The sequence below is a fragment of the Trichocoleus sp. Lan genome (assembly GCF_039961855.1).
In the GTDB taxonomy this organism is placed as follows: domain Bacteria; phylum Cyanobacteriota; class Cyanobacteriia; order Cyanobacteriales; family FACHB-T130; genus FACHB-T130.
The window spans coordinates 1-50,790 of sequence record NZ_JAMPKA010000039.1; the positions used below are offsets into that span (position 1 = coordinate 1).

Genomic DNA, 50,790 nt, shown 5'->3' on the forward strand with positions numbered 1-50,790 from the left:
CCATAGGTCAATCGTATTGCGACTAATTTGGAACACCTGTGCGGCTTCACTTTTCTTCATGCCGTCTAACTCGATCGCTTGGATCACCTTCTGACGCAGGTCATAACTATAGGGGTTTGCCATGAGCAGCTTGAATAACTTCAGGACAATAGGTGCTCTCTACTCTACGTCCTAACTATCTTGGCGGTTGCTATATATCAAAATTTTTAGAGTCAAGTATTCGGTGTTTTTTAGTTGCTGTTGCAGATGAATTTGATAAAATTGAGGAAGCATTTTTAACAGATGGGGCTTTTTAACAAGAGTGACCCCATCTTTTTTTACCGCAACTTGGGTTCAGGAGCGCTTGCACTAGGCTTTTGACGGGGTTGTCACCCCGTGAGTTCTGTCAGTTTACGCGAGACGATGGAATCTGTTCTTCAGCACGCAGCGTCCTAACATACTTGAATACAGCTATACTTAAAAACTTAACTCAGTGGAACCGTTCATTGTAGAAAGTCGAGTCTTAGAGGATTTACTGACTGCCGTTGACTTCACACTTCATGAATTCCTGTTCGTCCAGCAAGACTCGCTACAATGGTTGCTAATTCAGAAGGTTCCACAGGTTTAGGGATGTGCATTTGAAATCCGGCAGCGATCGCTCGCATCCTATCTTCAGCCCTAGCGTATGCTGTTAGAGCAACAGCAGGAGTTCGTCCCCCCTCTTCTACGTTCAATGCCCGTACTCTACGAATCAATGTGTAGCCATCCTCTCCAGGCATCCCGATATCGCTCAATAGAACATCTGGTTTAAGAATTTTTATCGCTTCAATCGCTGAATCAGCCGATCCAACGGCACACACAGAAGCTCCGCACTGTTCCAATAGCGTTGTGACAAACACTCGCGAATCAACCTCATCGTCTACGACGAGTATTTGTAAGCCATCTAACGAAGGCGGATTGTTAAATGAAACTCCCCGCCCAACCGTTGGGTGTACCCGCTCTCCCTCACTTGTCTCCATACGGACAGGCATCAGAGGAAGCTTTACGATAAATGTCGCTCCCTGCCCCTCACCTTGACTTTCTGCACGAACTGTCCCACCGTGTAGCTCTACCAAGTGGCGTACAATCGCTAGACCAAGACCAAGTCCACTGTATGACCGGGTAATAGAACTATCAGCTTGACGAAAGCGGTCGAAGACATAGGGCACAAAGTCAGAGTTAATGCCAAGTCCTGTATCGATTACTGTTATTTCAACATGGGAGTTAATCCGTTCGAGGCGAACCTGAACTCGCCCTTCTTTAGGTGTGAACTTGATTGCATTGGATAATAGATTCCAAATTATCTGCTGTAAGCGGTCTGAGTCACCGGCAACCGGGCCTGCTGCCGGATCGAGTACACTTTGGAGTCGAATAGCCTTAGCATCAGCCGCCGGGCGGACGGTATCAACCGCCGCCTCAACAACCAAAGCCAGCTCAATTGGGCGGACATTTAGGCGTAACTTGCCCTGAATGATGCGGGAAACATCCAGCAAATCCTCCACCAGCTGAGCTTGTGCCCTAGCACTGCGTTCAATGGTCTCCATCGCCCGCGCAGTAGTCGCCTCGTCAAATTTGCGGGTATTGAGTAATTGAACCCACCCTAGCATTGCATTGAGGGGCGATCGCAGTTCGTGAGACAGTGTTGCCAAAAACTCATCCTTCATGCGGTTTGCTGACTCCGCCGCAGTGCGTGCTTCCTGTTCGGCAACGAGTAGTTGGTTGCGTTCATCTTCAACTTGCTTCCGTTCAGTGAAGTCACGCATGATTTTAGAAAAGCCTCGTAGCTCCCCAGTCTCATCTCGTAAGGGCGTTACGATGCCACTTGCCCAGAAACGGGTGGCGTCCTTACGCAGGTACCAGCGTTCATTTTCAGCACGACCTTCTATTACTGCCGTTTCCAGTTCTTGCTTGTCTGCACCGAGTTCTAGGTCTTCAGGTATATAGATAATTGAGGCAGACTGACCGAGGATTTCGGCTTCCTGATAACCGAAAATGCGCTCTGCTCCAATGCTCCAACGAATAACACGCCCGTCTGGGTCGATGAAGAAAATCGCGTAGTCCTTTACATTTTCTAATAACAAGCGAAACCGTTCTTCGCTGGTTCGCAGCGCTTCTGATGCCCACTTGCGATCTGTGATGTCAGCTACGATATACACGGCACCCGTAAAAACTCCACTCTCGTCGAACACGGGATCTGTGGTTACAGAAAACCATCGTTCACCACACCGTAGCTCCTCGTTCTCGCGACGACGGGTTTCTTGGACACGAGTTAAGGGAGTGACCTCGACGCAGCCCAGGATATCGTGCATTACCTCCTGATAAAAGCAACCCTCGATCTTTCCGAACGGTTTTTTCAGCAGATTCGTCATGGCGCTGTTAGTTCGCAAGATTCTGCCACGGTGATCTAGTAAACAAACACCATCCTTCATGGCATTGAATGTCGTTTGCCACTCTTTCGCCAAAGCCATTGCCGATTCTTCAGCTTCTCGGATGCGGAGCAAAGCTTTCACAGTAGCGAGCAACTCGATTGGCTCCACCGGCTGGGCTAGATAGCCATCTGCACCACTCTCTAACCCTTGTGCCTTGTCTTTACTCTCGACAAAACTAGCAGACAGATGCAGGACAGGAATAGAGGAAGTAGCAGGATTTGCCTTGAGCCGGTGGCAGACCTCAAACCCATTAATATCAGGAAGCTGCACGTCAAGGATAATTAAGTCAGGCGGTTGCTGCGCTACTAATTGCAGACCCGTTTCGCCAGTAGCAGCCTCTTGAACCTTATACCCCTCTTTCCGAAGCATTCGACTGACGACATAGCGGTTCGTTTCATTGTCGTCTACGTGCAAGATCGTGATAAGGGTGCGGTCAGACATGAGCAGCCTCTCCAGGCTCTAGAACTAGCCCAGCTAAAAGAAGTGCTTCTCGGACAAGAGCGATCGCTTCTTCACGAGATGAGTTTTCTTTTGAGAGAATCGCTACTGTGCTTTCGACAAGTATCGAGCGTTCCTCTGGTTCAAGAAGCTTTGAAGTATTAATAATTACTGGAATATTTTTAGTAGCTGGATCGGCTTTCATCTGTTCCAAAACCTCGAACCCGCTCATATCTGGCATAACTAGGTCGAGAAAAATGCAAGAAGGATTTTCTAGGCGGGCGTGACGGATACCTTCGTCCCCTGAAGTTGCCTCAATTATCTTAAAATTAAAACATTTTTCACGAGTGCTGCGACCCGTAAAATCGGCTAAATATTGCTTTAGTAGATAGTGGGATGCTGGGTCATCGTCAATAATCAAAACTTTTTGTAAATGCTCTTGTTTGACTAAAGTATTAAGTTTTTCAAGAAGCGATAATCGTTCTACTGGTTTCACAAAAAAGGCATCTGCACCTAAAGCACGAGCTTTCTTTTCGTTGTCAATAACAGTGATAACAACGATCGGGATATCTCGTGTCGCAGCGTTTCCTTTCATCTCTGAAAGGAAATCCCAGGTATTTTGCTCCTCAAGCAAAATGTCTAATAGCACAGCTCGTGGCTCAAACATTTGAAATGCTTGTTTTACTTGCTTGAGCGATCGCGCTGGGAAAATTTGATAGCTCGACCCCGCAAAATACTTCTCGTAAATGAACAGTGTTTCTGGGTTATCTTCTACAACTAATACTGGATAGCGAGTCGCATCTAACTGCAAAGGAGCATCGGGTTCAGATACCTCCTCTATATCACCCTCACCCCGGTAAATGAGCGGTATGGTGGCGAAAAACGTGGAACCTACCCCTTGTAAGCTTTTGATGGAGACACTCCCTCCCAGTAACTCGGCTAACTTCCGCGAAAGCGGCAGTCCTAGACCTGTTCCTTTAACCCGCTTTTGAAGGTGAGAATTCACCTGAATAAATTCCTCAAAGATCCGTTCAGTATCCTCAGGCGCAATTCCGATACCTGTATCAGCCACCGAGAAGACGACAGCGTTTTTGTCCAGTTCAGCTCTGATGCGAACTTCACCTCTTTCGGTATATTTCAATGCATTAGAAATAAAATTTCTCAAAATTTGGGCAACCTTCCCCTCATCGGTGCAGAGTGGAGGAAAGCCAACAGGTTCTTCAAAAACAAGAGAAATTGAGGAATTATCGCTAAGAAGTGGGCGCAGCATTCCTCGAAGAGTAGCGAATAGCTCGCTAACTTCAAACGCATTCGGATGAACCACAATTTTTCCTGCCTCGACCTTTGCCAAGTCCAAAAGGTCGTTCACCAACTCCGAGAGTCCTTCAGCCGATTGACGGATAAACGTCACTTGCTGTTCTTGATCGGGTGTCAATTCACCATCCATCCGATCTAGCAGCAGTCGAGAGAGAGACATAATCGAGTTGAGCGGCGTGCGAAACTCATGGCTCATATTAGACAGGAAGCGAGTTTTAAGTTCATTGGCTCGCTGTAAAGAAACTGCTTTTTCGTCTAACTCGGCATATAATGCCACAACACCCCGATTAGTATCCTCTAGCTCGCGATTGACCTGCGCCAATTCAGCTTGACGCTTTTCGAGTTCTGCTAGAGTGCGAAGCAGTTCTTGGTTTTGTTGCTGAATTTCCTCAAAGGGATTTTGAGACCCTCGCATCGCCAACTCATCAGCAATTTGCGCCAAGCGCTTTGCTGTCAAGATCGGTGCCCGCTTTGGCAAGGTTTTTTCCATCAGCACCTCTGTTCCCTGCCCTGGCGTGGACGCGATATGAAACCGATCCATCAGCCGCTTGGTGCCAATAATGCCTAAACCCATTCCGGTTTTTGATTTATACTGCCCATCCAGAATGCTCTTCAGATTGGCGATACCCGGCCCTTGGTCACGAATGCATACCACCAAGCTCTGAGGCAATTCGCCTTCCACCCGAAACTCTATTTTTCCCCCACGGGTATATTGGAAGGCGTTGCGGGCAATTTCCGATACAGCAGTGGCAATGCGCGTCTGATCCTGCGAGTCAAACCCCAAAGCTTGAGCAATTTGGCGTGCCTGCTGACGGGTCATCACGACATCTTGCTCAAATCGTATTTCTATCGTAAGAAGATTGGTCATTGGTCAATTGCTAATGGCTAATCGCTTGTTATTTATTGTTCATCAGCCCCTGCTGTACTCCTTTGGCCTTCAGTCTTCTTCGCGAGCAACCAGCACAGTGATGTCATCGCGACCTCGGTAGAAATCCCGGTACAAAACTCCAGCAATTAGGCTGGGATGTCTGGTTATGAGACCAGCATAGCGATCCAATCGCCACTGTGTACTCAACCCATCGGAATGCATCACCAAAAGCCCTCCTTGAGGCCACTGATAGACAAATTCCTGGATTTTACGGACTTCATGCCCCACAGTGCCATTGTGGGAAACCATGCTGTAGCTTCCTGCGGGAGAAAAAACGCTGCCAGCGATATTACCAACTCCAGCAAAACGAACGACAAGAGTTTTAAAGTCTACTTCTGCGATCGCTAAAGCAGCTCCACGAGTACTCCGTAGGGCTACGTGAGCTGCTTCAATAATCTCTGCGGGACTTTTGCGGACATTCTCTCGAAATATCTGAATGGCTTCTAGGGACGCCTGGGCGGCTAGAGGGCCGTGACCCAAACCATCTGCGACTAATAGCAGACTGCGACCGGGCTGTTGGTCGGTTGCCCACCCATCACCCGATACCTCCTCCCCTGCCATCGGGAGGCACACCACGCCAATCTCTAGATTGTTGGTCGATTGGTTTGCCACTTCTGGGCAAGCCCAGAGGTGACTTAATAAAGCTGTACCCACGTTGGGAACAGAATGAATCTCAAAAAAAGCAGAAAGGCGGCTAACTGCCCCCAAACCATTTCCAGGAGTCCCTGCTGTAGAAAAACCGTCGCGCAGACACTCCTGGATATTGCTGATCCCTGGCCCTTTGTCCAAGGCTAGGATTTCTATACCCGTTATCTCGTTTTTGCTTAAAGGCTGTAGCAGCAACAGACCGTCTTTAGCGTGCAGAACCAGGTTATTGGCGATCTCAGTAACGACAATACCAACCTGCCCCCGCTCAGTTTCGTTGAAGCCGAGACGAGTCGCGATCGCGAGGGCTATTCGTCTCGCTTCACCAGCCTGACTAGACTCTAAAATGGGTAAGGCGACGGGAGCATTCATAATTAACTCACTTCCACTTTGTAATAGTGACTTTTGTGCCTTCTCCGACACGGGAAACGATATTGAATTCGTTCACCAGGCGCTTTGACCCACTCAACCCCATACCCAGCCCGTTTCCGGTTGTGAAGCCATCTTTTAGCGCCAGATCGATATCCGGAATTCCTGGCCCACTGTCTTCAAAAGTTAGCCGCAGACCCCGACGGAGTCCCTCCTCTAGGGCTTCCAGTTGCACCGTCCCGCCGCCGCCATAGTCCAGGGTGTTGCGTGCCAGCTCGCTCGCCGCTGTCACGATTTTAGTCTGGTCTATTAGGCTAAAACCCAGTCCTAGGGAAAACTGACGCACGGCTTGCCGTACTAGCACAACGTCTGCCGAAGACTGGATGCTTATCGTTTCAGACCTCTGCAAGACCATCTATGCTCCCCCTAGGAGAAGCCTCCAACGATTTATGCAGGAGGGACATTCCCTTTTCAACGTTTAAGGCTGTGCGAATGCCGGTTAAGGAGAGTCCTAACTCTACTAAAGTGATGGCGACTGCTGGCTGCATACCTACAACAACCGTTTCAGCATCAAGTACTCGCGACATCTTGGCAATATTTCCCAGTATCCGTCCAATAAAAGAATCAACGATCTCCAGTGCTGAAATATCTATCAGCACACCACGGGCACTTGTTTGGCTAATGCGGTCGGTCAGGTCATCTTGCAAAGCGATCGCTAGGCGATCGTGCATATCAACCTGAATCGTCACTAGCAGGAATTCACCCATTTGTAATATGGGGATACGTTCCATAAAACTCCTTAAGTGCGTGTTTGGGCGCGAGAGATCGTAGCTCCAGTTCGCTTCAGCGCCAAAGCAAATGCGTCGCATAGAGAAGCCTTGGTGATCACATCAGCCAGATCCACGCCCAAGTAGACAATCGTTTGAGCAATCTGGGGCCGAATCCCGCTCAGGATGCAATCAGCGCCCATTAGACGAGCCGCAGTGACTGTCTTAAGTAAGTGCTGAGCGGTGAGAGTATCAACGGTCGGCACTCCCGTAATATCAATGATTGCGACTTCCGAACCCGTCTCTACAATCTTCTGCAAGAGGGACTCCATCATCACTTGGGTGCGGGCGCTATCGAGGGTGCCAATGATGGGTAGGGCTAAAATGCCTTCCCACAGTTTCACGACCGGCGTTGAAAGTTCCATCAGCTCCTCTTGTTGGCGCAGGATCACTTCCTCGCGGGCTTTCTGATAGCTTTCAGTTGTCCAGAGTCCAAGCTTGTCCAACAGAGTCGTAACTGACCAAATCTCTTCCAGAAGGCTTTCGCTATCCTGTGCAAGTTCTAGGCGCAAGCGGCTGAACAAAGGTTGCTTCAAAGAAAAAACAAAAGTTGCGGTTTCTGATGGCGTGAAGCCTTTCTGGCTGCGCGATCGCGAAATCGAGCCAAGCATCTCGCGCACGCTACGCCATTCAGTCGATTTAATGTCGGTGAAGTTACCTTGCTGGACAGATGCCGAGAACAAGTCCAGGAATTCTCTGCATTCTTCACGCAGCTCTATTTCCTTAATTAGGTCTTTGCGGATACCAGCAATTATTTGCTCTGAGATCCAGTCTGTTAGCAGTTGGGATTGATCGGTTTGGAGAATTTTCGGAATCTTACTTTTGCCGCTCAAGTTCATATTAACGGCCCCTTGTTTTAGCCTGTATTTGGCAAATTATTGTACAAGTCAACGATTTAGGCTTTTCGGCTAACTAGCTCAGTGGAGCCATTGAACAGCTTTCGTTGCGAGAATCCCTAGATGTACTTTTTTATCGTTAAGAAAATCTAGTTGACGAACTAGGCAGTATGAGGTAGTCCCTGAAAGGCTGATTGACCAAGATTAATTATAAGGATAAGGCGGGACAAAATAAGTACGTGTTACCGAAGTTTCACCGTCACGTTCCTACGCTTATGGTTCGCCCTAAAATCTGCAAGCCAGCCTAGACATCATACCCATCATCTAGGCTAAAGGTTGCTGAGTGCTTCCTGTTGCGTTGCGTAATCAACTGTAATTGAAGCAAGGCGATCGCGCGAAGGCACCCTATAAACTGCTCTGTGACAGTTACACAAGTTCTAAGCAAGCATCTTCACGTCTTCGCACTCGCTACAAGTCCTCTATTGAGAACTTTTGTGCTAAAGCAGCAGTGAGAGTCAGGAAGTTTTGAGAATCTCGAATTGCTAATTGCAGAGGAGGAGTGGGAAAAATATTAGTAACCCACTTGCTTATCCACTACATTTCGCAGCGGTAAACCAGCTTGATAGCGGCTCAAATTCTCCAAAAACAGTTCTAAGGATCGCTGGTAAGTTTGTGGCGAATCTGCCGAACAGTGGGGTGAAATAAAGACGTTAGGCAGCGACCAAAAAGGACTATCTGGCGGTAAGGGTTCTGCGGAAAAAGTGTCTAATGCAGCGCCTGCAATCCAGCCTTCTCGAAGAGCAGTCAGCAATGCAGCTTCATCGACGATTGCACCTCTAGCAATATTAATGAAAAAGGCAGATGAACGCATGGCTTGAAAAACTGCTGCGTCCATCGTGCCTTTCGTCTCCGGTGTCAGAGGTGTGCTAACGACGACATAATCAGCTTCCGGAAGCAGCGATCGCCATTCAGTTGCACTCACGACTTTGTCAAACTCCGGTAGCGGTTCGGGATGGCGACGGCTACCCCAAACTCTCATGCCAAAAGATGACGCACGTTGCGCGATCGCGACGCCAATACTTCCCGCACCAATAATTAGCAAGGTTGCATCCTTCAACTCTTTCAGTGTTATGCCTCTCCCCCAATTACGTTCAGCTTGAAACGCTTGTAGTTGAGGTAAATTCTTCGCATGATAGAGCATAAACATCAGGACAAATTCCGCAATCGGAATTGCATGAACCCCTGCGCCATTCGTGAGCGTAATCTCCCGTTCCAAAAACGTTGGTGTCAGAATGTGATTTACCCCGGCACTAGGGGTGTGTTGCCAACGCAGCGTGGGTGCAGCCGCGAGAACTTTATGCAAAGTAGTTGGTTTTAGCAGAATCCAGTTGAAATAAACTTCAGCATCGCTGGCATCGCCGTCAAGATTGCCCTCACTATCCACACGTACCACCTGTAAATTGGGAGGTAAACGCGGCTCGATATCAGATGCAATTTCGGTAGGGATTATTAGTTTCATATTTGGTCTGATATCGGAACGAATTTGCCATGTATCGCGTGATAGCAGATGGTTTGGTGAATTCTGGACTATGTATGCGGGAAGTGGGGGGAAGTGACGACACTCAAGGGTTTTGGTCTTTAGGCTGTTTTTGATTCAACCGCAGATGGTTTGGTGAGCTTGGGGCGAGAACCGCAAATAGTTTGGTGTAAACTCTCCTCAATATCGGAGGGTTATGTCTTCTGTTGTTGCAGAATTCTGCACGAAATTCGTTCTACTTAGTCTCCAGTAGAGTAGAGTGTGTACGCCAAACCATCTGCGATCGCGATTCAGCAACGCCTAGTTTGAGATGTTAAGCGCTATCTCTGTGGAACTTTGGGCAAAAGTTTCTTAGAATTTCAGGAACTTCCGCGAACATTTGGCAGATTGAATGGACGCACAGGAGGGGCAGCCGCCGCACCATAATTCACTCGGCAGCCAATATTTAATATGTTGGCTCCACACTCAAGTGGTACGACTTCGCCGCCTAGCATGGCGCTACAGCTAACATAGCCATCATTGTTCGTGTCCTTAATCATGCACTCAATCGGTGTGGCACGCGCATGGCTAGACCAAGACCTCATACCCATCCCTGCAATCATGTGCTGCCAAAAGAAACCGAGAACAAACAAGCCAAAAACAACAGCAATGACTGCCGTAGCGATAATCCCGACTCTGGTTTTCCAATTGCTGAGAATTCCTCCCGGCTTGAGTTGTGGAGAATTCTGTACGGTGGGAGCAGCATTGGTTTTTTCTGGTACTGGTTGAGTTTCAGACATGGTAATGCTTCTTTACTCAGTAAGCCGCCACTTTGAGTGGCTTACCTAAAGTCTACAAAATGGCGCAAAAATAGGGGTGCGATGTATAAAATCGAGTGGCAACAGAAAGAATCAAATTCTCTTGAGGATTTCTAGAGAGCGATCGCATTTTAGCGATCGTGTTCTACCCTTCAGGAACCCCAAGGGCAAACACAGCAGTACTTCGCCATCACTACATTTAAGGGATGCTCCTACTCCAGCCGCGACACTAATACACGGACTACATGCACAAGTGTCTGGATTTCCCTGCCCAGTTGGTTGTCAAAGAAATCGACTATGGAATAATCTACTATGCCTCCTAGCCAAGTCCATCATTCAACTCTCCATGAAACAGATTACCTGCGATGGATAGAAACGACTGTAAAAAAATTGCGGAGTCAGGACTATGCAGAGGTGGACTGGGAGAATCTGATTGAGGAAATCGAGGACATGGGGAGGAGTGAACGGAGAAGCTTAGAGAGCAACTTGATTGTAGTCCTCCTTCACTTACTGAAATGGCATTTTTTTCACACGCTGGGTATTTTGGCGAAGTGTCTTCTCTAGGGTTCGACAAGTCAGACATCACTTCTATCTACCAATCCACCATAATCTTCAGAGAAGCGATATTCTCCATGTTCGAGTTCAGTAGCAAATCCAGTTAGCCACGTCCTAAAGTTAGGAAAAATTATACTTCTAATAGGTTCTTGCCACTCTACGATAATAATCTGACCTACTTCACCACCGGGTTCTGGAGCTAAATCTAGACATTTACATGAGCCATTACTTTCGTAGGTTAGAGGAATCCATTTCGGATGCCACCAACCTTTCCAAACACCTTCTTCTATATCTTCTGGTGAATATTTAAAACCTTCGTTGCTCATCTCATACCAGGATTGCCATACTGTAATCATCGCTTCAAGAGAGAGAAATTCAAGATGTGGAAAAAGGGAGTAAGACTGTTCATCAACCTGACCGTTATGAATGAGATAGGACTCTTTGACATCTTTAGGAAACTTAATACAGAAGAAATTTTCTGTTCGTTGAATTTCTTCCTCAGTGGCTCCTGATTGCAAATTATCCAATACTTTTGGTGCATTTACTCTAAGCCATTTATCTATCTTTTCCCATATAGCTTTCATCTCTTATCTCCTTTAGTTCGTCAGTGCGATCTGCATATCGCCGTAGTAGCGCGGCAAGCTTAAAATGTTGGGTTAGGGTAGACCAAGGAAACCCACTAGCTATATTTTTCCTCGTTGCTGGTGTCATTAATGCGATCGCTATCCTCGCCAATGCTGAATGCGATCGCACTCGATAAATTTTGAGAAAATGAGGAGCGATCGCACTCTCGTTAATCTTTCTTTTTCTTATCTTTTTTCTGGTCTTTGTCCTTTTCTTTTTCCTTGTGCTTTTTCTTTTTGTCTTTAGCTTTACCTTCAGTCTCTTCTGCTGCTCGTAAAATCAAATTTCGGGCAACAGTTTGAGTACCTGTATGCTCGTAGTAATTAGTTGACATATCTAGGAATGCAGCTAGATAATCCAACTTACTATCAGCAGTATTCATAAATTGTTGTAAGTGCCCCAAAACATTTTCTTGTGTTAACCCACGAGATGCAACAAAGTTATTCATCCAACCGTTAACTGAGGCAAAACTCTCACCGATGAAGCCTAATTTTCCAGCCGTAGTACCGCCAGGAATTGCACTGTTAATACTCTGATAGGTAGTATTTCCTTCTAATTGCGAAGGATTGACCTGGCTAAGAATAGATTGAGCTTTGAGGATGAAGTTGGGGCCAAGCGGAATCAATCCATCAACAGCAACTAGCGCAGCCATTCGCATTATAGATTCGTTGTGATAGTTTCCTAAAGAAGTTCTAAATGCTTCAATGCTGGTAGGAATGCCGTGCAACCGACAAAAGGCAATCAACTCGACAACCAGCTTTAGGGACAAATCAATCGCTTGTACGGTATCCGCTTTGGGAGTAAGCTGGTTTAAAAAATTCAGGAAGCTAATTTTCTCGCCAACTTTGTTCGCTAGTGCTGCTGCACCAATGGCACTATCAGCACGGTCAATTGTTTGGTAAAGCCATAAGGTTTGTTGATAACTCTGGGTTGGATCGTTGTACAGCGCGATCGCTCTTTCGCCAATCTCCTCAATCAGACCTTTGTCGGTAACACCTGTCACCGCACGGATAGTATTTTCAAATCCCACCAAGTTTTGCCACTCACCGGGAACGACATAATCGAGCGATCGCAGCATATAAACGGTCATGCTGCTGGTTGGCAGGGTATCCACCAATTTAGAAATAGACTGACTCACGAATTTAGTTCCTTTTTAACTTGATGCCTACCTCTTTTTATCCTAATTTTTAGGACGAAGTACCTTTTACAAAAAATTACAAAATTAAGGTGAACTTGCCAGCGCGATTGCAATACAGCCCATAGATTACGCTAAGCGTTGAAACTAAACTTTTGTTTTATTCAACTGCTGCTGGAGCGCAAATTATTTGTTATTACTACCGTTGGTGAATGAATCCTCGGAGTGAAAACCAAGCAACAGCAGCAAGGGGAAGGACAACACTGATACCAATAGCAGCCCCTTTCAATCGTTGTATCGAGAGTAGATTTAATTTGATGCCATACACTGTCACCACAGTGTTTGTCCATTCTTCTAGTTGATTGGGAGAACTGGTAGGAACCAGAACCATAATCGAAAAAAACAGTGCCAGATAGAAAGCTAAAAGCGCCGCTCCACCACCAACTACCGCCAGAATGACTTTTTTGAGTATCTGAAGAACTTCTTCCATAGCCTAAATACTCGAAATGAATTGAAAATTTGTCACGTCCCCTACGATAGCGAAGATCGTACAAAAGCGATCGCGCTTTCCCAATTAACGGTCTGATGAAGCAGGGAGCGGATAAATAGCTCTTTTATAGTCCGAATTTCTTGTTCTTGGAGGTGCTTCGCCAAATGCGCCGCATAGGAGGGTCTATTCGTTACAGAAGTCGTTGCGAACCAGCGGTCAATTAAGGCGGGTGTAATATGCATAGAGGTTTGCGATCGCTCCTCAGTCACTTCAACCACCAATCCCGCCGACTCGAAAGCTTTTCTCAAATCAAACGCATCCCAGTTAACCATTGGATCTGACGTGTCGCTGTAAATTGCCTCTTCCGCTGCCACTAATCGCTGGTATAAGTCGGCATTGGGTTTCGACTTTTCGAGCAAACGATAAAGCCGTTGCGTGTGGCGTGGCACTGTTTCTGCAAGTACCAAAACGCCCGACTGTTGCAGTAATTGGGCTAACCATTTGGCTGCTGCTGCTTTATCCGGTTCGTGGATAAGTGCATTTCGCCCGATGATGCAGTCAAATCGGATATCAGAGGATTGGGCAGCTAAAACCTTTGGCAATTGGGTTAAGGTAGCACTCAATAGGACGGGACGATTGAGTTCTGGAAGCGCTACCACTTGCTCTTGGAGCGCCTTTGCTTCATCAGCAGTGCGAGTACAGGCATAAACGCCACCTTCTGGTACGCGACGCAAAGCTTCAAAGGTGAGTAAACCACTCCCGGCATTCAAGTCCAAAATGACATGGTGACGCTGAAGTTGAGCAAGGGTGAAAATGCGATCGCGTATCCCTGCAAGTTGCTCGCCAATCTGACTCAACGTGCGTTGCAACCAACGGTCAACTGTGCGGTCAGTTGGTCCTGTTGTTAGCACTTCCACGGGTGAGATAAAAACACCCTCTGCCACTGCTTCCAACTGCGCTTCCCGATGACGCGCCACCTGCGTCTTAATTTCTCCTTCAAATCCCTGTGTTGAAGGTTGATAAAACACCTGTCCCTGCAAACTACTCGGTAAATACTGTTGTGCTACCCAGTGGTCGCGGTAGGCGTGAGGATAAAGATAGCCTGCACCATGTCCCAATCCTTTCTTGTCCCGGTTGGCATCTTTCAGGTGATTGGGGACTTCCGCCTCCCGTTCCTTCTCAACCACCGCTAGCGCATCAAAAAATCCCATCGTGCTGTTAGATTTGGGCGCATTGGCGAGATAAAGCGTGGCTTGAGCCAGGTGATAGCGTCCTTCTGGCATTCCCACCCACTCGAAAGCACTCGCGCAGGCATTAACGACGACTAAGGCATTAGGGTCAGCGAGTCCCACATCTTCGCTAGCTAAAATCAACATTCGCCGGAAAATGAAGCGGGGGTCTTCCCCGGCATAAACCATCTTTGCTAGCCAATATAAAGCTGCATCCGGGTCAGAACCGCGCAAGCTTTTGATAAAAGCACTAATCGTATCGAAGTGGGCGTCTCCTTCCTTGTCATACAGAACTGCCCTTTGCTGAATCGATTCCTCCGCGACAGATAGCGTAATGCGAATCGTTCCAGTTTCGTCGGGGGGTGTGGTTTCGACGGCTAATTCCAAGGCATTGAGTAAGGAACGGGCATCACCGTTAGCGACATTGACCAAATGTGCGATCGCATCCGGCTCTAAGATTACAGATAGCTGACCATAACCGCGTTCTGAGTCAGCGAGTGCCTGTTCGAGGACGCGGCGTAAGTCAGCTTCATTGAGAGGTTTAAGCTGAAAGATGCGGGAACGGCTGACAAGAGCTTTGTTAACTTCAAAATAGGGATTTTCTGTAGTTGCACCAATCAGAATCACCGTCCCATTTTCCACCCAAGGAAGCAGGGCGTCCTGTTGAGATTTATTGAAGCGATGAACCTCGTCAACAAAAAGAATCGTGCGCTGAGTGTGTTCTTTTTGGCGTTTTTGAGCGGTAGCGATCGCATCCCGAATTTCTTTTACCCCAGAAAGGACGGCATTAATCGCAATGAAGTGAGCGCGGGTGGTATTGGCGATAATCCGAGCCAGAGTTGTTTTCCCCGTACCCGGTGGACCAAAAAAAATCAGGGAAGAAAGCTGGTCAGCTTGAATCGCACGGCGTAACAAACGCCCGGAGCCTAGGATGTGGTCTTGCCCGATAAACTCATCAAGAGTACGTGGGCGCATCCTCGCAGCCAGGGGTGCATCTTTTTCCACTAATTGTTGGCGATGCTGGTCGAACAAGCCTATCTTCACCCGGTAGGAATTGCCATCTGTCAGTATAGACTAACCCATTAGACCTCCCCAGAAATTAGATTTCGGCTCAAGTCGCAAAAAGGTTTCTGGCTCTTTGAGAGTCGTCACTTTTCGTCGAAACTGTTGCCGAACACTTGCGTAATTTACATGAGTTTGGCGCTAAAGGAAGGAACGCTAGCCCGATTCTCGTAGGTATCATCCGCATCCGTATTCCCTCTCTCCAAAGCATCTCTCTTAAGACGGATTCTCCTGACGTAGCGACTCAGATTGAATAGAGAAGACCGTGTATGTATACGGATGGCTGTTCATGAAGCGCGACGGCACAGGCAAGTTTGTTAGCAATTGGAACTCAGAGACGAAACAACGGGTTAGCCTATCTCTCACCGATACAGCATGGCGATCGCTCGATCGAGAGGCTCACAAGCGAGGAATTTCTCGATCTGAAGTCATTGAGCGCTTTGCCCGCACGCTTGAAAGCGAACAGGCGCTCGCTGCCCAAGAAACTGAGGGCAGGGTGGTAACGATTCTTGAAAGCATTACAGATGCTTTTGTCGCCTTCGATTGCGACTGGCGCTACACCTACGTGAATCGGGCGGCGGCTAAAATCCTGCACAAAACGCCAGAAGAGTTACTGGGAAAGCACGTTTGGAACGAGGTTTTTCCTGAGTTGGTCGGTGGAATTGCATATCGGGAACTACATCGGGCAGTGGCACAACAGGTTCCTGTTTCGTGGGAAGAATTTGGGGAACCGATCCAGTGTTGGATAGAGGCGAATGCCTATCCCTCGACGGCAGGGGTAGCCATTTATTTTCGAGATGTTAGCGATCGCAAGCAAGCGGAGGCAGAACGAGAACGGTTGTTGCACGAGCTTGAAATTGAACGCGCCCGATTTGAAGCCGTATTGCGACAAATGCCTGCTGGAGTCATGATTGCTGATGCGGCATCTGGTAAGTTAGCTCTGGCGAACGAACAAACCAAGCAAATTGTTGGGTATGGTTACGAACAGTTGCTTGAGCTTGAGGAATATGCACCCCTGATTCCCTGTGAAATCTTTCGCTTAAATGGTCAGCTCTATGCCCCTCATGAGTATCCATTGGTGCGATCGCTAAAAACAGGTGAGATCGTTACCAACGAACAGATAGAAATTCATCGAGATGATGGTAGCCGCGTCTTCATTAACGTCAACTCAGCACCGATTTTAGATAACCAGGGACAGATTATTGCAGCCGTCGTTATCTTCAAAGACGTGACCGATTACAAACAAATTGAACAGGCATTCCGAGAAAGCGATGAACGCCTGCAATTAGCACTGACGGCGGCTCAAACGGTTGTCTGGGATATGGATTTGCAGAGCAATCGAGTGGTGTGTTCTGCTAATGCTCTAGACTTTTGGGGTCTTTATGAAGGGACGGGAGAAGAGTTTGTTGCGCTCATTCATCCAGACGATCGACAACAGGTGCTCCAAGCGACGGCAGGGGCAATGGCTGGAGAACAGCCCTACACACCGGAGTATCGAGTAATTTGTCCAGACGGCGTTGTGCGCTGGCTCAACAGTCAGGGGCAAGTCTATCGGGATGAGACGGGACGAGGAGTTCGCATGATTGGCGTTTCGGTTGACATCACCCAACGCAAACAAATGGAAGCGGAGCGCGATCGCCTTTTAAAACGAGAACAATCTGCCCGACTAGAAGCAGAAAGCGAACGCAAGCGGTTGTATGACGTCCTGATGCAGTTCCCTGCCATGATTGGCATTGTTAAAGGTGCCGATCTTGTGTATGAATTTGCCAATCCCACCTATCTGCAAGGGGCTGGACGCACTCCAGACATTATTGGTCAACCACTTCGGCAGGTTTTCCCAGAGCTAGAGGGGCAAATTTACTTTGACGTGCTTGAACAGGTTTATCGAACGGGAGAAACATTTATTCGGGAGGAGTCACCTACTTACTGGGATCGCAATGGCGATGGGGTGTTGGAAGAAGCATTTTTCCACTGTATCTGTCCGGCTTGGCGAGATGCTGAGGGAATTGTTCAGGGTGTGTTGATTTATAACATTGAAGTGACAGCCCAGGTGCGGGCAAGGCAACAGATTGAGGCTTTACTGGCAGAACTTCAGCAAAAGGAGAGACAGCAGCAATTTCTGATCGAATTGAATGATGCGATTCGTGCCATTCAAGACTCGAAGGAAATTATGTGGCGGGTGGTTAGCTCCGTAGGACAACACTTTGGTGTCACTCGCTGTACCTATGGTGAAATTGATTCCACACAAGAATACGTCAGCGTCGATCGCGACTATTGCAATGGTGTAGTCAGTGTGGTGGGTAGCCATCATATGGATTCGTTTGGTTCTGAATTGATTGCTGAGTTAAAGCAGGGCAAAACTATTGTCGTAGATGATGTCGATCGCGATCCTCGGACTGCCGGATCGGGGGCTGCTACCTTTGACGCAATTCAAACCAAATCTCTCCTGTGTGTTCCCTTAGTGAAAGAAGGGCGATTTGTTGCATTGTTGGTATTGCACCATGTTTCTGTTCGCCAGTGGACGCAGGAAGATGTAGTGCTGATGGAGCGAATTGCTCAAAAAACCTGGCTAGCCGTGGAGCGATCGCGGGCAGAAGAACAATTGCGAGAAAGTGAAGCTCACCTGCAACTCGCGCTCAAGGTCGGACGCATGGGAACGTGGGACTCGGACATGCAGACCGATGCCTTGCTTTGGTCAGAAGGACATTTCATTATCCTGGGTTTGCAACCGAATGAGTGCGAACCCAGCTATGAAGTTTGGGCCAGTCGGGTTCATCCCGATGACTTAGCAGAAGCTGAGGCGAAATATCAGCAAGCCATAGCTGACAACAAGGAGTTTCACCATGAATATCGCCTGCGTTGGTCAGATGGCTCCATTCACTGGGTCGAAGCCAGAGGACAGTTTACTTATGATGTTCAGGGAAATCCCAAGCACTCGATTGGTGTCGTCATAAATATCACAGAACGCAAGCAAGCGGAAGAGGCGTTACGTCAAGCCCTACAAAAGCTCAACTTCCATGTTGAAAACTCTCCAATGGCAGTGGTTGAATGGGATCGAGACTTTCGAGTCATTCGGTGGTCTGTTGGTGCAGAGCGCATTTTGGGCTGGAAAGCCGAAGAAATCCTGGGCAAATCTTTAACAGAGATACCTTTTGTCTTTGAGGAAGACCTGGAACCAGTTACTGAAGTCTGCCAACGGCTGGTCTATGGTGAAGAACCCCATATTTTTTCATACAACCGCAATTACACGAAAGATCGCAACATTGTGCATTGCGAGTGGTATAACTCCAGTCTTAAGGACGAATCGGGACGGATGATTTCGGTGTTATCGCTGGTGCTGGATGTGACGGAGCGCAAGCAAGCCGAACAGGAACGGGAACAACTACTAGGGCGCGAACGCATTGCCCGTTCAGAGGCAGAAGCGGCACAGCACCAATTAGCCACTATTTTTGAAACGTCTCCGATTGGACTTGCCCTATTAGATGAAAAGCAGCGATTTATTGCCATCAACGAAGCATTAGCAGAAATTAATGGATTAACCCGCGAGCAACATTTAGGAAATTCCATTCCAGAACTTTTTGGTCAATTCGATCCCAAATTAGTTGAAGTCTTTCATCAGATATACACCACAGGAAATCCCTTTATTTCACCAAACTTTGCGGTGAATGTTCCCGGACGCGGCGATCGCCGTCCCGGTTACTACAACGTTTACTATCTTCCGACTGTTAACTCAAATGGTCAGGTTGAAGGGGTTTTAATTTATGTAGTCGATGTGACTGAGCGCGTCAGGTTAGAGCTTGCCCAACGCTTTCTCTCTGAGGCGAGTGCAGTGCTGGCATCCTCACTCGATTATCAAACGACTTTGGAACGAGTCGCGCAGCTTGCAGTGCCGAAATTAGCGGACTGGTGTACGGTTCACATGATAGAAGAGGATGGTGCGATCGAGCAGATTGCAGTGGCTCACATTGACCCTGCCAAACTGGAATGGGCACATCAGATTAGAGATAAGTATCCGATGAACCCGGATGACCCTCGCGGTGCTGCATTTACACTGCGAACTGGACAACCTGATTTGGTGCCGGAGATTCCCGATGAATTGCTGGTACACGCAGCGCGGGATTCAGAGCATTTAGAGATTCTGCGGCAGGTTGGATTCAGCTCTGTAATGACGGTGCCACTACGAACTCAGGCACGAATTCTAGGGGTCATTTCCTTTATCTCTGCCGAATCTGGACGACAGTACACCCCGGCAGATTTGGAACAGGCAGAGGAATTGGCTCGTCGTGCTTCTTTGGCGATCGACAATGCTCAGTTGTACCGGGCGGCTCAACGCGATCGCGCCAAAGCAGAAGCCGCTAACCGCATTAAAGACGAATTCTTGGCGGTATTGTCCCACGAGTTGCGATCGCCCCTCAATCCGATTCTGGGCTGGACAAAATTGCTCCGAACTGGGCGACTCGATGCTACAAAAACCCAGCAAGCGCTGGAAACGATCGAACGCAACGCCAAGCTGCAAGCCCAATTAATTGAGGACTTGTTGGATGTCTCGCGCATTCTGCAAGGAAAAATGACGTTAAACGTCGCTCCTGTGAATCTAGCGGCAATGATTGAGGCTGCCCTAGAAACGGTACGACTGGCAGCCGAAGCCAAACACATTCAAATCCAGACCACATTTAATCCGATTTCAGGAACGGTTTCAGGCGATACCAATCGCCTGCAACAAGTCGTCTGGAACCTGCTTTCCAATGCCGTGAAGTTCACCCCAAGTGGAGGAAGCATCGAGGTGCGACTAGCGCAAGTTGGCACCTATGCTCAAATTCAAGTCAAAGATACTGGAAAAGGCATCAGTCCAGACTTTTTACCCTATGTGTTTGATTACTTCCGTCAAGAAGATGGCACAATAACCCGACAATTTGGCGGATTGGGATTGGGACTGGCGATCGTCCGTCATTTTACCGAACTGCATGGAGGAACCGTTCAAGCAGACAGCTTAGGACAGAACTTAGGGGCTACATTTACCATCCGGCTACCGTTAAACATCGTCGAGCCGGAACCCTCTTCTGAGGATAGACATTCAGAAAGTGCGGCAGACTTAGCAGGTATTCACGTCTTGGTTGTGGACGACGATGCAGATATGCGGGAGTTGGCAGCATTCACCCTGACGCAATCTGGTGCAGAAGTTACGACAGCCGCTTCGGGTGTACAGGCATTGACCCACCTGAATCAATCTGTCCCCGATCTGTTGTTATGTGACATTGGGATGCCAGAGATGGATGGTTATGCGCTGATTCGGCAAATTAGAAAGTGGTCGCCCCAACAGGGAGGCACGATTCCTGCGATCGCACTTACTGCCTATGCTGGAGAAATCAATCAGCAGCAAGCCTTAGCTGCCGGATTTGGGATGCACATCTCAAAGCCTGTCGAACCGGAAGAATTGGTGCAAGCGATCGCGCGTTTGCTAAGACGCTGAATGATTTGAGGACTAGCCTAATGCTGCTTGGCATTGATTTAGGAACAGGCTCTGCTAAGGCATTGCTCCTAGCGACAGACGGAACCACTATAGGTGAGGCGTCAAACTCCTATCCTGTTCATGCACCTCACCCCGGATGGGCTGAGTCTGAGCCAGGGGATTGGTGGTTAGCTGTTGCCTCGGCTGTGAGGAAGGCAGTGGGAGATCGCACCGAGCAGGTACAGGCGATCGCACTTTCAGGACAAATGCATGGTGTTGTCCTAGCTTCGGAGTCGGGTCAGCCTCTGCGTCCTGCTATCCTCTGGGCAGATACTCGCTCTAGTGCCACGCTTAACACTTATCATTCGCTCGATGCCACTCTTCTAGAGCGCTTGGGCAACCCGATTACGGCTGGAATGGCAGGACCAACTTTGTTGTGGCTACGAGAATACGAGCCTACTGTCTACACCGAAGCGCGTTGGGCACTTCAGCCAAAAGATTGGCTGCGGTTACGGATGACTGGAGAAGTTGCAACCGAACCATCTGATGCTAGCGGTACTTTGCTTTACGATGTTGTGTCGGACAACTGGGCTGGGGATGCAATCTCAGCGCTGAATCTACGTTGTGATTGGTTACCAAAAATTATCCCCTCTAGTGCGATCGCAGGTTATCTAACAACTGATGCTTCAGAGCATCTTGGCTTAAGAGTTGGTTTACCCGTTATCGCTGGTGCTGCGGATACGGCAGCGGCGGCACTTGGTAACGGACTACTAGAGCCTGGTTTGGTTCAACTAACCATCGGCACAGGCGCTCAAATCATTACACCTCGCTCCCAACCCATTATCGATCCTCATGGTCGTACACATCTCTATCGAGCCGCCGTACCGAACCAGTGGTACACCCTTGCAGCTATGCAAAATGCGGGGTTAGCGCTTGAGTGGGTGCGAGGTATCCTCGGCTTGAGTTGGCAGCAAGTCTATACTCAAGCGTTTTCTGTTCCCCCAGGATGTGAAGGGTTGACATTCTTGCCATATCTCACAGGCGAGCGAACTCCACATCTTGACCCCTATGTACGTGGGGCATGGGTAGGGCTTGGACTTCATCACACACAAGCGCACCTGATGCGGGCGGCTTTAGAGGGAGTTGCTTTTGCCTTGCGACAAGGTTTTGAAGCACTAGAGGCAACAGGTTTTAAAGCGACACAACTGCGTTTAGCCGGCGGTGGAACGGCAGAAATGCCTTGGAAACAATTACTAACTGATGTATTGAGAATACCCCTCTATGCAACTACCGTTGCTGCTGCTTCCGCGCGTGGTGCTGCTCTATTGGCGGGTATCGGAATTGGTGTATACGTAGATGCTAATGACACGCTCAAACTGGCAGCCACCCCAACGCTTGCTGCAACTCCCCAATCAGTTGATTCAAACTTAGAAGAGGCTTGGATGCGATATCAATCCCTTTATCCACAACTTAAAAAAATCTGAGAGAAGTTATGCCTCAAGAAGGTTAATTTAAAATGGGTATAAACTGAAATCTGTCTCTTCAGGTAGCGCCTGACTTCATCCTGAAACCCCTAGAAAAGAAGCTGGGCGACTGCCCAGAACTTGGCTTCTGTCAATGCGTAAATCCTACCATCGGGCAATTTTATGAAAATATACTCTGTAGCTGTTGATACTGACGAAGCCAGCAAATAATGACCAATCGAAACTACGCCAACCGAAACTTGCAAAATTGCTCTTTCAAAGGGCAGGACTTGGCTGACGCAGACTTCAGTGGCTCTGACTTGCGGGGGTGCAATTTCACCGGGGCGACCTTAATTGGGGCAACGTTTGAGAGGGTCAAAACGGGGCAGAGCCGCCGCCAGGTAAATATTCTAGTTGCTGCCGCTATCGTTGGTCCAGTTGTTTTACTTGTCTTCAGCGCGATCGCTGCCCAAGTGTCAATGGTATTGTTGGGCGATCGCTCCAATAAGGGACTCAACTTCTTTTTCAGTGCGCTTCCTATATTGGCTCTCGTTTTTGGCAGCTTCATCCGGGATAAGATTGCTTTCCGCTTTCCACAAATCACGAGTTTCTTGAACATTGCAGCTATTGCTGTACTGTTTGCAGTAATGGTGACGCTCACCCTTGGGCTTGTGATTGTTAGCATCCTTGGCTTCGTTGATGGAGCAATCGTTCAAGGATTGTTCCTCCTACTGCTGATGTTCGTTTCCGCGTTCTTGACCTTCCGTATTCTCAAATGGCTAATTCAAGCGATTCAAAGTAATCCTGGAACGTCCTTTAGGAAAGCGAACTTAACCGATGCCAACTTCAGTCATTGTGCGATTCAAAATACAGATTTTTCCTTTGCTGTGTTGACAGGAGCTTGTATCTTTGATTGGGCGATTAAACGCCACACTCAATTTACGAATATTTATTGTGAATACCTTTATTTGGAACCAGCGCACCAGAATCGGCAACCTGCTGAGGGTACTTTTCAACCGGATGAGTTGGAACGTGTACTAACTCAATTCATAGACTGAATTTTATTGAAGAATAAATTTTAACTTTTCAATAGCCGCAGGCAAGTAGTATTACAGCTTATAACAATCTTAAATAATGCGTAAATTTCAATAAAAACAAAATACATCGCGTCTCTAAATTAGGAAAAATACCTGTTTACAGCTTTAAAAAGATTGCTATATTACGGCGTTCACACCTATTTTTGAGCTAATTTGCAAGAGATATAATAAACATGACGAACATCATTTTTAGACGAGCATTAGCGGCTGATTATCCTGAAATTCTCGCTTTGCATAGAAAGAATCTCGTGTCTAACTTGTCTGAGCTAGAGAGGCAGAATGGCTTTCTATCAATTGACTTTAAGGATGATTTTCATCTGGCAGCGCTCAACGAAAATTTGGCAGTAATGGTTGCTGAGCAGGAGAACCTAGTGGTTGGATATGTTTGTGCAACAACTCAAGAATACTCTCAGGAGATTCCCTTGCTCAAATATATAATGAGCTTGTATCCAGACATAATGTTTTATGGGCAACCTTTAAGCAATTATCATTCCTTTTGGTATGGTCCGGTTTGTGTTGCAACTGCTTACCGTGGAAGTGGTATCTTACAAGGTTTATTTCAAGCACTTCTAGCTCAAGTCGCCACACAGTTCAATGCTGGCGTTGCTTTCGTAGTCAAGGACAATTTGCGAAGTCTTCGGGCGCATACTCAAAAACTTGGTATGGAGATGCTCAGAGAGTTTGAGTTTAACGGTCAATTCTACTTCATACTTGGATTCGCAGTTCCACCTTTGCCACCTTCCTAACCAATTTCTTTAAGAGCGCATCTGTTTGATTAAAGCCGAAACTTGTGTTTCTATGCGATCGCCTCGCACACAGTAGCGGCGCGTGTCCAGTGGTTGACAGGTGGGTTAGCTGAGGGCGATCGCGTCCTATCCATAACTTCCCAACTACCCCAGGTATTTACCCGTGGAAAGCTTTATTTTTTAAGTAGAAATTTATTTTCTAGTCAACAACTTTATTTTTTGTTTACACTTGTTTTCGATCTTGATAATTAGATTTCCTAGCTATTGCATCTGCCTAATGGCTGTTTGGTTACAGCTCATTTCCTCCTTAACTAGGATTGAGACTGCATAGCTCAAGGTAAAGAGAATGAAAGAAATCACGCGCCGCCAATTTATGGTTACGGCTACCCTGACAACAGGTTTTGCCCTAGCAGTGCAACCCATTTCTGCCAAAACGATTGCGACTGATGCCAAGGGATTAGTCACGGGTGCAGTGAAAATTCCAGTTAAAGATGGCGAAATTCCAGCTTACAGGGCGATGCCAGCAAAAAGTGGAAATTTCCCGATTGTCTTGGTGATTCAGGAAATCTTTGGCGTACACGAGCATATTCAGGATGTTTGCCGTCGCTTTGCCAAATTGGGGTACCTAGCGATCGCACCCCAATTGTTTGTGCGTCAGGGCGATGTTTTAAAGTTAAGCAACGTTGATGAAATTCGCCAAGTAGTCGCCAAAGTACCGGATGCCCAAGTGCTTTCCGATCTGGATGCTACGGTAGACTGGGCGGTAAAGTCAGCCGAGGGGAATGCCGATAAATTGGCGATTACCGGCTTTTGCTGGGGCGGACGCATTACCTGGCTGTACTCAGCGCACAATCCCCAAGTCAAGGCAGGCGTGGCTTGGTACGGGCGTCTGGTGGGCAATGCTACCGAACTGACACCCAAACATCCCGTCGATATAGCCTCGGCGCTGAGTGTCCCGATTCTCGGACTCTATGGTGGCAAGGATACGGGGATTACCCTGGATACAGTAGAGCAGATGCGCGATCGCCTGAAGTCCAGCAGCAGCAAATCTGACATCATTGTCTACCCCAACGCACCCCACGCCTTTTTTGCCGATTATCGCCCCTCTTACCGGGAGAAAGAAGCCAAAGATGGTTGGAAACGCCTCCAGGCATGGTTTAAGCAGCATGGCGTGTAGGATTTGGAGACATTCAGCGCATGGCAACCATACATTAATTATCTTTGAGCTGTCAGTTCGGCGCTGAAAGCAATCGCTAAAACCTAATCTTTGTAATATTCAGGAGACATCATCATGATCGACCTTTACTATTGGACGACGCCAAACGGACACAAAATTACTATGTTTCTGGAGGAAGTCGGGCTACCCTACACCCTAGTTCCGATCAACATTGGCACCGGCGATCAGTTTAAACCAGAGTTTCTCAAGATTTCCCCCAACAATCGCATCCCTGCAATCGTGGATCGCGAACCTGCTGAGGGTGGCGAACCGATTTCTGTTTTCGAGTCTGGTGCAATTCTGCTGTATTTAGCAGAAAAAACCGGAAAGTTGATTTCAGCAAATATTCGCGATCGCGCAGAGGTTCTGCAATGGCTATTTTGGCAGATGGGCGGACTCGGACCGATGGCAGGACAAAACCATCATTTCACTCAATACGCCCCTGAAAAAATTCCCTATGCGATTAACCGCTATGTGAATGAAACAGGACGTTTGTATGCAGTGTTGAATAAACGATTAAGCGATCGCGAATTTATTGCCGGTGATTATTCGATCGCCGATATCGCTGCTTATCCCTGGATCGTGCCCTACGAAAAGCAAAACCAAAAGATCGAAGATTTTCCCCACCTGCAACGCTGGTTTGAAGCGATAAAAGCCCGTCCTGCAACCATTCGCGCTTATGAGAAAGCAGAAGCTTTTAAAGATCAAGTAATCAGTCCAGATCAGGCGCGGGATCTGTTGTTCAATCAGTCCGCCGATACGGTCAAGCGCTAAATTTAAGCGGTTCTCACAGAAACAGCCGCTTCGCTATTTGCGATCTACCAGTCTTGATCGGTGGGTCGAATTAGAATTTCGTTGATATTCACGCGCGGCGGCTGAGTAACGGCATAAACGATCGCGGCTGCAACGTCCTCGCTTTGCAGGGGTACTATCGATTTACGCCGTTCTTCGGTGCGCTGTTTGGCTATTGGATCGGTAATGTGGCTGTCGATTTCCGTATCCACCATGCCTGGTTCGATGATGGTGACGCGAATGTTGTGCTTGCATACTTCCTGGCGCAACGATTCCGAGAAGCCATTGACTCCCCATTTTGTCGCATTGTAGCCACCGATTCCTACTCGTGCGGTTCGACCTGCAACGGATGAAATGTTAACGATATGTCCCGATCCTTGTGCCTTCAGGATAGGAAGAACCGCATGAGTTGCATACATCAATCCCAGAACGTTGAGATCGATCATGCGTCGCCAGTCAGAGGTATTTGCTCCCTCAATATTACCTGACAAAGCAATGCCCGCATTGTTGACGAGAATATCGACTCGACCAAATTGTGCGTTGGCTTTTTGCACTAGGTTCTGAACTTGAGTTTCATCCGTGATATCTGCCACGATTGGCAATGCTTTTCCACCCGTCGCTGCAATGCCATCTGCGATCGCATTCAGTCGGTCAAAACGTCGTGCTGCAATTACTACGCTAGCGCCTTCTACTGCTAAGGCGATCGCAGTCGCCTCACCAATGCCAGCTGACGCACCAGTGACGATTGCCACTTTTCCGTCTAATTTCCCAGTCATCCATACTCCTTAATTTCTAAGCTGCGTCTAGCTCCTACTGTGAAAACGATAGAATATCTGCTAGCAGAAGGTTAAGCAGAAACGATTTGGCTTTACCTTTATCGATGCAGATTGATATAACTACCGACGCTACTAGGATTCAGGGCTTCTGAGCGAAGTACGTCACGTCATCCGTTGGCAAGACAAAGTTTAAACTTTTTTATATAAAATGGCTCTTTATTGCTCGAATCGTTGTAGCAACCCGAAGATGGCATTAAGCCTCAACTGATGGGATAAAGAGCGATTCTAAAAGGGCTGATAATGAACGCAGCGATCGCAAGGCCCACTGGGATTAATCGTACATCGAAGCAACTCAGAGCGAGCATTGTATGAGCAGGTGATATCTCCGATTACCCAGCGCCCGTCCAACAGACTACACTCTGCCGGGGTATCGAACTTTTGAACGTAAAGAGCAATTTTGTGAAGCTGATAACGACCCGATTTGAGCAGATAGCGATGCCTACGTTCTAAAACCATATATGTTTGACCCTCGACTTCTAAATAGGCTCCAGGCTCAGGATTCCAGTCTAGATATAGATGACTCAGGGTAGAACGGGGATGGCTCAGAATGACTTCTGTAGGCAAAGGATTCAGCTTCATAACAAATTAATATCGACAGACCGCCAGAAAATTTGCATCAAATTCACGTCTATATACAGCAGTCCTATTTAAGTCCTAAGAAAAGTCATAAGAATACGTAGTGCGGTCATCTTGCCTGGGATTCAACGCAAGCAGGACGCTCACACTACGCAAAAATCTCACGACTGATTGAGGATTGCTATCGGTTATTGGCTCCGACAAATCGCTTCATCGGAGCCAATGCCCTAGTGTGCAGCCTGACGCTCTTTGGCTTCCTTGATCACCTCTTCTGCGATGTTACTGGGGCAAGGAGCATAGTGTGAGAACGACATTGAGAACTGTCCGCGCCCAGATGTCATGGTACGCAGATCGCCAATGTATCCAAACATTTCGCTCAAAGGCACATCTGCCTTAATGCGTGCCCCCGTCTGATTTGTCTCCTGAGATTTCATCATCCCTCGGCGGCGGTTAAGATCGCCGATGATATCGCCCATGTAATCATCTGGTGCGAAGACATCAACATTCATAATTGGTTCGAGCAGCTGAGGCGCAGCCTTAGGAACAGACTGCCGATAAGCGGCTTTTGCAGCAATCTCAAACGCCATTGCTGACGAGTCTACCGGGTGGAAACCCCCTTCAAGCAGCGTGAACTTTAAGTCCATGCAGGGGAACCCAGCCAATACACCGCGATCGACGCAGCTTTCAAAGCCTTTTTCTACTGCTGGCCAATACTCTCTCGGCACGGTACCACCTGTCACCTTTGACTCAAATTGGAAGCCGCTGCCTGGTTCACCCGGCTCAATTACATAGCCAATTTTGGCAAATTGACCAGAACCACCAGACTGCTTCTTGTGGACGTAGCTGTCTTCGAGGCGTTTCGTAATCGACTCGCGGTAGGCTACTTGAGGTTTACCCACCTCAACTTCAACCCCGTGGGTGCGCTTCAGAATGTCCACCTTGATGTCGAGATGTAGCTCACCCATCCCCTTGAGAATTGTTTCGCCGCTCTCCTCATCTGTCACCATATGGAAAGACGGGTCTTCTTGCACCATCTTAGTGAGCGCGGCGACCATCTTTTCTTCACCCCCCTTTTGCTTCGGTTTGACCGAAATGGAGATGACGGGTTCTGGAAAGACCATTGGCTCCAGCGTCGCGGGATTCTTGGGATCGCAGATGGTGTGTCCGGTTCGGATGTTCTTCATGCCGACGATTGCCACAATGTCACCCGCCTGAGCTGAGTCGATCTCTTCGCGAGAATTCGCATGCATCTCAACTAAACGGCTGACCCGCTCAGTCTTACCTGTCGCGGTGTTCAGTACGGTATCGCCTTTGGACAATGTCCCGGAGTACAAGCGCGTGAAGGTTAAAGCACCGAAGCGATCGTCCATGATCTTAAACGCGAGTGCCCGCAATGGTTTGTCTGGATCGACAAGCGCAAAGCTGCCTGTTTCATTCCCTTCCAGATCGATCTCTGGCTGCGGTTTGACCTCCATCGGGTTCGGCAGGTAGTCAACCACGGCATCCAGCACCAACTGAACGCCCTTATTCTTAAACGACGAGCCGCAGTAGGTCGGGAAAAACGCCAAGTCGCGAGTACCCTTGCGGATACAACGCTTAATATCCTCCATCGACGGCTCTTCCCCTTCGAGATACTGTTCCATCACAGCATCGTCCTGCTCAACCGCTAGCTCAATCAACTGTTCGCGGTAGGTCTCGACCTGATCGACCATGTCGGTAGGAACATCTTTGATCTTATAGTTCATCGGATCGCCAGAGTTGTCCCACACCCATGCCTTACGGGTCAGCAGATCGACCACGCCGCAAAACTGTTCTTCAATGCCAATTGGCAGCACCATTACCAGTGGCTTGGCTCCAAGCACTTGATCGACTTGCTTGACGACTCGGTAAAAATCAGCGCCCGTGCGATCGAGCTTGTTGATGTAGACGATACGAGCGACTTTGGAGTCGTTGGCGTAGCGCCAGTTGGTTTCAGATTGTGGTTCGACTCCACCTGAACCACAGAAAACACCAATACCACCATCGAGAACCTTCAGGGAACGATAGACCTCAATGGTGAAATCAACGTGTCCTGGGGTATCAATGATGTTCAGTTGGTGATCGTTCCAGAAACAGGTAGTCGCAGCTGACTGGATCGTAATCCCGCGCTCTTGCTCCTGTTCCATGAAGTCCGTCGTCGCCGCGCCTTCGTGTACTTCACCAATTTTGTGGATTTTACCTGTCAGCTTCAGGATTCTTTCAGTTGTGGTGGTCTTGCCAGCATCGACATGAGCGAAGATGCCAATGTTTCGATAACGAGTCAGGTCTTTCATAAATTGGTCTCTAGAGTAAATACAACGAACCGTTGGCGACCACCTGCAAGCATTACAAGCCAGGAAATCAATATTGCCTTTGTAGCCAGTGCAGGCTGGATTTCAATTACGCGGAATACAAAGAAATCCTTTTGCGTTTCTCTGGCGACATTACTAATTGTAAATTGTGGAATGTCAAGGTGACAGTGGTTAGAGAGATTAGACATATTTGCATCAGCGATATCGCAGCCGCAAAAGTGCGACCGCGCCAATTTCACTGTTCTCTACCAAGCCAGAGGTTCGGAGTTCGCTGGCTGGCGGCTCTAGTATTGTGCTTGTGCGGCTCTTGTTGGAGCGGTTAGCAGTTTCGAGAAACCCGAAAGCGATCGCTTTCGCGATTGAAGGCATATTCTCAACGAAAACTGAGTAACGGGAAAGCTGGCTCTGTACAAAAAGAACGCTGCTTTTACAAGCCTACTGGTAAGGTTAGAGTGAATGCGGTCTGTCCAGATAATGTCGGGTCAAGCGTCAGATTACCACGATGCGATCGCGCAATTTCCCGCGCCAAGCTCAGTCCTAATCCAATTCCCTCTACTTTGCGGGTTCGGGCTGGATCGCCGCGATAGAAACGGTCAAAAATTCGGTTTCGCTCATCCAGAGGAATCTCTTGAGAGCAATTACTGATGGTAATCAACACAGCTGTACTCTGACGACGAGCCTGAATCCGAATCCAGCCATTCGGGAGATTATATTTAATGGCATTGCTAATCAAGTTTTGCAAGACTTGAATGAGTAAGTCGCGATCGCCCTTTACGCGCAAACTATCAGCAATTTCTGTTTGAATCTCCAGATGCGGTGCTAGCAGTTCGATATCTTCCAGCATCTCAGTTAACAAGCCAGACAAATCCACCTCAACTCGATGCAGGTTCATTTGTCCGGCATCCGCTAGAGAAAGCAGCAACAGTTTACGCACAATCCCCGTCAGTCGGCGCACTTCATCCAGCAAATTGCTCAAGCTTTGTTGCACCTCGGAACCCGGATCGGCTTGTTGCAAGGTGCGTTCCAGTTCCCCTTGCAATATCGCTAGCGGAGTCTTGAGTTCGTGGGCAGCATCTCCACTAAAGCGGGACGCTTGTTTGAAACTGCGTTCCAGGCGTTCCAACATTTTGTTAAAAACCTGAATTAACTCGACAAATTCAACATCCGTTGTCCCGATAGGAATCCGTTGTTCCAAACCGCTAGCGGTGACATTCCCAATACTCGTGGTTAGTCGTCGGATGGAATGCAAGCTGCTTCCAGCAATTGCCCATGCACCTCCGGCTACAAGCAGAAGTACCCCTGGAATTGAAATCAGGAAGATGTTGCGGATGACGACCATCTCAGTTGCGATCGCGTTTAAACTCACTGCGATCGCAATTTGAGCAAAAGGTGTTGTAACGGCACCAATCCGCCATGTTCCGCTTGCGGTGCGCTGAGTAACGAATCGAGGCGTAGGCGGGGGTCGATCCGGCGGCGGTTGCGATCGCTCTGGAAATGGCGGGTTGGCTTCGGAAAAGGGGGCTGTTGGCCGCTCGGAAGGGGGTGATGGAAACGGCAGCAATTGGGGGTGCGATGTCCAAAGGTTTTTGGTATCGAGATCGGCAGTCCATTGCTCGGAACGATACAGCACATTGTTATCTGCACCGATTATTAGTAAGGCGATCGCTGTTTTTGTATCGGTTCTAAACAACTGCCCAAGTGAGTCTTCATAAGACTGCCAGCCACGCGGTCGAGGGCGACTTACCCGCATCAATTGGCTTTCCAATTCTGCATCCAGACGGCTCACCTTTGCCTCATAAATCAGCCACCAGGAAATTAATCCAAACCCAATGAGGGCGCTACCTGCCAGAACAGCAGACAATAGAGCAATCCGGATACGGAAAGAACGCAGCTTCACTCTTGAGACTCTGATTGACGAAATCGATATCCAACGCCGCGAATGCTTTCAATCCAACCCGCGCCACCGATAGAGTCAATTTTTTTACGAATCCGTTGAACGCACACATCGACCACGTTGGTATTGGGATTAAAGTCATAGCCCCAGATGTGTTCCAAGATTTGCGTTCGGGTGAAGACTCGTCCAGGCGATCGCATTAGGTATTCCAAGAGGTTAAACTCGCGGGTGGTGAGTTCAACGATATGTTGATTGCAAGTGGCTTCTCGCGTGATGCGATCCAGTTTGATGGGACCAACGCAGACTAGATTTTGGCGATCGCCCGCAGTCCGACGTATCACTGCATGAATCCGGGCAACGAGTTCTTCAACAAAAAATGGTTTCGCGATATAGTCGTCAGCACCCAAATTTAGACCTTCAAGTCGGTCATCCAATTCATTACGAGCAGTCAACAAAATGACTGGAACATTCTGTCCTTTCCGGCGCAGGCCCTTGAGGATAGACAAACCATCTTTTCCCGGCACCATGATGTCAAGCACGAGCGCGTCATACTCGTTGTCCAAGGCGCGAGTATACCCCTCGTCTCCGTTGTCACAGTAATCGACGACAAATCCCTGTTCCTTCAATCCAGCTCGGACGAAGTTGGCAATTTTCGCTTCATCTTCAACGAACAGAATATGCATGGGTTTCTCATGCGTCGGACGGCTTGGGCGTTTATTCAGTTTAACCTGTGGTTATCTGTAAGCCACCTGTTCCAATAAGTTTTCCCTGCAAATTCAGAAGTTAGCTCTATCGGCTAGGCAATAATTGAATTGACCAATTTTGGTAATTCTATGAAGCTAAATCAGTTGATCGCTGTGTTGCAATCTGTTAAAGCAAATGCCAACAAAGGCAAAGCCGAAGTATCGCAACTGGGTCAGAAGAATACATTATTTCAAGGATTGATCAGAACTTACCAGCCTAGAGAAGAGGATGGATTTGTATATCCTCCTGAATCGCAAAAACTGACGCTGAAGGCTGAGGATTTGATCGAAAAGTTTGTGCAATCTTGCTCTGAATTTTTAGACCTAGCAGCTACTCAGGACTACGCTAATACTGAGGCTAAAGCATCTGTCACAGTAGATGGACAGACTATTGTTGCAGAGGTTCCTGTTTCCTATTTATTATTTCTTGAAAAGCAGCTTCAGGATGTGAAGACGTTCATTGCTTCGCTGCCAGTGCTTTCGATTGACAAAGACTGGCAGCATGACCCCAATCGAGGATGCTACGTCACCAGTCCCAAAGAAACTGTGAAAACCAAGAAAATTACTGATTTTGTCGTTGCCTATGAAGCAACGGAACATCACCCTGCCCAAATCAAGGAGGTTTCCAAAGATATTGTGGAAGGAACCTGGAGTTTGATTGAGTTCTCAGGGGCACTTCCTCAAGACCGCGTGAATCGAATGCTGCGTAGAGTGGATATGTTACAAAAAGCCGTGATTCAAGCTAGAGAAGAAGCCAATAGCAAGGAAGTGCAGCAGCGGCAAGTTGCTAATGCGATTTTTGGCTATTTATTTGCAGATTAAACTACACTGGATTTGGAGTACAAGTTCATTTTTAGCGAGTAGGGATTTGCAGGTTCGATTCCTGCCCCCCAGTTTATCTGGGGGTAGGCAAATGGTAAAGCCGCCCTAGCGCATTAAGCTCAGAATAAAGCTCAAGCTATTGCTCCAATCTCATTTTAAAAATCGCTCCCTGTATCATTCTCTGTAGAACAAGGCTAGCGAGACGCGGGTTCAAATCCCGTCCCCTGCTCTAATTATGCAGGGGTAGTTTAGTGGAAAAACCTCACAGCATCAGATTGATTCTACGGAACCGGGAAATCTCTCATATAGGCTCAGCGACTTAAATCTTTCCCGGCATTCAGGATACGAGTGCCGGGATTTTAAATTGGGAACACTTTTGAGGTCATATCAAATTCGTTTAGATAGTCATAGTTTCGGAAAGGAGTTGGACGACCTTGCCCTTATGAGGGTTGTAATATGCAAATGGAACTTTAACTTGTTTAGTGGCATGGCTAACAACTGCGTGTACCGGATTGACTAATGCTTCTTGTGCTGAGTTCAAGCTGATCTGCAATCGATAACACTAGCCGTTAGACCTTAAAACAAATGTACAATTATCGCGCTAAATACGGAGAAGACTACAAGTATCATCTCACAGCCATACACTGGTCAAATGGGAATCTGAGAGCTAGCCTCACCGCATTCAACGAACAGGAGATAAAGCCTGTTCAAGTAGAATGGGAGCAGTAAGCAGGGCTAATCACATAGCAGGGACAGGAACAGCAGTTTGTGTATTTGAGGTGCTTGACCAGTGTTTGAGCAGCAATTGGACTAGAGACAATGCTTTAAGATTAATCTGTAGGGTAATGGCGATTATCTGAAGCAATTAAGGCTCAAGGGAAAGCAGTATGAACTTAATAACTCTCGCTGCTCAGAACATTAGCATTCATATCCTTGAAGCCGCTGCACCTGTCACCACTATGGAATGCAAGCTACTGCCAGTAGTGTTTGTGCATGGTATGGCGTGTTCCGCAGACCTCTGGGATGAACAACTTGCTTATGCCGCCCGGACTCGACGTGCGATCGCGATCGATTTGCGGGGACACGGTGCTTCCTCACTGCCTGAGGATGATGACTACTCTCCCGCCTCGTGTGCAGCCGATCTCTTGGCTGTATTAGAAGCCCTTGGACTTGAGCATATCGCGCTCGTTGGGCACAGCTTCGGAGCTTGCGTCGCACTCGCTGCGGCGGCGGCTAAACCTAACGCGATCGCGCAGTTGGTGCTGGTAGATCCACCAATCGATTGCACTCAGTTCCCCACAGAGGTATATCAGTCACAAATAGCTCCGATGCAAGCAGCGCTGGCAACTAACGACTGGCGAGCAGTGCTGGAAGACTCTTTCCGCAACGCACTGGCAGGAAGCACCTCGGCAACGCAAGAGCAAATACTCGCCCGCCTTGCCGCCACCCCAAAGGATCGGCTGCTTGGAACGTCTCGCGGTTTGTTTGCCTTTAAAGCACTAGAAGCTCTTGATGAGTACCTCGCTTCGCCAGGGGCACGCGCTCACGCTATTCTTGCTCCGTCGAATAACTCGCCGTTCAGCCTTCACGTCCTCCGTCCAGCACTAACCACAATCACTCTACCCGCTACAGGACACTGGCTCATGCTTGATGCGCCTGAGCCGTTTGCTACAGCACTCGATACCTGCCTAGCAGTCGTCTAACTAAGAAATCCGTTGTCATCTATGCTTGCTTCATCACCCGCGTTGAGGGCAAATATAGTAAGGATAAAAATTCTGCCAGTTCAACAAGTCCTTCTGCTTCTTGTTGTTCTGCTGGAGACGGCGTATGACCCTTATCCTGACGAGCCAACAAAGATTGCAAGTGTGTTTGAACCGCCTGGGGAAGTTGGAATCGAGTTAGTTTGATAGAAATCTCAACGATTTAGGGTACAAAGCTGTTGGCTGAATTAGGAACCTTGGGATAGCCTCGTTGTATTCCACATCTAACGCACATAGTTGAACTGGTCAAGGAAGGAAGTGAAGATCAATCTCAATGGAAACTGGGTGAATGGGGCATTTTCAGATGGGTGAAGGTAGATTGCGTTGCTGATTTCAGCGATCCTCACCGTATGCCCCTCGATAAAGATGTCATGAGAGCAGATTGGGGGTGGCAAGATACTAAAGCAAAATCGTTAGCCAGTCCCAGCCTAATGTCTCGGTGGAACAATATTGAAAGTTTGAGAACACATTTAAAGGAAGTGTTTAGCTAATAGCTGGACTTGAGTGTTTAGTTATTATACACGGCGGTCTAACAATCTCAATGCAGCTTTCTGTCGTTCGGCGCGATCGCTGTAGGTGATAAAAAACGTGCCTATAGTGCCAGTCAGGGTTGGCTGCACCACAACATACTGCCTTTGTGCAGCAGCTAGGGAAGGAATGAGGAGAGATCGCTCTTAAGTAGTAAAGCTATAAGGCTCCAGTAGTACCAAACTTGGTGCAGTTATCTTAGAAGTAGGCGCTCTAAAGAAAAGATTGTGTCAGCCGATTCCAGCAACTCAATCTCACGAGGGTTGCAGGCAAATTATGAAAAAGTCTAAAACAGCACTACAGGAGATTTTATGTACGGCTTAGTCAACAAAGCAATTCACGATATGGTGTGTAGTCGCTTCGGTGAAGAAACCTGGAAAGAGATTCACCATAAGTCTGAGGTCGAGGTGGATGCATTCATCAGCATGGAGTCTTACCCGGATGATGTGACCCACAGACTTGTAAAAGCTGCAAGTCTTGTTTTAGGTTTATCTGCTTCAGAAATCATGCAAGCTTTTGGAGAGTTCTGGGTTCAATACACCGCTGAAGAAGGGTATGGGGAACTAATGGCAATGAGCGGTGATACGCTTCCCGAATTTTTAGAGAATTTGGACGATCTTCATACCCGCATTGGAGTCAGTTTTCCGAAACTACAGCCTCCATCCTTCACCTGTAACGAAGTTGAAGAACAAACATTGCACCTCCACTATCATTCACACCGAGAGGGATTAGCTCCAATGGTAGTGGGATTAGTGCAGGGATTAGGAACACGTTTAGATACGGTTGTTGAAGTTACGCAGATCCAAAGTAAGTCTGAGGGTGCAGACCATGATGAGTTCTCAATTCAGTACAAGCCTCACTGAGCCTTTCTATGCACCCTCCCGATCTGACTTTGCCTCCTCAATTGTTTGCTCAAGCTTTTCCTTTTCATTTTGTGTTTAAGAGCGATCGCACAATCGTACAATCGGGGGAGGTTTTGCAGAGGCTTATTCCTCAAATCATCGGGTCACAACTTGACCAGTGCTTCCAAATTAAGCGTCCCATTATTCAAAATGCTAATTTTGCTGCTATTAGTAAGCAATCTCATAGTATCTTTACGCTGAAATCGCTTGATAGTGAAATGATTCTAAAAGGGCAGATGATGCCTATTACTGACAGCGAGGTTATTTTTTTTCTGGGTTCCCCGGTCGTTACGGAAATTAGCCAGTTAAACCAACTAGGAATTAAATTAAAAGACTTTGCAATTCACGACTCTGTTACCGACTTTCTCTTTCTTTTACAAGCAAAGGGTAAGTTGATGGACGAACTGACAGAGCAGCAGACCAAATTAAAAGATGCTTTGAGAGAAAAAGAGGCGATCGCTTCCCTGGCAGAGGCGAGAGCTAAAACCGTAGAACAAGCGCTCGAAAACTTACAGAAAACTCAATCGCAACTGATTCAAGCTGAAAAAATGTCTGGACTGGGGCAAATGATGGCAGGAATTGCCCATGAGGTCAACAACCCGCTTAACTTTATCAACGGTAATCTTAGCCACATAAACAACTATGTTAAGGATTTAATAAGCCTGCTCAACCTCTATCAAAAAAACTTTCCTCAAGCCTCTCCTGAAATCATTAATTACATGAAGGAAATCGACTTGGAGTTTTTGCTGGAGGATTTACCCAGTCTCGTCTCATCTGTAGAAATGGGAGGTCATCGCATTAGAGATATTATTTTGTCATTACGAAACTTTTCTAGATTAGATGAAGCAGAACAAAAAAATGTGGACTTACATGAAGGAATTGAGAGTACATTATTAATTCTAAATCACAAGCTGAAACATGATGTTGAGGTTGTTAGGAACTATGGATGTCTGCCAAAAGTTTTGTGTTATCCAGCCCAGCTAAACCAAGTTTTCATGAATATTCTTTCTAATGCTGCTGATGAATTATTAGAGACAGATATAAAATCCAAGCAGATTGCGATCCAAACCAGTGTAAATGAATTGAATTACGCCTGTATTCGCATTCAAGATAATGGGAAAGGCATTCCTCTGGAAATTCAAGAGAAAATTTTTACTCCATTCTTTACGACCAAACCTATCGGCAAAGGTACAGGATTAGGACTATCAATCAGCCATCAAATTATTGAAAAACATCATGGTTCAATCGAGGTAATCTCTGAAGTAGGAAAGGGAACCGAATTTACTATTAAAATTCCACTTTCCTAATTGCAGTATGTTTCTCTAGGTCAAGGGATAAAGTTACTGAGCGATCGCACACGATTCCATTTTGCGATCGCGTTGTTATGTCTTGCACTCATAGCAAAACTCGTGAGGAAGCAATTCGTAATGGTAAAAACGTAATCGAAATGTAAGAGGATGCATAGCTTGCAAAAGGTGAATTCCTCCCTGAACCTAGTATGCTGCAAATTGCTTAATTCTTATTAATCTTCTGACGCAGATTGGGCACAAAATCTGTTTTGACTTGACCTCAAACATCAAAGCAGGGACTAACTGAGTATAGTCTCCTGTTGCTTGCCGCGATCGCTTTCCTTGGACTCAAAGCCTAATCGCTTCGATTCAGCTAGATACAGACTATTCAACAGAATTCTCATGTAGATAAATCTACATAGAAAATATAGTTGAAACAGGTGCTGTTTGATAGCGAATGCGGTACAACTAATAGTTGTGCAGCTTATGTTATGAGTGAGGGAATTATTGGAAATTTGTCTGTTAGCATCTAATGTGAAATAGTTTTGAATTGGTGGTAAAAATGGAGTCAATATGAATCAGCAGTTGCCTCAGTTCATCCACCGTGTTGTTGAACGTTTACAGTCAATTCAGGGAATTGCAGCGATCGCTCTAGGGGGTTCAAGGGCACGAGGCAACCATACACAGAAGTCAGATGTGGATCTGGGAATCTATTACAATCCAGAGAATCCGCTTGATGTGACTGCTCTAAATCACCTCGCCTCTGAACTTGACGACAATCATCGCGCAAATCTAATCACCCCAATTGGTGGATGGGGGAAATGGATTAATGGCGGTGGTTGGCTAAAGGTAGAAGGAGTATCTGTAGATTTTCTCTATCGTGATGTGGCTCAGGTTAATCGTGTCATTAATGATTGCCATGCTGGGAAAATTACTATTGATTACCAACCAGGGCATCCACACGGCTTTGTGTCCTCTATTTATATGGGTGAAGTTGCAATTTGTCTGCCACTTCACGATCCGTATAACGTTTTAGATGCTTTAAAGGCAAAGACAACCCCTTATCCTATTCAGCTTAAACAAGCAACTATTGATACTTTTGCCTGGGAAATTAGTTTCTCACTGTTCATTGCACAAAAGGCAATTGCACGCGGTGATGTTGCCTATGCAGCAGGTTGCTGTTTCCGCAGCGTAGCTTGTATGAATCAGGTATTATTTGCACTCAATGAAGAATACCTATTGAATGAGAAAGGTGCGGTGGCAGTTGCCAACAGCTTTGCACTCTGCCCACAAAACTATCAACAACGGATTGAGTCAGTGTTTGCTTTGTTAGCGGCTGATGCAAAATCAATGATGGATGCGATCGCAATCCTTGAAGGAATTGAGCATGATTTGAGCCGATGGTATGGCAATCGCCGGTTAGATATGTAAAGTCTAAAGGGCTAGCATTGAGCATAGTCTCCTGTTACTTGCCGCGATCGCCTTAGCTTTGGTTGCTGAATCAATTTGACTGACGCAGGCTTCAGGAATGATGAATTTTCAAGTTCTGAGTGTCGCTTGAGCGATCGGCAAACGCTTTGAATTCGATCGCATCGTGACTGCAAAAGAGGCGCACGTCGTTACTGCGATCGCCTGATCATGCACGTAGCCGATCTTGATCATGGAGCCTCGGCTCGCGATCCACTACTACCAACACCAATGTCCCAAGCATCGGTTAGGTTAATAAAGAAACACTACTAGCTAGATAAATTATGCAATACGTGTTAATTATCCATGAAGTTGAAGACTACGAGTCGTGGAAGAAGGTTTTTGACAATGCATCCGACATAAGAAGGGAAGCTGGAGAGAGGTCGTATCAGGTCTTAAAGTATGAAAGCGATCCCAACAAAGTGGTGCATTTCTCATTGTGGACATCGATAGACGATGCCAAGCGTTTTTTTGAATCTCCTAAACTCATTAGAATCAGAGCTGAAGCCGGAGTAAAGGCTCCTGATTTCATATACTTGGAGCAACTAGAGTCAGGCACTTTGTAGGATCGGGTAGTAAAAATTCCCTACAAGTCTGTCTGCGTGTCTATGACACAAATCCAACTCGCCTCTCCTAAAATTATACTAAGGAAGGACGAGGATTTATGAGTTGATACAGCACGATCGTTCAATGGTAGTAATTGGACATTGCTGACCTCTATTTTTACGCACTGACTACCGTAGCTTGTCCTTTTGCTACTGTAGCTAAAATAGCTAAGACTTCTGGTGCTAATGGCTTCAAATTTGCTAAACGATTGGATGGTGCTGTGAAGACGCGATCGCAACTGTACGAGGATGTATGTCTTGCGTCTATGTCAATCTATTCCTGAACCCAGTACGCTGCAAAAGCGTACTTTATCCTAGTATTAACATTTAATTAAGCGATTACTTAAAATGTCGAAACTACTTGAACGAATCATAGTAAATCCTAGACTGTATGGCGGTCGTCTCTGTATTTATGATTAAGCGGATGAAATGTGGAGAAGTACGAATATGTCTTTAACAGGCCATGTGTATTCAAGCGGTTTTAAGCTTCAGTATATTGTTGAGGGTGACGGTACTCCTACCATCGTGGTTGGAAGTTCACTGTATTACTCTAGAACGTTTTCTAATAATCTTCGTAGTAGTCTAAAGTTGGTCTTTGTCGATCATCGAGGTTTCTCACCTCCTTCTAATTGTAAAGACACCTCTTTGTTCCAGTTAAACTCACTGGTTGATGATATTGAACTGGTTAGGAAAGAGCTAGGATTTGGCAAGATTATTGTTATTGGTCATTCAGGTCATGGATTTATGGCGCTGGAGTATGCCAAGAAATATCCTGCCAATGTGTCTCATGTGGTAATGATGTGTGTAGGACCAAATTACTCGCGTGAAGGGCATCTTGCGGCGGAACGATATCTGAATGATTCTGTTTGTCCTGAGCGTAAAGCAGCTCTTGCTAAAAACCTGACCAGGTTGCCTGAAGAAATATCTGCTGCGCCTGAGAAAGCTTTTATTGCCTATTGCCTTCTCATGGGACCCAAAAGTTGGTTTGACTACAACTATGACGCGACAAAACTTTGGGAAGGTATAGAAGTCAATATGGCTATGTTTGATTATGTCTGGGGCGAGGTTTTTCGGGATATAGATATTACTGAGAACTTAGATAAGTTGCAAGCACCTGTATTGCTTGCACTTGGTCGCTACGATTACCTCGTTCCACCACCCTATATGTGGGAAGGAGTAAGAGACAAGTTTAGTAATCTTACTATCCGCATATTTGAGAAGAGCAGCCATGCGCCTCACTTTGAAGAGCCAGAGCTATTTGACAAAGAGTTACTCGATTGGCTTTTCAATCGCTAACCCTTTTTTGATAGGAAGCCTAACATTTTCTTATCTTCATATAAACTAATCGCAAGTCAACTAAAACCCTAACATGTGTTCATACAGCTAAAAATTCCTGAGTCTTCTGACGCAACTTAAATAAGAAGTCAGTTTTGGACTTGACCTCAAACATCAGATCGGGGACTAACTGAGCATAGCCTCCTGCTGTTCAGCGCGATCGCTCTTAATTCCTGCTTCTTCAATCAATCCGATTGACGTAGACTTCATGAATGATGAATTTTCAAGTTCTGGGAGTCGCTGGACTGGTCGGCGAAGGCTTTGAACTCGATCGCATCGTGACTGCAAAAGAGGCGCACGTCGTTACTGCGATCGCGCGATAATGCACGCAGCTGATCTTGATTGTGGAGCCTCGCCTCGCGATCCACCTCCATCATCCATTGGTAGAAACGCATTCCCGGCGTGCAACGTGGTTCGGAGGAGTCCATCTCGTGTCGGTAAAAGTAGGCATCGCCTGCATTCAGGAGCCAACTATCTCCTGTCTGGATGGCAATGCCAGCATGACCCCGTGTGTGACCAGCAAGCGGAACTAGGAGAATCTCTGGCGGTAGTCCGTCAAGATCGCGGACAGCCTGGAAGCCGAACCAGGGTTCGCCTCCCGGCGAATAGAACTTCCAGCGTTTTACCTCGTCCCACTGCTCTGGACGATAGCGCTGGCTGGTAATGAAGCCGTGCCGATCCTGCGCTGCGTCAATTTCAGTCTGCATTACGTGTACGGTTGCTTCAGGGAAATCTTCCAGCCCACCAGCATGATCGAAATCGAGGTGGGTAAGCACGATATGGCGCACGTCCCGTGCGGAAAATCCTAGTTGCTCGACCTGAGCGATCGCCGTGTACTTGCGATCGAACTGGATACCGTTGAAATGAATAAAAAACGGGCTGAGTCGCTCGTAAGGTGACTTAACATCGCGCAGACCAAAGCCAGTATCGATTAGAACGAGTCCCTGGTTCGTCTCCACGAGCAGACAGTGACAGACGAGGCGAGCCGTCAAACCGCGACTGAAGCCATCGGAGAGCGCCCCACCGACCGGACACATACAGCCACAATTGAGATGATGAATGTGCATAAATGTTCTGCTTTAAACTACTTTTTGCCTACGGGTATTGATGTCTGCACCTCATTCGACGCTTGCATTTGCTCCGGTCGGTATGAGAATGCCTGCCAAAACGCCTTTATATACAACAGATGATCGGGAAGGCACTGTGTGCGTTACTTGTTAGCCGACTCAGACTCAGTCATCTGACGATGCAGTTCAGCCTTGAGGGTATCAGGCAAAACCTTGCTCACATTGCCCTGAATCTTCGTCAGGAGCGAACCAGCGATGATGTGATCCTTGCCTGCCATTAAGGCATCGAAACCTTGTTTGGCGACTTCAGCCGGGTCATCGTTCTGTTTTGTACCCACCGTGGTGTCGTCCATTCCCGCACGATGGAAGAAGTTGGTATCGGTTGGCCCAGGCATGAGTGAGGTAACAGTGACGCCTGTGTCCTTTAACTCGTTGCGTAGCGCTTCCGAGAAGGAGTGTACAAATGCTTTGGAAGCCGCGTAGACTGCTTCAAATGGCCCTGGCATGATGGCAGCAATTGACGAACTGAAGAGGATTCGACCCTTGCCGCGCTCGACCATATCTTTCACTACCCGTTTGGCGAGATGCACAGATGAAACGACGTTCAGGTTGATGAGATTCAGCTCGTCCTTTAGGTCAGTCTCGCGGGCGAAATCACCACCGACACCGACCCCGGCGTTGATTGCGATCGCCTCTACCGATCTGCCAGTCGCCTTAATTTGGTTGTAGAGTGTCTCAACACCGTCATAAGTAGCAAGATCAGCCTGCACCGTCTCGACTTTTGCACCCAGTCCCTCAAAGGTTTGAGCGGCTTCATCGATACTCGATCCGGTGGCTGTGACGAGGAGATCAAAGCCGTTTTGGGCGAACTGTTTGGCAAGCTCGTAACCGATGCCCTTGGAGGCACCTGTCACGACAGCCAGAGGTCGGTTCGACGAACTATTCATAACCATTCAAACTCCTGTAGGACTGCACCACGCTTGGAAAGCCGTGGCTTGCTTCTTTTTCGCGACCAGACAGTCTGCGCGAATGCGATCGCAACTCTTACTAATCCTAGGAAGACATCTGTGCGATCGCGTCTTTCCAAGGAAGTATGGCTGTTGTGTGTTTGAGGTTGCTTTTGTGGAGTTCACGCGATAGCGCTAGCGCGCTCGCAGAGCTTCGCCTGCGGTTCAGATCCCCGACTTTTTAGAAAAGTCGGGGATCTCGCCTTCACTAGCTCAGATTACAAAACTGTAATTTAGACGAAGGGCAAGCTGTAATTTTGGTTGAGCTTAATTGAATTTATAGACACGTTTCGAGATTCAACCGAAGGAGAAAGCTTGTGATGAATACCCGCCGACTGCTGGCAGCGATCGCAATTCCTGTTCTAGTTGGGACGTTTGGATGTGTGACTCTCAATCAGGCAACGGCTCAATCGCCTAGCCGACAAGCCCAAAACTCATCCCAGCCTAATCAACAACAGCAGGGACAGGGACGCAGACGAGGACCAGATTTTGCCGCTGCGGCTCAGAAATTGGGCATTTCAGAAGCTAAGTTGAAAGAAGCACTGGGAGTGCCAGCGAATCCTACACCAGGACAGCGCCCGCCTCGTCCCGACTTTAAAGCAGCGGCGGCAAAACTCGGCATTACCGAACAACAATTGGTAAATGCGTTGGGAGTTCCGCCCCGTCCGCCCCGTCCCGATTTTGCAGCCGCAGCGCAGAAGCTGGGTGTGTCAGAAGCCAATTTGAAGGCAGCACTGGGAGTACCTGCAAACCCACCAACTACACCGCCCGAACCGGGACAACGCCCACCCCGACCCGATTTTAAGGCGGCGGCGGCAAAACTCGGCGTGACGGAAGAGCAACTGGTAAATGCGCTGGGAGTTCCGCCCCGTCCACCTCAAGATGGCAACCAATCAGACGTACCTCCTCCTCAGCAATAAGCTTGAATCAATTTAGCGACCCTTTCGTGGATACGACCAAATTTTCAATAAGCCCTGGCGATTAGAAATCGCGGCTAAACAAACTAAGTCCGCCTGCGCGGACTTAAGACAAATCAAAGATTTTGAAACCCGCGCAGGCGGGTTTTGTCTGTGTAGACGCGGTTTCAACCGCCCAGGTAGATTGCGATAATTCTATTTGGAGCAGATGAAATGAAAAAAGACCGTGTGAAAAGAATCCCAGTTGTCTCCATGCTGAAGCGGCGAGAGGTGCTTGGCTTTCTAGGGGGAACAGCGGCAGTATCGCTTGTGGGATGGTGGCGCGAAGAGTCGATCTCAGCAAAACCGATAAATACATCAACTCAGATACCGACTCCGGTAGCGATCGCGCAGACTCCGACTTGCGTGGTAAAACCCCAACAAACGGAAGGGCCATATTTCGTGGATGAGAAGCTTAACCGTTCTGATATCCGCTCAGATCCCTCAAACGGTGCGGTAAAGCCGGGAGTACCGTTGCGTTTGGTGTTTCGTGTCTCTGGGATTGATAGTAGATCCTGTACGCCTTTGAGGGGTGCAACTGTAGACATTTGGCATTGCGACGCGCTGGGGGTGTATTCCGATGTTCGGGACTTCAACGGGGATACGCAAGGGCAAAAATTCCTGCGCGGCTATCAGGTGACGGATGCAAATGGGACTGCGGAGTTTGTGACGATTTACCCTGGCTGGTATCCAGGCAGAACGGCTCACATCCACTTCAAGATTCGCACCGATTCTGCGTCTGGGCGTGGTTCTGAGTTTACCTCGCAGCTTTACTTCGACGATGCTCTCACGGATCGAGTCCACGCACAGCCTCCCTATGCCGCTAAGGGACAGCGCACCCAGAGAAACGATGGAGACGGCATTTTTCAAGATGGTGGTGAACAACTGATGCTCCAGCTAACCCAAGATGCACAAGGCTATGTGGGTACGTTCGATATAGGGCTTCAGATGACTTGAACTATTGCAGATTAATCAACAGCGATCGCATTCTCCATAATTCCAGAGTTGATAGAATGTGATCGCTCAAAACGCCCAACTCACTCACGACGAAACACAAACAGATTGCCTGTTGCACCTCGTCCTACCCTGATTTCTTCGTCTAAGTAGGAGGTTGTCCACTCCGCCTCATTCCGGAGAAATTCCAATACTGGGATTTTCAGTTCAGGAAAACTCCAGCTTTCCATGCTAAAAAGCTTTGTTGCTTGCATCGAAAAACTGTCAAAGCTCACCTTAACCGTCTTCTTATCCGCGCCCCAAGCCCAAACGCCGTCAGCCTGTAATCGCCATTCTCCCAACAGGGGTAAGTCAAGAAAAGCGCCGTTAGAGGCAGAAATTTTTCTCGTACCGCCTGCAACCAACCTTTGCCACACCCGTTTGATGTTTATTGTTCCCCCAAAATCTGGAATTGATGCAAGTTGGCGAGTAACAACCGTTCCTTTTGAGGCGTACACCAATTGCCAGTTACCGAGTAGAGTAGGCAGATGGTTGGGGTGGAGTGGGTGTGGGATGGGATTGATGCTTTCTAGCTGCTGCACAATTTCATCGATTGGCTCTCCATCAGACGGAAATAGCGCTTGCTGTAGTCCTAATGCTTCTACTCGCTGCAAGAGTTCAGTTTTTAAGGCAAATCTCGTTGCGTCATCCCCTACCATGTCTTGATGTTCCACATCCTTATTAAGTTTTAGACTACAACTTGGTATCGGCTTTCTGCCATTCCATCAACATTCCATCTGTAATATTGATGTACGAATCGTCTAAAAACTCTTTGAGTGCTTCCTTCCCACCTGCTTGAAAAGCGCTCACGAACCGCTTCCTCTCAGTTAGAGGAAAGGCAGCAGTCACAAAAGCTTTTTGGTGTGCCTGACTAGCAGTAGGGTTGGTCTGTTCTAGTTGCTTCAGTAAATTCTGGATCTTGGCAGCAGCCTCAGCTAGAGTTTGCCTTTGCTCAGGAGTGTAGTTATCTTGGCTTAATTTAGCTGATTGACCCTTACCCTTAGTCTTCTTCCTCTTAATACCTGTAACTGCTTCTCGGATAACCTCTAAGTCTTCCGGTCTTGCCCACTTAGTTACAAGAGTTACCCTGTACTCATCTGTGCGTCCTGCACGTTTTTCTTGGGTAAGGAAACCAGCCTCACATAGGAACTTTAATGAATACTGGACGCGGCGAACACTCATCTGACAGATTTCCGCTGTCTTGCCAAGACTAGCAAAATACTTACCATTAGGCTTTCCTCCTGTCCTACGAACAGCATGTGCATAAACCCGAAACTCGTAGGGGTCTAATCCATACTCATCAAGTTTGTTGTGAACAAACATTACTGAGTTAGGGCTAGATAGGCTGTTTGCGTTTGGAGCTTCTTGTTCCGTTTCTAAAAGGGCTTTTTCGGTCGGCATACACTTGTTTTAGCTATGTTTTTACTACTGAAGACTGACCTTACTCTGACTTTCCGGCTTATTCCGAAGTGAAGGTGTTATGTACTTCATGCCACTAGCTTTAACACATTATACATATACCCATGCATCAAATGCCAAGCACCGAAGTTTTTAATGCCGTAGCCCTGGTATTACTCCAGGGTTGTTACTCAATGGGGCTAACTTAACCGATTTATCCCTTACGGCAAACACAGAAAACGCGAAGGAATCTCAGCAGCCGGAATTTTGGCATTAACACTCAAACAGTAGAGCCGCACAGATATTGCCAAAACTGAGTTGTATGGTCCATACTGAAAACAGTGAAGGCTACCGACGTAGATATCGATAGCCTTCACTGTACAGAATATATTGGGGACGGGTTTGCTTGCCCGCGATCCGTCCTTCATTCAATTGAAATCCACCAAAAACTTCCAAACAGGAGGAATGTTTCCACATGGCAGACTCATATAGTAACCATGATAACTCAGAATTGCCAGAAAACAAGCCCTGGGATGCTTTACTGACACTGATTCATGAGTTCATTCGTGCCCAAGTCAAAGCATCAGGACTCACGCTAGACACCAATTTAGAGAGGTTGATCCGTCAATCTCGCATAGAAGATGTTCGCTATGCTCTCAAAGTTGTTGAGGAGACGCGCAAACGAGAGGTGGTAAGAAACCCAGAAGGGTTGTTCTACCGCATACTTGTAAATCGGCGGCAGGTTTATGGCAATTAAAGTCAATTTGGCACCACCTAGATTGACCTAGGTTCGATACATTGAGGGAGACACACGAGAGAGAAATTCCTCCTCTCGTGTGTCTCCAATACCAATCATCCGTTCAAAAATGGCTATATCAAAGTCATTGATGAGTAGCTGACAGTTATCGCCAAAGAGCGATCGCCAAACCGTATTTCGTACTGCACCGCCAGCTAACCACCAATCGGGGAGATTCAAAAGCGCGATCGCAGGTAACACAACACCAACCGGCGAATCAACTAAAATCTTCTGGAGGCGAGTGGCACTATCCATGTTTTGCTTGTCTAGTTTTGTTCTAATCTTTCCAGTTATTAACTTAGTTGTATTTTCAGTTCGCGCAGCATCCGACTGGTTCCATCATCAATGGCTTTTTGCACCAGTTGGGGAATCATTTCGGTAATCGGCAAATCGGGAAAGATAGCACTGATGGATGATTCGGCGTAGCCACCATTTTGTAGAATGTAAATTTTGAGTTGGCGATTCCGATAGATCCACACTTCCGGAACGCGCAGCGCTTCGTAGGCGTTCAAGGTAGTCTTTGAAGTGACATCAGACTCAATGGCGAGATCCGGGGGTGGGTAAACCGCTAGATCCATATTGGTGCAACCCCGGACACGACTGGCATTCTGGATGTAAAAGCAAGTATCGGGTTCGACTCCGGCAATTTCTGGTTGCTTCAGAGTAGTTGAGCCAAAATCTTCCCAGTCCCGCCCTTGAGCATCTAAGATAGCTTTGACAATATCAGCAATGATGCGATGGGGGCGTTCGTGCAATGCCAAAGGGGACATGATTTCCAGCGTTCCTTGGTAGTATGCAATGCGGGTGCTGCGCTTTTCTCCCAGTTCCGTAAGAATCTGTTCAAAGTCCTGCCAAGACAAGTTATGAATGCTAATCATGCTACCGGGAGTGAGTTCAATGGCACGAATGGGAATGGTAACGGTCATTGGTGTTCTTCCATCGATTGCTGGGGTAGCTTCTTCAACCGTAACTCCCCATTCACCCATAATTATCATTGATGACTAACTGACAGGGATTGCCAAATAGCGATCGCAAACCTGTATTTCGCACCGCACCCCTTGCCAACCAGATTGTCAGCCCTTAACAAAAATACCCAACTTTTTAAAAAAGCCGGGTATCTCGCCTTAACTAGGCGGCAATCGCCAGAAATTTAAGCAGTGTGCAGACTTTTTCGAGCGCGTCCTGGTGCGCTGGGCTTTTTGCTGCGGGTAGGTGCGGATGGTGCCTGGGACTTTGCTCGGTTACTGCGCCCTTGATTTGCGCCCTGACCTTTCGCTTGGTCTACCACTTTCCGGACTGGGGCAGTTGGTTCGTAGCCTGGAATCACGTCTTTCACAAGGGTTTGATTGAGCAATCGTTCGATGTCTTTGAGGAATGAGTATTCATCTTCGCTGACGAGGGACACCGCTCTTCCTTCATTACCAGCGCGACCTGTGCGACCAATGCGATGCACGTAGTCTTCTGGTACGTTAGGCAGTTCAAAGTTGACTACGTGGGGGAGCTGATCGATATCTAGACCCCGTGATGCTACATCGGTGGCAACTAATACTCGCACTTTTCCTTGCTTAAAGTCTTGCAAAGCACGGGTACGGGCTGCCTGACTTTTGTTGCCATGAATTGCAGTGCTTTTCAGCCCATCTTGAGCAAGTTGCTCAGCTAGACGGTTGGCTCCGTGTTTCGTCCGGGTGAAGACTAGCACTTGTTGCCAATTGTGGAACCCAATCATATGAGAAAGCAGTTCTCGCTTGCGATTGCGATCGACCGGATGAACCACCTGCTCTACCTGCTGTGCGGCGGTATTCCGGGGAGCTACTTCGATCTGGGTCGGAGACTTTAGTAGGGTGCTGGCAAGCTGCTGAATCGGTTTAGAGAAGGTGGCAGAAAACATCAGCGTTTGCCTCGATGCAGGTAGCACTGCCAAAATTTTGCGGATGTCGCGGATGAAGCCCATATCTAACATGCGATCGCATTCATCCAGCACTAGTATCTCTATCTTCGAGAGATCGACCGTCTTTTGCCCAACGTGGTCGAGCAAGCGACCGGGCGTAGCGACTACAATATCAACTCCCCGATGCAGCGTTTGAACTTGCGGCTTAATTCCCACGCCGCCATAGATCGCTGCTGCTCGCAGCGACAGGTATTTTCCATAAGTTTTGACGCTATCTTTGACCTGATCTGCCAGTTCGCGCGTAGGGGTGAGGATGAGGGCACGAGGTCTGCGATGCACCTGGTTGGCGTTGGCAGTACCCAGGAGTTGCAGTAAAGGCAGGGTAAAGCCAGCAGTCTTGCCCGTTCCAGTTTGGGCGCTAGCGAAAATGTCTTGCCCTTTCAGGATGGCGGGAATTGCTTGCTGCTGAATGGGGGTTGGCTCAGTATAGCCAGAGTCAGCCACAGCACGAAGCAGGTCCGTTGAAAGACCGAGGTTACGAAATGTCATGGATGTGATCGCTCCTAGTAATGCCCCTATCCCAAATCAAGTGCCTGGGGCCAGTCTAAGAGCAGGAAATTTGTAGTTCAGTTGGATGGCTTAAATGAGCTTTTTTCCAATGCGCCAGCAACAGACCGGAATGTACTGGCAGAAACTCATCCTAACAGACATTTGGACAAAATATCTGAAGAAGGATGGGGTAAGCTAAGCTCTTCACAATGCTCTCCCGCTTCTTGGGAGTTTGTTCAATTTTGACAATTTTACTCAAGTCGCCTTACACTGCGGTCAACAGGGTTAAAGCAGAAACTCTTATTCATCCGTGGCTTTCCCCCGCATTGTCTTCATCTGCTACTTCTTAATCTGCTACTTTTGCTATCAAAACGCTTACTTTGAGAGCTACATGTGGGTTTGTTGAGTTTGCATCATTTGGGTACCACGATTGCACTTCTAATGAGTCAGGGCTTGCAATCGGCTCAACACTTCCTCCGTTCAGTTCTTAGCGGCGGTGTTCTTGAGCCTTAATTCAGAACTAGCCCCTCCTTAGTAATGCGCTGGTCGCTCATCAAAAGAAGCCGCTTTTTCTAACGATTGAGTAGCCAGGAAGATCCAATATCAAAGTGGAGGTCAGTCAAGGTCGCTACTTTATTCACCATCTACCTACGGATACGAGCGATCGCCTCGCCAATTCCTCCAGCTACAGCAATGTGATTATCCTTAATCATTACAGCATCATCTAGTTCCATCCGGTGGTTCATCGCTCCTCCCATCTGCATCGCGTACTTTGACTCGAGCGATCGCCGCGACCGACATCTTCCAACAACCAGGAGTGCAGGAGCGGGTCTAATACGATCGAGGGAGGTAGAACAGCCCTGGGACTCACCACTTCAGTTTTCCCCTAATTTTTCTAAAAGCTTGCCCAACCAACTTAGCCCAAAAGCTGCGCCCTTGGGGATTTTGAGAGTTTTCCAAAAAAGTTTTTCAAAACAGTTGACAGAAGCGGTTCGTGGTTGCTACATTAATAAAGCGGTCGGGAGAGCAAGCGAAAGTGAAGCGACACCG

45 protein-coding genes and 3 pseudogenes are annotated in these 50,790 nt (G+C 47.6%); 18 read left to right on the forward strand and 30 right to left on the reverse strand.

The window, feature by feature from the left end:
• The 9 genes from NDA03_RS24675 to NDA03_RS24715 all read right to left on the reverse strand — a co-directional run.
• On the reverse strand, positions 1–123 hold a 123-nt coding region (locus NDA03_RS24675), incomplete at its 3' end, for an IS630 transposase-related protein (protein ID WP_348239468.1).
• A 407-nt stretch (positions 124–530) separates the two neighbouring features.
• Entirely contained in the window at positions 531–2,888 is a 2,358-nt protein-coding gene (locus tag NDA03_RS24680; protein ID WP_190987074.1) for a response regulator, read from the reverse strand.
• Entirely contained in the window at positions 2,881–5,070 is a 2,190-nt protein-coding gene (locus NDA03_RS24685) for an ATP-binding protein (RefSeq protein ID WP_348239439.1), read from the reverse strand. The genes NDA03_RS24680 and NDA03_RS24685 overlap by 8 nt, the downstream gene beginning before the upstream one ends.
• A 69-nt stretch (positions 5,071–5,139) precedes the next feature.
• Complete coding sequence (locus tag NDA03_RS24690) at positions 5,140–6,147, reverse strand: ATP-binding SpoIIE family protein phosphatase (protein ID WP_190415967.1); 1,008 nt, start codon at positions 6,145–6,147, stop codon at positions 5,140–5,142.
• 7 nt (positions 6,148–6,154) lie between these two features.
• On the reverse strand, positions 6,155–6,559 hold the full coding sequence (locus NDA03_RS24695; RefSeq protein ID WP_348239440.1) for an anti-sigma regulatory factor: 405 nt from the start codon (positions 6,557–6,559) through the stop codon (positions 6,155–6,157).
• Positions 6,540–6,935, reverse strand: coding sequence for an STAS domain-containing protein (locus tag NDA03_RS24700; RefSeq protein WP_190415969.1), 396 nt, complete (start codon positions 6,933–6,935; stop codon positions 6,540–6,542). The genes NDA03_RS24695 and NDA03_RS24700 overlap by 20 nt, the downstream gene beginning before the upstream one ends.
• Before the next feature lie 8 nt (positions 6,936–6,943).
• Positions 6,944–7,810: an STAS domain-containing protein gene (locus NDA03_RS24705; RefSeq protein ID WP_348239441.1), complete on the reverse strand. Its 867-nt coding sequence runs from the start codon at positions 7,808–7,810 to the stop codon at positions 6,944–6,946.
• Between the two features lie 568 nt (positions 7,811–8,378).
• Complete coding sequence (locus tag NDA03_RS24710; RefSeq protein ID WP_348239442.1) at positions 8,379–9,326, reverse strand: D-2-hydroxyacid dehydrogenase; 948 nt, start codon at positions 9,324–9,326, stop codon at positions 8,379–8,381.
• Between the two features lie 377 nt (positions 9,327–9,703).
• Complete coding sequence (locus NDA03_RS24715) at positions 9,704–10,123, reverse strand: hypothetical protein (RefSeq protein WP_190415972.1); 420 nt, start codon at positions 10,121–10,123, stop codon at positions 9,704–9,706.
• 330 nt (positions 10,124–10,453) lie between these two features.
• On the opposite strand from NDA03_RS24715, the pseudogene NDA03_RS24720 reads away from it, so the two are divergent.
• Positions 10,454–10,660, forward strand: a pseudogene (locus NDA03_RS24720) (DUF29 domain-containing protein); the annotation flags it as partial.
• 56 nt (positions 10,661–10,716) lie between these two features.
• Here the strand turns inward: NDA03_RS24720 and NDA03_RS24725 are convergent.
• Positions 10,717–11,280 carry an SMI1/KNR4 family protein gene (locus tag NDA03_RS24725; protein ID WP_348239443.1) on the reverse strand — a complete coding sequence of 188 codons (564 nt, stop codon included), beginning with the start codon at positions 11,278–11,280 and terminating at the stop codon, positions 10,717–10,719.
• A 23-nt stretch (positions 11,281–11,303) separates the two neighbouring features.
• Here NDA03_RS24725 and NDA03_RS24730 point away from each other — a divergent pair, with 23 nt between their 5' ends.
• The gene (locus NDA03_RS24730; RefSeq protein ID WP_348239444.1) at positions 11,304–11,456 is read left to right on the forward strand and encodes a hypothetical protein; all 153 of its coding nucleotides are present in this window, start codon (positions 11,304–11,306) and stop codon (positions 11,454–11,456) included.
• 33 nt (positions 11,457–11,489) lie between these two features.
• Here NDA03_RS24730 and NDA03_RS24735 read toward each other — a convergent pair whose 3' ends face one another.
• From NDA03_RS24735 to NDA03_RS24745, 3 genes are all read right to left on the reverse strand, one after another.
• Entirely contained in the window at positions 11,490–12,458 is a 969-nt protein-coding gene (locus NDA03_RS24735) for a hypothetical protein (RefSeq protein ID WP_348239445.1), read from the reverse strand.
• A gap of 196 nt (positions 12,459–12,654) precedes the next feature.
• Positions 12,655–12,945, reverse strand: coding sequence for a hypothetical protein (locus NDA03_RS24740; RefSeq protein WP_348239446.1), 291 nt, complete (start codon positions 12,943–12,945; stop codon positions 12,655–12,657).
• A gap of 41 nt (positions 12,946–12,986) precedes the next feature.
• A complete protein-coding gene (locus NDA03_RS24745; protein ID WP_348239469.1) occupies positions 12,987–15,212 on the reverse strand; it encodes an AAA family ATPase in 2,226 nt (741 codons plus the stop codon).
• A 313-nt stretch (positions 15,213–15,525) separates the two neighbouring features.
• On the opposite strand from NDA03_RS24745, the gene NDA03_RS24750 reads away from it, so the two are divergent.
• The 6 genes from NDA03_RS24750 (at position 15,526) to NDA03_RS24775 (ending at position 25,981) form a co-directional block, all read left to right on the forward strand.
• Positions 15,526–20,706, forward strand: coding sequence for a PAS domain S-box protein (locus tag NDA03_RS24750; protein WP_348239470.1), 5,181 nt, complete (start codon positions 15,526–15,528; stop codon positions 20,704–20,706).
• Between the two features lie 20 nt (positions 20,707–20,726).
• Complete coding sequence (xylB, locus tag NDA03_RS24755; protein WP_348239447.1) at positions 20,727–22,169, forward strand: xylulokinase; 1,443 nt, start codon at positions 20,727–20,729, stop codon at positions 22,167–22,169.
• Positions 22,170–22,378: 209 nt separating this feature from the next.
• Complete coding sequence (locus tag NDA03_RS24760; RefSeq protein WP_348239448.1) at positions 22,379–23,206, forward strand: pentapeptide repeat-containing protein; 828 nt, start codon at positions 22,379–22,381, stop codon at positions 23,204–23,206.
• 212 nt (positions 23,207–23,418) lie between these two features.
• Positions 23,419–23,991 carry a GNAT family N-acetyltransferase gene (locus NDA03_RS24765; RefSeq protein ID WP_348239449.1) on the forward strand — a complete coding sequence of 191 codons (573 nt, stop codon included), beginning with the start codon at positions 23,419–23,421 and terminating at the stop codon, positions 23,989–23,991.
• Positions 23,992–24,337: 346 nt separating this feature from the next.
• Positions 24,338–25,168 (forward strand): dienelactone hydrolase family protein, encoded by an 831-nt coding sequence (locus NDA03_RS24770; RefSeq protein ID WP_190679385.1) that lies wholly within the window; start codon positions 24,338–24,340, stop codon positions 25,166–25,168.
• A gap of 114 nt (positions 25,169–25,282) precedes the next feature.
• Complete coding sequence (locus NDA03_RS24775) at positions 25,283–25,981, forward strand: glutathione binding-like protein (RefSeq protein ID WP_348239450.1); 699 nt, start codon at positions 25,283–25,285, stop codon at positions 25,979–25,981.
• A 44-nt stretch (positions 25,982–26,025) separates the two neighbouring features.
• On the opposite strand, the gene NDA03_RS24780 is transcribed toward NDA03_RS24775, so the two are convergent.
• The 6 genes from NDA03_RS24780 to NDA03_RS24805 form a co-directional block, all read right to left on the reverse strand.
• On the reverse strand, positions 26,026–26,775 hold the full coding sequence (locus NDA03_RS24780; protein ID WP_348239451.1) for an SDR family oxidoreductase: 750 nt from the start codon (positions 26,773–26,775) through the stop codon (positions 26,026–26,028).
• Positions 26,776–27,060: 285 nt separating this feature from the next.
• Entirely contained in the window at positions 27,061–27,414 is a 354-nt protein-coding gene (locus NDA03_RS24785) for a DUF6464 family protein (protein WP_190412930.1), read from the reverse strand.
• A 224-nt stretch (positions 27,415–27,638) separates the two neighbouring features.
• Positions 27,639–29,723 carry an elongation factor G gene (gene fusA / locus NDA03_RS24790; RefSeq protein ID WP_190412929.1) on the reverse strand — a complete coding sequence of 695 codons (2,085 nt, stop codon included), beginning with the start codon at positions 29,721–29,723 and terminating at the stop codon, positions 27,639–27,641.
• Between the two features lie 213 nt (positions 29,724–29,936).
• Entirely contained in the window at positions 29,937–30,110 is a 174-nt protein-coding gene (locus NDA03_RS24795) for a hypothetical protein (RefSeq protein WP_348239452.1), read from the reverse strand.
• A gap of 58 nt (positions 30,111–30,168) precedes the next feature.
• On the reverse strand, positions 30,169–31,638 hold the full coding sequence (locus tag NDA03_RS24800) for an ATP-binding protein (protein ID WP_348239453.1): 1,470 nt from the start codon (positions 31,636–31,638) through the stop codon (positions 30,169–30,171).
• Positions 31,635–32,318 carry a response regulator transcription factor gene (locus tag NDA03_RS24805; protein ID WP_190525517.1) on the reverse strand — a complete coding sequence of 228 codons (684 nt, stop codon included), beginning with the start codon at positions 32,316–32,318 and terminating at the stop codon, positions 31,635–31,637. Before NDA03_RS24805 ends, NDA03_RS24800 begins: the two co-directional genes overlap by 4 nt.
• 150 nt (positions 32,319–32,468) lie before the next feature.
• Here NDA03_RS24805 and NDA03_RS24810 point away from each other — a divergent pair, with 150 nt between their 5' ends.
• Both NDA03_RS24810 and NDA03_RS24815 read left to right on the forward strand, forming a co-directional pair.
• Positions 32,469–33,200, forward strand: coding sequence for a hypothetical protein (locus tag NDA03_RS24810; RefSeq protein WP_348239454.1), 732 nt, complete (start codon positions 32,469–32,471; stop codon positions 33,198–33,200).
• Between the two features lie 887 nt (positions 33,201–34,087).
• The gene (locus tag NDA03_RS24815; RefSeq protein ID WP_348239455.1) at positions 34,088–34,903 is read left to right on the forward strand and encodes an alpha/beta fold hydrolase; all 816 of its coding nucleotides are present in this window, start codon (positions 34,088–34,090) and stop codon (positions 34,901–34,903) included.
• A gap of 19 nt (positions 34,904–34,922) precedes the next feature.
• On the opposite strand, the gene NDA03_RS24820 is transcribed toward NDA03_RS24815, so the two are convergent.
• Entirely contained in the window at positions 34,923–35,123 is a 201-nt protein-coding gene (locus tag NDA03_RS24820; protein WP_190531224.1) for a hypothetical protein, read from the reverse strand.
• Positions 35,124–35,799: 676 nt separating this feature from the next.
• Here NDA03_RS24820 and NDA03_RS24825 point away from each other — a divergent pair.
• From NDA03_RS24825 to NDA03_RS24835, 3 genes are all read left to right on the forward strand, one after another.
• A complete protein-coding gene (locus tag NDA03_RS24825) occupies positions 35,800–36,351 on the forward strand; it encodes a heme NO-binding domain-containing protein (RefSeq protein WP_348239456.1) in 552 nt (183 codons plus the stop codon).
• Between the two features lie 8 nt (positions 36,352–36,359).
• Positions 36,360–37,697: an ATP-binding protein gene (locus tag NDA03_RS24830; protein WP_348239457.1), complete on the forward strand. Its 1,338-nt coding sequence runs from the start codon at positions 36,360–36,362 to the stop codon at positions 37,695–37,697.
• Positions 37,698–38,252: 555 nt separating this feature from the next.
• Complete coding sequence (locus NDA03_RS24835; RefSeq protein WP_348239458.1) at positions 38,253–39,110, forward strand: nucleotidyltransferase domain-containing protein; 858 nt, start codon at positions 38,253–38,255, stop codon at positions 39,108–39,110.
• 108 nt (positions 39,111–39,218) lie between these two features.
• Here NDA03_RS24835 and NDA03_RS24840 read toward each other — a convergent pair whose 3' ends face one another.
• Complete coding sequence (locus tag NDA03_RS24840; protein WP_348239459.1) at positions 39,219–39,341, reverse strand: hypothetical protein; 123 nt, start codon at positions 39,339–39,341, stop codon at positions 39,219–39,221.
• A gap of 89 nt (positions 39,342–39,430) precedes the next feature.
• On the opposite strand from NDA03_RS24840, the gene NDA03_RS24845 reads away from it, so the two are divergent.
• Both NDA03_RS24845 and NDA03_RS24850 read left to right on the forward strand, forming a co-directional pair.
• Positions 39,431–39,712: an antibiotic biosynthesis monooxygenase gene (locus NDA03_RS24845; RefSeq protein WP_190412920.1), complete on the forward strand. Its 282-nt coding sequence runs from the start codon at positions 39,431–39,433 to the stop codon at positions 39,710–39,712.
• Between the two features lie 486 nt (positions 39,713–40,198).
• Positions 40,199–41,047 carry an alpha/beta hydrolase gene (locus NDA03_RS24850; protein ID WP_348239460.1) on the forward strand — a complete coding sequence of 283 codons (849 nt, stop codon included), beginning with the start codon at positions 40,199–40,201 and terminating at the stop codon, positions 41,045–41,047.
• Positions 41,048–41,292: 245 nt separating this feature from the next.
• Here NDA03_RS24850 and NDA03_RS24855 read toward each other — a convergent pair whose 3' ends face one another.
• Positions 41,293–42,153 (reverse strand): MBL fold metallo-hydrolase, encoded by an 861-nt coding sequence (locus tag NDA03_RS24855; protein WP_348239461.1) that lies wholly within the window; start codon positions 42,151–42,153, stop codon positions 41,293–41,295.
• A 143-nt stretch (positions 42,154–42,296) separates the two neighbouring features.
• On the reverse strand, positions 42,297–43,100 hold the full coding sequence (locus NDA03_RS24860) for an SDR family NAD(P)-dependent oxidoreductase (protein WP_348239462.1): 804 nt from the start codon (positions 43,098–43,100) through the stop codon (positions 42,297–42,299).
• Between the two features lie 380 nt (positions 43,101–43,480).
• Between NDA03_RS24860 and NDA03_RS24865 the strand changes: the two genes are divergently transcribed.
• Together NDA03_RS24865 and NDA03_RS24870 are read left to right on the forward strand one after the other, a co-directional pair.
• Positions 43,481–44,080 carry a hypothetical protein gene (locus tag NDA03_RS24865; protein WP_348239463.1) on the forward strand — a complete coding sequence of 200 codons (600 nt, stop codon included), beginning with the start codon at positions 43,481–43,483 and terminating at the stop codon, positions 44,078–44,080.
• Between the two features lie 210 nt (positions 44,081–44,290).
• Positions 44,291–45,073 carry an intradiol ring-cleavage dioxygenase gene (locus NDA03_RS24870; RefSeq protein WP_348239464.1) on the forward strand — a complete coding sequence of 261 codons (783 nt, stop codon included), beginning with the start codon at positions 44,291–44,293 and terminating at the stop codon, positions 45,071–45,073.
• Between the two features lie 80 nt (positions 45,074–45,153).
• Here the strand turns inward: NDA03_RS24870 and NDA03_RS24875 are convergent, their stop codons facing one another.
• The 3 genes from NDA03_RS24875 to NDA03_RS24885 all read right to left on the reverse strand — a co-directional run bounded on the left by NDA03_RS24875 (position 45,154) and on the right by NDA03_RS24885 (position 46,984).
• Positions 45,154–45,783 (reverse strand): PAP/fibrillin family protein, encoded by a 630-nt coding sequence (locus NDA03_RS24875; protein WP_348239465.1) that lies wholly within the window; start codon positions 45,781–45,783, stop codon positions 45,154–45,156.
• A 19-nt stretch (positions 45,784–45,802) separates the two neighbouring features.
• Entirely contained in the window at positions 45,803–46,510 is a 708-nt protein-coding gene (locus NDA03_RS24880; protein WP_199304856.1) for a hypothetical protein, read from the reverse strand.
• A 345-nt stretch (positions 46,511–46,855) separates the two neighbouring features.
• A complete protein-coding gene (locus tag NDA03_RS24885) occupies positions 46,856–46,984 on the reverse strand; it encodes a hypothetical protein (protein WP_277877578.1) in 129 nt (42 codons plus the stop codon).
• Here NDA03_RS24885 and NDA03_RS24890 point away from each other — a divergent pair.
• The gene (locus NDA03_RS24890) at positions 46,983–47,264 is read left to right on the forward strand and encodes a hypothetical protein (protein WP_348239466.1); all 282 of its coding nucleotides are present in this window, start codon (positions 46,983–46,985) and stop codon (positions 47,262–47,264) included. The genes NDA03_RS24885 and NDA03_RS24890 overlap by 2 nt on opposite strands.
• A gap of 102 nt (positions 47,265–47,366) precedes the next feature.
• Here the strand turns inward: NDA03_RS24890 and NDA03_RS24895 are convergent.
• The 4 genes and pseudogenes from NDA03_RS24895 to NDA03_RS24910 form a co-directional block, all read right to left on the reverse strand.
• Positions 47,367–47,558 (reverse strand): annotated as a pseudogene (locus NDA03_RS24895) (nucleotidyltransferase family protein); the annotation flags it as partial.
• A gap of 38 nt (positions 47,559–47,596) precedes the next feature.
• Entirely contained in the window at positions 47,597–48,229 is a 633-nt protein-coding gene (locus NDA03_RS24900) for a Uma2 family endonuclease (protein ID WP_348239471.1), read from the reverse strand.
• Positions 48,230–48,453: 224 nt separating this feature from the next.
• Positions 48,454–49,740 (reverse strand): DEAD/DEAH box helicase, encoded by a 1,287-nt coding sequence (locus NDA03_RS24905; RefSeq protein WP_348239467.1) that lies wholly within the window; start codon positions 49,738–49,740, stop codon positions 48,454–48,456.
• Between the two features lie 650 nt (positions 49,741–50,390).
• Positions 50,391–50,528 (reverse strand): annotated as a pseudogene (locus tag NDA03_RS24910) (nicotinate-nucleotide diphosphorylase (carboxylating)); the annotation flags it as partial.
• Between the last annotated feature and the right edge of the window lie 262 nt (positions 50,529–50,790).

Excerpts from the sequence above, each read along its gene's own strand:
- NDA03_RS24680 (WP_190987074.1), bottom strand. The coding sequence starts at position 2,888 with ATGTCTGACCGCACCCTTATCACGATCTTGCACGTAGACGACAATGAA.
- NDA03_RS24685 (WP_348239439.1), bottom strand. The coding sequence starts at position 5,070 with ATGACCAATCTTCTTACGATAGAAATACGATTTGAGCAAGATGTCGTG.
- NDA03_RS24690 (WP_190415967.1), bottom strand. The coding sequence starts at position 6,147 with ATGAATGCTCCCGTCGCCTTACCCATTTTAGAGTCTAGTCAGGCTGGT.
- NDA03_RS24695 (WP_348239440.1), bottom strand. The coding sequence starts at position 6,559 with ATGGTCTTGCAGAGGTCTGAAACGATAAGCATCCAGTCTTCGGCAGAC.
- NDA03_RS24700 (WP_190415969.1), bottom strand. The coding sequence starts at position 6,935 with ATGGAACGTATCCCCATATTACAAATGGGTGAATTCCTGCTAGTGACG.
- NDA03_RS24705 (WP_348239441.1), bottom strand. The coding sequence starts at position 7,810 with ATGAACTTGAGCGGCAAAAGTAAGATTCCGAAAATTCTCCAAACCGAT.
- NDA03_RS24710 (WP_348239442.1), bottom strand. The coding sequence starts at position 9,326 with ATGAAACTAATAATCCCTACCGAAATTGCATCTGATATCGAGCCGCGT.
- NDA03_RS24715 (WP_190415972.1), bottom strand. The coding sequence starts at position 10,123 with ATGTCTGAAACTCAACCAGTACCAGAAAAAACCAATGCTGCTCCCACC.
- NDA03_RS24725 (WP_348239443.1), bottom strand. The coding sequence starts at position 11,280 with ATGAAAGCTATATGGGAAAAGATAGATAAATGGCTTAGAGTAAATGCA.
- NDA03_RS24740 (WP_348239446.1), bottom strand. The coding sequence starts at position 12,945 with ATGGAAGAAGTTCTTCAGATACTCAAAAAAGTCATTCTGGCGGTAGTT.
- NDA03_RS24750 (WP_348239470.1), top strand. The coding sequence starts at position 15,526 with ATGAAGCGCGACGGCACAGGCAAGTTTGTTAGCAATTGGAACTCAGAG.
- xylB (WP_348239447.1), top strand. The coding sequence starts at position 20,727 with ATGCTGCTTGGCATTGATTTAGGAACAGGCTCTGCTAAGGCATTGCTC.
- NDA03_RS24760 (WP_348239448.1), top strand. The coding sequence starts at position 22,379 with ATGACCAATCGAAACTACGCCAACCGAAACTTGCAAAATTGCTCTTTC.
- NDA03_RS24765 (WP_348239449.1), top strand. The coding sequence starts at position 23,419 with ATGACGAACATCATTTTTAGACGAGCATTAGCGGCTGATTATCCTGAA.
- NDA03_RS24770 (WP_190679385.1), top strand. The coding sequence starts at position 24,338 with ATGAAAGAAATCACGCGCCGCCAATTTATGGTTACGGCTACCCTGACA.
- NDA03_RS24775 (WP_348239450.1), top strand. The coding sequence starts at position 25,283 with ATGATCGACCTTTACTATTGGACGACGCCAAACGGACACAAAATTACT.
- NDA03_RS24780 (WP_348239451.1), bottom strand. The coding sequence starts at position 26,775 with ATGACTGGGAAATTAGACGGAAAAGTGGCAATCGTCACTGGTGCGTCA.
- NDA03_RS24785 (WP_190412930.1), bottom strand. The coding sequence starts at position 27,414 with ATGAAGCTGAATCCTTTGCCTACAGAAGTCATTCTGAGCCATCCCCGT.
- fusA (WP_190412929.1), bottom strand. The coding sequence starts at position 29,723 with ATGAAAGACCTGACTCGTTATCGAAACATTGGCATCTTCGCTCATGTC.
- NDA03_RS24795 (WP_348239452.1), bottom strand. The coding sequence starts at position 30,110 with ATGCCTTCAATCGCGAAAGCGATCGCTTTCGGGTTTCTCGAAACTGCT.
- NDA03_RS24805 (WP_190525517.1), bottom strand. The coding sequence starts at position 32,318 with ATGCATATTCTGTTCGTTGAAGATGAAGCGAAAATTGCCAACTTCGTC.
- NDA03_RS24810 (WP_348239454.1), top strand. The coding sequence starts at position 32,469 with ATGAAGCTAAATCAGTTGATCGCTGTGTTGCAATCTGTTAAAGCAAAT.
- NDA03_RS24815 (WP_348239455.1), top strand. The coding sequence starts at position 34,088 with ATGAACTTAATAACTCTCGCTGCTCAGAACATTAGCATTCATATCCTT.
- NDA03_RS24825 (WP_348239456.1), top strand. The coding sequence starts at position 35,800 with ATGTACGGCTTAGTCAACAAAGCAATTCACGATATGGTGTGTAGTCGC.
- NDA03_RS24830 (WP_348239457.1), top strand. The coding sequence starts at position 36,360 with ATGCACCCTCCCGATCTGACTTTGCCTCCTCAATTGTTTGCTCAAGCT.
- NDA03_RS24835 (WP_348239458.1), top strand. The coding sequence starts at position 38,253 with ATGAATCAGCAGTTGCCTCAGTTCATCCACCGTGTTGTTGAACGTTTA.
- NDA03_RS24840 (WP_348239459.1), bottom strand. The coding sequence starts at position 39,341 with ATGATCAAGATCGGCTACGTGCATGATCAGGCGATCGCAGTAACGACG.
- NDA03_RS24845 (WP_190412920.1), top strand. The coding sequence starts at position 39,431 with ATGCAATACGTGTTAATTATCCATGAAGTTGAAGACTACGAGTCGTGG.
- NDA03_RS24850 (WP_348239460.1), top strand. The coding sequence starts at position 40,199 with ATGTCTTTAACAGGCCATGTGTATTCAAGCGGTTTTAAGCTTCAGTAT.
- NDA03_RS24855 (WP_348239461.1), bottom strand. The coding sequence starts at position 42,153 with ATGCACATTCATCATCTCAATTGTGGCTGTATGTGTCCGGTCGGTGGG.
- NDA03_RS24860 (WP_348239462.1), bottom strand. The coding sequence starts at position 43,100 with ATGAATAGTTCGTCGAACCGACCTCTGGCTGTCGTGACAGGTGCCTCC.
- NDA03_RS24865 (WP_348239463.1), top strand. The coding sequence starts at position 43,481 with ATGAATACCCGCCGACTGCTGGCAGCGATCGCAATTCCTGTTCTAGTT.
- NDA03_RS24870 (WP_348239464.1), top strand. The coding sequence starts at position 44,291 with ATGAAAAAAGACCGTGTGAAAAGAATCCCAGTTGTCTCCATGCTGAAG.
- NDA03_RS24880 (WP_199304856.1), bottom strand. The coding sequence starts at position 46,510 with ATGCCGACCGAAAAAGCCCTTTTAGAAACGGAACAAGAAGCTCCAAAC.
- NDA03_RS24890 (WP_348239466.1), top strand. The coding sequence starts at position 46,983 with ATGGCAGACTCATATAGTAACCATGATAACTCAGAATTGCCAGAAAAC.
- NDA03_RS24885 (WP_277877578.1), bottom strand. The coding sequence starts at position 46,984 with ATGTGGAAACATTCCTCCTGTTTGGAAGTTTTTGGTGGATTTCAATTG.
- NDA03_RS24900 (WP_348239471.1), bottom strand. The coding sequence starts at position 48,229 with ATGACCGTTACCATTCCCATTCGTGCCATTGAACTCACTCCCGGTAGC.
- NDA03_RS24905 (WP_348239467.1), bottom strand. The coding sequence starts at position 49,740 with ATGACATTTCGTAACCTCGGTCTTTCAACGGACCTGCTTCGTGCTGTG.